Raw genomic sequence first — 55,462 nt, 5'->3', positions numbered from 1 at the left:
CATTCGTGTGTCAGCCGTTCGAATGAGAGCGCAAGAATCAGCGCGTAGGCGGCCGGGTCGACGTCTACAGTGACAGGCATCCGTTCCGCTTTTGCGAGGTCATGATGAAGAAGCCAGCCTATCCGACCGACGACGCGCGCTGGGCCGCGCTCGTCGCGCGGGACGCCGACGCCGACGGCGCGTTCTGCTACGCGGTCAGGACGACGGGCGTGTTCTGCCGGCCGTCGTGCGCGTCACGGCCGCCGAAGCGCGAAAACGTGTCGTTCTTCGCCGACACGGGCGCCGCGCGCGCGGCCGGCTATCGCCCGTGCAAGCGTTGCCAGCCCGAAGGGCTGCCGCGCGAGCTCGAAATCGTCAATCGCGCGTGCGCCGTGCTCGACGCACATCGTCAGGACCGCTTCACGCTCGCGCAGCTAAGCGACGCCGTCCACGTGAGCCCGTTTCATCTGCAGCGCCTCTTCAAGCGTGTCGTCGGCGTGTCGCCGCGCCAATACCAGGCCGCGCAGCGCGGCGCCGCGTTGCGCGACGCGCTGCAAAGCGGCGTCGCCGTCACGCGTGCGGCCGTCGACGCGGGCTTCAATTCGCCGTCGCGGCTCTACGAATCGGCGCCGCGCGAGCTCGGCATGTCGCCGTCCGCGTTCCGCCGCAAAGGCGCCGGGCTGAGGATCGAGTACGCGACCGCCGACACGCGGCTCGGCGTCGTGCTCGTCGCAGCGACGCGCAAGGGCATCTGCAAGATTGCGTTCGGCGACGCTGCGGCAGCGCTCGTCGACGAGCTGAAGGCGGCGTTCGCGAACGCGGAGCTCGTCGAGTCGCCCGAGCGGATCGCGCCGTTCGTCGCGCAGGTCGACGCGTATCTGAACGGCACGCGCCGACGCTTCGAACTGCCGCTCGACCTTGCCGCCACCGAGTTCCAGCAGCGCGTATGGGATGCATTGCGTCGGATTCCTTACGGCGAGACGCGTAGCTACACGCAGATCGCCGAGGCGCTCGGCGCGCCGCGCGCAGTGCGAGCGGTCGCGAGTGCGTGCGCGTCGAACCCGGTCGCGCTCGCGATTCCGTGTCACCGCGTCGTGCAGAAAGGCGGCTTGCTCGCGGGCTATCGATGGGGATTGCCGCGCAAGGCCGCGCTCCTCGACGCCGAAGCGCAACACGCGGCGGGCGAGCCCGTCGTGTTTGCCGTGGACGACTCAGCTTGAGCGCCGCGTTCGAGTCGGCCGCCGCGCGGCCCGGCAGCGTCGCGCTCGAACTGCCGTTCAAACCGCCATACGATTGGCCGCGCGTGCTGCGTTTCTTCGCGGGGCGTGCGATTCCGGGCGTCGAGGCGGTCGAAGGCGGCGCGTATCTGCGCACGATCGATCATCGCGGCGCGGCGGGTGCGCTGACGGTACGCAAGCATCCGCGCAAGCGCTGTCTCATCGCCCTCGTCGAGGGCGATGCGGCGCGACATCTGGACGACGCATTCGCCGCGCGGCTCGCGACGATGTTCGATCTAGACGCCGATCCTGCGGCGATCGGCGCGCATTTCGCGCGCGACGCCTGGCTCGCGCCACTCGCTGGCGCCGCGCCGGGCCTGCGCGTGCCGGGCGCGTGGTCGACTTTCGAGCTGATCGTGCGCGCGATCGTCGGTCAGCAGGTGAGCGTGAAAGCGGCGACGACGATCGTCGGGCGGCTCGTCGAGCGCGCAGGCGAGCAACTCGCGCACCATTCGCAGCGCCCGATCGGCTGGCGCTTCCCCGAACCCGCCGCGCTCGCCGCATGCGATTTGTCGCGCATCGGGATGCCGGGCAAGCGCGTCGCCGCGCTGCAGGGCGTCGCGCGCGCGGTCGCTGCGGGCGACGTGCCGCTCGACGCGTACGCGACAGACCCGACCGGCGTGCGCGCCGCACTGCTCGCGCTGCCGGGAATCGGTCCGTGGACCGTCGAATACGTCGCGATGCGTGCGTGGCGCGACGCCGACGCGTGGCCGGCGACCGATCTCGTGCTGATGCAGGCGATCGCCGCACGCGATCCCGCGCTCGACCGTCCGGCGAGCCAGCGCCGCCGGACCGACGCGTGGCGGCCGTGGCGTGCGTACGCGGCGATGCATCTGTGGAACGAGATCGCCGACCGCGCCGGTGCCGCGCGAGGCGGGTAGGCGACAGGCCGCGCGCGGCCGGCGCGGATCGTCTGGCAACGCCGGAGGGCGGGTCAAGCGAGCCTTTCGGCGAGATGTTAAAGTGCCCGCTACTGTCAAATCCCGCCAGGTGGTCCGCGCGCGTCGCGGGTTGCCGAGCCCGCACTTGCATCGATGCCGAACAACATGACTTCCCGCCAGACAGACTTGCTGCAGCAACGCCTTGCCGTGTTGAGCACGAGCCCGACGCGCGAGCAGCTGCCTGACGGCCTGCGCGGCATCGAGAAGGAAAGCCTGCGCGTGACGCGCGACGGCATGATCGCGTTCACGCCGCATCCGCGCGCGCTCGGATCGGCGCTCACGCATCCGTCGCTCACGACCGACTATTCGGAAGCGCTGGTCGAGCTGATCACGCCTGCGGAGCGGGACGCCGCGACGACGCTCGAGCGGCTCGACGAGCTGCATCGCTACGTCTATGCGTCGATCGGCGACGAGATGCTGTGGACGCATTCGATGCCGGGCCTCCTGCCCGCCGACGACGAAATCCCGATCGCGGACTACGGCACGTCGAACATCGGACGCCTGAAGACCGTCTACCGGCGCGGCCTCGCATATCGCTACGGCCGCACGATGCAGTGCATCGCGGGCATCCACTACAACTATTCGCTGAGCGAAGAAGTCTGGCGGCGGCTGCACGAGGCGGAAGGCTCGACCGCGAACAGGGTCGACTACCAATCCGAGCGCTATCTCGCGCAGATCCGCAATTTCCGCCGCACGAGCTGGCTGCTGATGTATCTGTTCGGCGCGTCGCCGGCGCTCGATCTCGGTTTCCTGCGCGGCCGCCCGCACAAGCTCGACACGTTCGACGCCGCGACGCTGTATCGCCCGCACGCGACGAGCCTGCGGATGAGCGACCTCGGCTACTCGAACACGACCGCGCAGTCGGCGCTCGAGGCCGACTACAACACGCTGCAGGGCTATCTCGATGCGCTGTCGAAGGCGGTCAGCGAGCCGTATCCGCCGTACGAGGCGATCGGCACGCACCGCGACGGCGAGTGGATTCAGATCAACACGAACGTGCTGCAGATCGAGAACGAGTTCTACTCGACGATCCGGCCGAAACGCATCACGTATTCGGGCGAGCGGCCGCTGCACGCGCTCGCGTCGCGCGGCGTCCAGTACATCGAGGTGCGCTGCCTCGACATCGATCCGTTCGAGCCGACGGGCATCTCGCTCGACACTGCGCGCTTCATCGATGCGTATCTGCTCGTCTGCGCGCTCGACGATAGCGCGCCGCTCACGTGCGATGCGTATCGCGAGTCGAACGCGAACTTCGGCCGCGTGACGATGGAAGGGCGCAAGCCTGGGCTCGAGCTGACGCGCGACGGCGCGGCGGTGTCGATGCGTGCGTGGGCCGACGAGCTCTTCGCGCAGATCGAAGCCGCAGGCCGCGTGCTCGACGAAATTCGCGGCGGCGACGCGCACATGCGCGCGATTGCCGCGCAGCGCGCCAAGCTCGACGATCCGGAGCGCACGCCGTCCGCACGCGTGCTGCGTGCGATGCGCGCGAACGGGCAGTCGTTCATCGAGTTTGCGCGCGCGCAAAGCGAAGCACATGCGGCGTACTTCCGCAGCCGTCCGCTCGACGAAATCGCGACGCGCGACGCGCGGGCGCTCGCCGAGCGCTCGCTCGCGGAGCAGACGGAGCTCGAAGGGAAGAACGCTGGATCGTTCGACGCGTTCGTCGCCGCGTATCGCGCATATACGTTGAATCGGTTCAGCGTCTGACCAAAGGCAGGGCAAGCGGCGATTACAGCTGCACGTCGAGGAAGTCGTGCGCGTTGCACGCTTCGGCGGTCACGCGCAGCGTCTGCAGCGCGCGCTTCTCGATTCGGCGGATCTGCTCGCGCGATACCCCCGATTGCGCGGCGATCTGCTCGTAGCTCCACGGCTCGTCGCCGCCGATGCCGAAGCGCCGGCGCAGGATGTCGGCTTCCTGCACGGACATCGTTTTGAGCAGCGACGCGACGACCTCGCGCATCTGCGCACCGGCCAGCGCGTCGAACAGGCTCGGCGTCGACGCATCCTCGACGAGGTCGCCGAATTCGGCCTGATCGTCGTCGCCGAGCGGCGCGTTCAGCGAACGCGGCTCGTGCGGTAGCTGCAGCACCGCGCGCAGACGCTCGGTCGACAGCTCGGTCGCCTCCGAGAGCTCCGCGAGCGACGCTCGGGCGCCGCTGCGCTGCTTGATCCGATCGGCGATCTTGCGCACGCGGCGCGCCTGGTCGCCGACGTGAACCGGCAGGCGGATCGTGCGTGCGCGGTCCGCGACCGCGCGCGAAATCGCCTGACGAATCCACCACGTCGCATACGTCGAGAACTTGAAGCCGCGCCGATATTCGAATTTCTGGATCGCGCGCAGCAGGCCGAGATTGCCTTCCTGCAGCAGATCGGCGAGATCGAGACCGCGCGATGCGTACTTGCGCGCGATCGACAGCACGAGCCGCAGGTTCGCTTCGGCCATCTTGCTGGTCGCGGCCGAGATGCGCGCCTCGCCTTCGGCAAACGCGTGCGCGGCGGCGCGCAGCGCGCTCGCGTTGCCCTTCGGCGGCGACGCCGGCGTGCGATGCATCGCGCGCCGCACCGCGTCGATCTCGGTCGATGGCCAGCCGTAGGCATCGAGGGCGGCGTATGCCTGCTTGCGCGCACGGGCGAACGCGCGCGCGCCCTCGTCACCGCGGGCGCGCGCACGCTGCAGCGCGGCGCGCGCACGGGCGAGCGCCGGGTCGTCCGGCAGCGACGCCAGATCGAGAAGATCGAGCGCATCGGCGAGCGCCTGCAGCACGCACTGACGGCCGGCTTCGATTTCAGATGCGAGCGCGATTTCCTGCGCGTGATTCAGCAGCGGCACCGCGTGCATCCGGCGCACGAAGAGGGCAAGCGGATCCGTCGAGATCGCGGTGTCGACGGCGTTGTTGTCGCTTCGTTCGGACGAATGCGATTCGGCGTCGCCGCGCCAATCGGCATCGACGTACGCGGACCGCGCCGGCTTGTCGTCGAACGACGCAGGGCCGCCGCTTTCGTCGGCCGAGTGATGTTCTAGGAGTTCGAGATCGCCGAGGTCGTGCTCGAGCGCGTCAGACGACGCGCCGCTGAGCCCATCGCTCATATCTGCGTATGCCGCGTCGTCGTGGGCGCCGGCAAGTTCGAGCAATCGGTCGATGCCCTGTTCGTAGCGCACGTCGCGCTCTGAGACTTTCATGGCAAACGCGGATCGGGCCGCGGTACGTCGTGACGGAGCGTGTCCGTCGAGCCAGGCTCGTCGGCTTGCCGCGGACGCCCGTCCGCGCCGATGGGCCTTACAGGCGTGCATGTGGTGGCGGACCGCGCAATTTCAATGGCGGGCCGCGCTCATGTAGCCGCAAAACACGTGCCGACACGCTCGAAACAGGTTCGGAAGCCTTATCGATTGCACGTCGGGCTGCGCCGTCGAGGAAAGGATGGTGACGTTATTCGTATGATTCGCGGCGTATGCGCACGGCGCCTGGCGCCGCACTCTCGATGCTTGCCGCCGCACGCTCGCGCAAGCGGCCGTCGCCTTCGTCGTTGGCGTCGGGCTCGACGGGAATATCGCCGGCCTCGGTGTCGCGTTCGTCGGCGAAGTTCGGCTCGGCCTCGCGCGGCTTGGCAGTGTACGAACGCGCGGTGCCGAAGCCAGGCGCGGCTTCGCGCAGCGTCGACGCGTACGCTTTCCAGCCGGCGTCGTTGCCCGCGAACAGGTGCTTGCGAACGGGCAGCGCGAGCGCGCCGTAGTCGAGCGGATCTTCGAGCAGCAGTTGCGGCCACAGGCAGAACGAGCGCAATACGCGGACTTCGAACTCGCGCACGGTCATGTCCTGCACGACGTACTCGACGAGCGGCACGTCGGCGAGCATGCCGTTCGTCGCGAGCAGCGCTTCGATCGACAGGCTGTCGGGCTTCTGCTGTTCGAGGCGGCTCAGGATTTGCAGTACGCTGCCGAGATGGAGCAGCAGCGCGCGCCGTGCGTAAGCTTCTTCCATGACGATGTCTCCGGGACGAATGGGCTCGCCGCGCACGCCGGACGGGCCGCTCGCGATCGAGCAACGGCGAGCGGGTGTTGTGCGGCGAGGGCCGTACGGGGTCCGAAACGCTGCTGCGTCGACGCACTCGTCGCGTCGTTCGCGGTATGCGATGCATACAAGCGTATCCAATTTGCACGCGGCTTGCAGATGCGGATTGACGCACGTCAACAGGCGGGTGCGGGCGCGCTGCGCTCTTCGACTGTGGGGAGTACGGGAAAAAGACCTTGACCCTCGTCAACGGAGCACGAGATCGGTGCAAATCGCTTCGCCCAGCACGCGCGCGACGCGCGCTTCGCTGTCGGCGAGCTTCGCCTCGACTCGCTCGATGAGCCGGCAGAGCTTCGTCGAGCCGCGCCGGCTCGACGGATAGGCGGCGCAGATGCGGTCCTCGCCGAACGACGCGCTCTCGAAGCGCCATGCAGTGAGAAGCGGCACGAGCCGGCCCGCTTCGAGCGCGTCGACGACGCTCCACTGCGGACACGGCAGCACACCCGCGCCGTCGAGCGTCGCGGCGAGGGCGAGGGCGTAGTTGTCGGTGGCGAGCGGCCCTTTCGGCTCGATGCGTTCGCGCGTGCCGTCGCGATCGAACGTCCAGGTGCTGGCGAGCGTCGGGTGGCGGTAGATCACGCAATCGTACTGCGCGAGTTCGGCGGGCACGACCGGCCGGCCGCGTCGCGCGAGATAGTTAGGACTCGCGCACAATAAGCTGCGGTTCGACCCGATCGTTTTGACGATCTGGCTCGGCAGATCGTAATTGCCCATTCTGAGCGCGAGGTCGAAGCCGTCGCCGACGATGTCGACGTAATGATCGGACAGCGACAGTTCGATCCGCACGCGCGGAAACGCCTGCGCAAACGGTGTGCAGAGCGGTGCGAGAATCGCGTGGCCGAACGAGTGCGCGGCCGTGATGCGCAGCAAGCCGCGCGGCTCGTCGTCGTGCTCGGACAACTGCCGCGCACCGTCCGCGAGCCGGCGCAGCACGTCGGTTGCGGTCGCGAGATAGAGCCGCCCGCCTTCCGTAACACGAGCCGGCGCGTCGTACGCTCGAGCAGTTGCACGCCGAGTGTCGCTTCGAGTCCGGCGATCGCTTTCGTTACCGCCGACGGCGTTTTCGCGAGCTTGCGCGCCGCTTGACTGAGACTGCCTTCCTCGACTGCGTAGACGAAGGTCTCGAGCGCGGACAGCAGATCGATTCGCCGCATTCTTTCCTCAAAGGCACAAGCGATGTGCGTAATAAGATCACGAATCGATTTTTTCCTCTACTTACGATCACAAATGGAACGTTCGGCGGCGCGGCCGGCGAGCGGCAGGAATCCCGTTCGGCGTCGTCAAAGGAGAGATCGATGAAGCGCATCGCGTGGATCGTCGTCGTGCTCGTATCGCTCGCGTGTCCCGCCGTGCATGCGGCGGACGGCGACGTGCTCAACATCTACAACTGGGCCGAGTATTTCGCGCCCGACACGATGGCCTTCTTCGAGAAGGCGACGGGCATCAAGGTGCGGCTCGACGTCTACGACAGCAACGAGGCACTGCAAACGAAGCTGACGACGGGCAACAGCGGCTACGATCTCGTATTTCCGTCGAACGACTTTCTCGCGCGCCAGATTCAGGCGGGCCTTTATCAAAAGCCCGACAAATCGAAGCTGCCGAATCTGAAGAATCTCGATCCCGCGATCGTCGCGCGCGCGGCCGAAGTCGATCCCGGCAACCAGTACAGCGTGCCGTACATGCAGGGCACGTTCGGACTTGGGCTGAACGTCGCGAAGGTGAAGCAGGCGCTCGGCGGCCCGCTGCCCGCGAACACGCTCGATCTGATCTTCGACCCCGCGTATGCGACGAAGCTCGAGGGTTGCGGGATCGCCTTCAACGATGCGGGCAGCGAAGTGTTTCCGCTTGCGCTGCGCTACATCGGTCGCGATCCGAATACGACCGATCCGCGCGACTATGAAGCGGCGCTCCAGATGATGAAGAAGATCCGGCCGACGATCCGCCAGTTCATCGCGACGCCCGTGATGAACGATCTCGCGACAGGCGACGTGTGCGTCGTCACCGGCTACTCGGGCGCGGTGCTCGTCGCGGCGCTGCGCGCGGCCGATGCGAAGAACGGCCAGCAAATCGTCTACAGCCTGCCCGCGGGCGGCGCGCCGTTCTGGTTCGACAGCATGGCGATTCCAAAGGGCGCCGCGCACGCGGACAACGCGCTACGCTTCATCGATTACATTCTGCGGCCCGACGTCGTCGCGAAGATCAGCAACAAGGTGATGTATCCGAATCCGAATCGCGCGGCGACGCCGCTCGTCGACAAGCGACTCACGTCGAATCCGGCGATCTATCCGGATGCGGCGGCGATGCGTACGCTATGGGTAAAGCGGCCGATGCCGCCGCGATGCGCATGCAGACGCGCTACTGGACCCAGTTCAAGACCGGCCATTGATCGGTGTCATTTTGACGAGGAGACCGAAGTGATTCCCACCGGACTGCTGTTCGATCCCGCATTTCTCACGCATCGGCAAGGCGATCTCGTGTACGTCGTCCCGAACGGCGCGCTGATTTTCGGCGAGCATTTCGACAGCCCGCTGCGGCTCGCGTACACGAAGCAGTTGCTCGATGCGGTTGGCATGACCGAGCAACTGACGCGTATCGCGTTCGCGAGCGCGGCCGACGAGCAATTGCTGCGTGTGCATCGGCCCGAGTATCTGAGGCAGCTCGCCGAAGCCTGCGCGGTGGCGGGCGAGCAAGTGGTGCAGCTCGGCGAGGACGCGGCGGGCAGCGCGTCGACCGAGCGCATCGCGCGGCTCGCGGCGGGGGCCGCGTGTGCTGCCGTCGATACGGTCATGACGGGGCCGCTGCGGCAGGCATACGCGCTGATCCGGCCGTCGGGCCATCATGCGGGCGCTGATTTCGCGATGGGCTACTGCTACTACAACAACGTCGCGATCGCTGCCCGGCATGCGCAGGCTGCGCACGGGATCGAACGCGTCGCGATCGTCGATTGGGACGTGCATCACGGCAACGGCACGCAACAGGTGTTCTACGACGATCCGTCGGTCATGTTCGTCTCGTTGCACGAGGCGGAGAACTTTCCGGTTGACGGCGGCGAGGCGCGCGAGACGGGCGGCGGCGCGGGCGCCGGCTACAACGTGAACGTGCCGTTGCCGTCCGGTACGGGTGATGCCGGATACCAGCACGCATTCGACGAACTGGTGTTGCCGCTCATCGATGCATTCGCGCCGCAGTTGATTCTCGTGTCGGCGGGGCAGGACGCGAACGCATTCGATCCGCTCGGCAGAATGCGCGTCCAGCGCGACGGGTTCCGGCACATGGCGCGGGCGCTCAGGCAAGCGGCGGGCAGCGTGTGCGACGGACGCATCGCGATGCTGCAGGAAGGCGGCTACAGCTTGCCGTATCTGCCGATCGCGACGCTCGGCGTGCTCGAAGGGCTCGTCGGCTGGAACGCGCCGTTCGATGATCCGCACCTGTTCGTCCAGCATCCGCTCGGCGACGGCGAGCGCGGTGCGGTGGCGGCCGCTCGCGCCGCGCAGGCGCCGTATTGGTCGGCGCTGCGTCAAGCGCAAGGAGGATGAGGTGCGAAGGGTGAGCGTGGCTGCAACGCAGATGGCATGCGACTGGAACGTCGATGCGAACCTGTCGCGCGCCGAACGTATGGTGTGCGACGCGGCCGCGCGCGGCGCACAGGTCGTGCTGCTGCAGGAATTGTTCGAGACGCCGTATTTCTGTATCGACCAGAATCCTGCCCACTTCGCGCTCGCGAAGCCGTACGACGGTCATTCGTGGCTTTCGCGCTTTGCGGCGCTCGCACGCGAGCTCGGCGTCGTGCTGCCGGTGAGCTTTTTCGAGCGCGTCGGCCAGACGCAATTCAATTCGGTCGCGATCTTCGACGCGGACGGCCGCGCGCTCGGCGTCTATCGGAAGACGCACGTGCCGGACGGCCCGGGCTACACGGAAAAATACTATTTCACGCCGGGCGATACGGGCTTCAAGGTATGGGACACCGCGTACGGCAGGATCGGCGTCGGGATCTGCTGGGACCAATGGTTTCCGGAATGTGCTCGTGCGATGGCGCTGGCGGGAGCGGAGATGTTGCTCTATCCGACGGCGATCGGCAGCGAGCCGCACGATTCGTCGATCGATTCGCGCGCGCATTGGCAGAACACGCAACGCGGACATGCGGCCGCGAATTTGATGCCGCTCGTCGCGAGCAACCGGATCGGCGTCGAGCGCGGCGAATCGGGCGAGATCACGTTTTACGGCAGTTCGTTTATCGCGGGCGCGGACGGCGAGAAGATCGTCGAATGCGACCGCGAAGGCCAGGCGATCGTGACTGCCGAATTCGATCTCGACGCGCTCGCGTATCGACGGCGAAGCTGGGGCGTGTTTCGGGATCGGCGGCCGGCGTGTTATCGAGTGTTGAGCGAAGAGACGGCGGATCGTGTTCGATGACGCCAGGCGAATGTGCTGGCGTCGACGTTCCGCCCGCATCGCTGGCTGTCGCGGCAGGCGTTCGAGCGCTGGGCGCTCGACTTCCTGACGTTCGGCAACGGCTACCTGGAGCGTCGCCGGAACGTGTTCGGCGGCACGCTGCGGCTCGAGCCGGCGGCTCGCGAAGTACGTGCAACGCAAGGCGGATTTCAGCGGCTTCGTGTACGTGAACGGCTGGCAGGACCGGCACGAGTTCGCGTCCGACAGCGTGTTCCAGCTCATGCGCCCGGACATCAACCAGGAGGTGTACGGCTTGCCGGAATATCTCAGCTCGCTGCACTCGGCCTGGCTGAACGAATCGTCGACGCTGTTCCGGCGGAAATACTACGAGAACGGCAGCCACGCCGGCTTCATCCTGTACATGACGGACGCCGCGCAGAAGCAGGACGACGTCGACAACATGCGCGAGGCGCTGAAGAACGCGAAGGGGCCGGGCAACTTCCGCAACGTGTTCATGTACGCGCCGGGCGGGAAGAAAGACGGCATCCAGCTCATCCCCGTGTCCGAGGTCGCCGCGAAGGACGAGTTCTTCAACATCAAGAACGTAACGCGCGACGACTTGCTCGCCGCGCATCGCGTGCCGCCGCAACTGCTCGGCATCGTGCCGAGCAACTCGGGCGGGTTCGGCACGCCGGACACCGCCGCGCGCGTGTTCGGGCGCAACGAAATCAAGCCGCTGCAGGCCCGCTTCGCCGAGCTGAACGACTGGCTCGGCGAGCAGGTCGTGACGTTCGACGATTACGAGATTCCGCCGGCGCCGGTCGCGGCATCATAGGTGGCAGGCGTCACGCATGCGCGGCACGATCGAGCACTTCTCGGGCCGCGCGCCCTAACACCTCTTCCGACCACTGATTGACACTCTCCCCCGACACGGCCGCCGCGATGCCGACAACCGCATGCACTTCCGGGTTGATACGCAACATCAACTTACCCGATGCGGGCTTCTGAGGCTTCCGGTTCGTGTGCTTGCAGTCTTCCAGATAGTGATCAATGGCTGCGTGGAAATCCGCAGTCAGCTCGTCGACGGTTTCGCCGTGAAAACTGATTTTGTCGTCCACGCCGAGCACGTGACCGACGAAAATCTTGTCGCGCCCGTCGAAATCTACGCGGGCGAAATATCCCTTGTAAGTCATTGCGTTGGTCATGGTTTGATCCCCAATTCGATGAACCAGTCGCGCAAATCTTCCACCTGATACCGCTTTGCCTCTTTACCCGGATGAGGGCGATATAGGTAGCGGCGCGTCCCGTTCAATTCGAAGGCGATGCGCGACCCTGCGCCTTCATTGATGTCGCCGCCCAACGCGACAACCAGCGATTCGATGTCAGCGAATACGATGCCGCCCAAGGTCGGCTTCGTAAAGATCGCCGTGAGCGTTCGGGCGTGTTTCGTTTTCATGCTGGAATGATAGCACAAAGTGCTATCTCGATGCTAGCGAAAAATGATATCTGCGATCTGTCCCGAGCGTGCCGGGTGCGATCCTTGTGTGTCTGGCGACGGCGCGAATAGCGGGCCTACAACGGCTTTGCATTCGCGAGGCAACCCCAACCCTGGACCGCACCACGAGCGGCGCAAGGAGGTCAAGGCGCGTCCGGGGGCGGAGTGTTTGGGGTCAGGCTCTTCGGCGCGCAGCCAGACCCCGACGGTGGCCTTTGCGCGGTCCCCCTCCTCGCCTGCGGTCTTTCTTGATGGGGCAGTTTTCATGCATTCGCCGCCCAGCGCGCGAGCGCCTACTGGCGCGGGCTTCCGGCAGTTTCGCATGAGTGCGGATTCGTGCGTTTTGATGCGCGATGGTGCGATTTGATGCGCCGCTGCGCGCAATTTGTCCCCGCCCCACCTTCGAGCCGCACTATGGCGTGTTCACACTACATTGATTTAAGGTTATGCTTCGGGGATGGAAATCTCCGAAGCCCAATTCAAACAGATCGAACATTGCCTGCCGCGACAGCGAGGCAATGTGAGCCTGCCGAACCTGCAAGTGCTCAACGCGATCCTCTATGTTGCTGAGCACGGATGTAAATGGCGCGGCCTGCCGCCACGTTTCGGTCGCTGGCATACGATCTACACGCGCATGAATCGTTGGTCTCGCAACGGCGTACTGGACCGAGTGTTCACGGAGTTGCAGCGCGCACAGATTATTCGCGTCCGAATTGAAGCGGTATCGCTGGATAGCACGATCGTGAAGGTTCATCCTGACGGCACCGGTGCGTTAAAAAAAATGGACCCCAAGCTATCGGCAAGTCCCGTGGAGGATGGACAACCAAGATTCATATGGTTGCCGCGGATGCTCGAACAGCCATAATGTTCGCACTGTCGCCCGGTCAAGCCGGCGATGCGCCGCACGGACGTGCACTGCTCGAACGCCTGGGACCGCCGAATCGGCCGCTGCACCTGCTGATGGACAAGGCGTACGAAGGTAACGAAACCCGACAGCTCGCGCTCGATCTCGGTTTCATCCCGGTCGTTCCTCCGTTGAGCACGCGCGTCGAGCCTTGGGAGTACGACCGGGAAATGTACAAACGTCGCAACGAAGTCGAGCGGCTGTTCCGTCGATTGAAGGGCTTTCGTCGCATCTTCTCGCGCTTCGACAAACTCGATCTGATGTTCATTGCCTTTATCAACTTCGCCCTGATTGTCGAAGCCCTTCGATAGTGTGAACACGCCCTGGGCGAGTAAGCGTTCGATCAGTGTTGCGAGCCGGCTACAGCGTCCCGCCTCGGTCACTACCGAGTCGAACCTGAACAATCCTGGACGGCTTATACGGAAAGGCGGTGAGGCCGAAACGGTGTTGTTGGATTTGCAGGAAGCAGGCATATTGACGCGTGAATCCTGCAAATCCTGACGAGGTGTGGATGGGTCCGAAGTTGCCGGTGACAGAGGGAGATTTCTTCCGCCAACCGCTGCGCGAGCAGATCAATCTGAAGCATCCGTTGATTCGCCTGGCCGATCTGATCGACTGGGCTCGGTTGAGCGCGACGATGAGTGCGAGTTTCGCATCGTCTCGTGGCCGACCGGCAACGTCGCCGCGTTTGATCGCAGGGCTGCTGTACTTGCAGCACGCGTTCGACCTGTCGGATGAAGAGGTCGTCTGGCAATGGCTGGAGAACCCGTACTGGCAAGTGTTCACCGGCGAGACGTACTTGCAGACGAAACCGCCGATCGATCCGTCGAGCCTGACGCGCTGGCGTAAGCGCCTGGGCGAAGCCGGCGTTGAAGAACTGTTGGCTGAGACGATCGAAGCGGCCAAACGCGCAAAGGTCATCAAGACGACGAGCCTGAAGCGGGTGATTGTCGATACGACGGTGATGGAAAAGGCGATTGCGCATCCCACCGATTCGCGCCTGCTCGAACGTTGCCGGGAACATCTGGTGAAGGCCGCCGCCCAGCACGGGCTGAAGCTGCGGCAGAACTACAACCGCGAAGCGCCGCGTCTGGCGGGCCAGATCGGGCGCTATGCGCATGCGAAGCAGTACAAGCGGATGAAGAAGGCGCTGCGCACTTTGCGTTCACGAGTGGGGCGCGTGATGCGTGACGTGGAGCGGCAACTGGAAGGCGTTGTTCAGCAAAGTCGCGCGGAGTTGGAAGACTTGATCAGCCGCACGAAGCGGATTCTCACGCAGAAGCAGAAGGACAAAAACAAGCTGTATGCGCTGCACGCGCCGGAAGTGGAGTGCCTGGCGAAAGGCAAAGCGCGCAAGCCGTACGAATTTGGCGTGAAGGTGTCGATCACCACGACGCACAAGGAAGGTCTGGTAGTCGGAGCTCGTTCAATGCCGGGCAATCCATACGACGGGCACACGTTGGCCGAAGCGTTAGAACAAGCGGCGATCCTGAGCGATGTGCAGCCGGAGATCGCCGTCGTCGACCGCGGCTACAAGGGCGTCGCCGTCGATGGTGTGAAGGTCTATCACCCAGGTTTGCGACGCGGTATCACACGCGGCCTGCGAGCAATGATCCGGCGTCGCAGCGCAATCGAACCGGCCATCGGGCACATGAAGGCCGACGGCAAGCTCGATCGAAATTGGCTCAAGGGTTCGTTGGGCGATGCGATTCATGCGGTGCTGTGCGGCGCTGGCCACAACCTGCGGATGATCCTGCGCAACCTGCGGCTTTTTTACGCCCTGATTCTCGTCGCTTTGCTCAGCTTCCGAGCCGCTGCGCCGTCGGCGGCGTAGCTTCATCTGCGCGACAAAACGAATTGTTCAGGGCCGACTAGTTAGTAAATGTCGCCGCTTCGCTGTTGGAGTGCGAACGGGTGTTTTGCCATACCCGAGAAAGTAGCGGAATAAAAAAGATTCGATCCGGGCGCGATTTTTCTGGCTCTTACAGAATCTCAGGAATGTTGGCCAGAATGTCGCTTGAGTCGGGATGGGCAATTGATGCCCTGCTTGGACCGTAGCTTTCGCACCAGCTCCGAACGATGCTCCGGCGCCGAGGAAGTAGACGACTTTCTTCTTTTGTGCCATCGCGTCTAAGCAAGATCATATTGATGCACTATCATCCGCCGGGCGGACGGGGGGCGCAAGTACTGGAGGCCATTGGGCGCGTTTCCAATGCTATCCGGGATTCAGCCAGATAAGGCTCCGAAGCCCTTGCGATCGATCGTTTTGGAAACGCGATATTTATCTAAGTTATTGAAAGTGCTTGGTATTTCGAGTGCTTTGTAAGCATCTGCCGAGCAAAGCTGCTGCAATGTTGATGCGGCTCAGCAAAGTCGCGCGAGTGTAGCTAAAGTACACCTTGGATTGACTTGGCTGGCCTTGATTGACCTAGATTAGCCTTGGTTTTGCAATTTGCGAGTTGCGCAAGGTATTGATTTATAAGAACTTGTCAGGCGTAGGCAATACTCCGAAGGCAGTGCTCGGGTGGCAAGGGGCGGGGGATCAGAGTTGTCTGCCGGCAGACAGCAGTATGTGCGACGCACCAGACAACGGCCTGAAGGGCGTCCAGCCATCTCAACGGATGCGCATGGAACGTGGCCGGATTTTAGACGCTGTCTAATATTAGCTCTGCGGCGGCAAAGAAAAAGGGCTTGCACTTTCATGCAAGCCCTTGAATTCCTTGGTGGGGCGTGAGTGACTCGAACACTCGACCTACGGATTAAGAGTCCGCTGCTCTACCAACTGAGCTAACGCCCCAACAGAGCGAAAATTATGCATGGCATTTCTGGCCTTGTCTAGCCCTTTTTGCATTTTTCTTGGAATATTCTCGCCGGGCCTGCGCTGCCGTTCCGAACTCGCACGATCCGTCGCTTCTTGCGCGCTCCCGGTATGATGTCGCCCAAACCCTGTCGCGCGGCGGGCGCGCGGCTCTTTCTGGGCGTACGACGATGGACGAAAACACTGTCCGTGATTTGCTGGATCGGCTCCTTGCTCCGTGGGTCCGTTCTCTTTCCCTGACTCCCGTATCGGTTTCGGAGGAGGGCGTCACCCTCCGGCTGCCGTTCTCCGGCGAGCTTCGCCATTCGGGCGGCGTAATCTGCGGTCAGGTGTTCATGGCGGCTGCCGATACTGCGATGGTCGTCGCGATCTCCGCGGCGCTCGGCGAATTCCGGCCGATGACGACCGTCGCGCTCAACACCCACTTCATGCGCCCGGTCCGCAAGGGCGACGTGTTCATCACCGCCCGCGTGCTGAGGATGGGCCGTAATCTCGTGTTCGGCGAAATCGAGCTGTTCGACGAGGACGGCAAGATGGCCGTCCACGCGACATCGACCTACGCGCTCGTCTCCTGAGCGCCGGCGGCGGCAAACAGAGGCGAGGGGCGCATCCGATGTTCGATCAGGTCGTATTCGCGGGCGGCGGCAACCGATGCTGGTGGCAGGCGGGATTCTGGGATGTCGTGCGGCCCGCGCTCGACGTGCGGCCGCGCGTGATCGCCGGCATCTCGGCGGGCGCGGCGACCGCGTGCATGCTCTACACGCGCGATTCGCGTTGGGTGATGCGTTATTACGAAGAGACGCTCAAGCACAACCGGAAAAACGTCTACTGGGGCAACCTGCTGCGCGCCGAGCCGGTCTTCCCGCATTACCGGATCTACCGGCAGGCGCTCCTCGACATCTACGGCGAGCCGTTCGCGAAGCTCTCCGGCGCGCCCGAGATCCGTATCGGCGTGTCGCATGTGCCGCGCTGGCTCGGCGCGCGCAGCGCGGTCGCGGCGGGGCTTATCGCGTACAACATTGAGAAATACGTGCGCAAGACGCTCCATCCGACGCTCGGCCGCTCGCTCGGCTTTCGTCCGGAGTTCGTCCGCGCGCAGGATTGCGTGCGCGTCGACGAGCTTGCCGACCTCGTTCTCCAGTCGTCGTGCACGCCGCCGTTTACACCCGTCCTGCGCCGCAACGGCCGGCCGGTGCTCGACGGCGGGATGGTCGACAACGTGCCGGTCGGCGCGCTCGACGCGTCGCCGGGGCTTGTGCTCGTGATGGTGACGCGGCTTTATCCGCGTCCGCAGGCGTTCGTCGTCAACCACGGCAGCCAGCGGCGGCTCTACGTGCAGCCGTCGAGCAAGGTGCCGATCTCGAGCTGGGACTATACGAGCCCGCACCAGATGCAGCATGCGTATGATCTCGGTCGGCGCGATGGTGAGTGCTTCGTTACCACCGCATCGGATTTCGTCGGCGAATTCGGCGCGGTGCGCTGAGGCGGGAAGGTGCGGCGAATACGGTGAGGCAGCCGTTAGATCATCGGCGTGCGGTAGCCGACGCGCGCGACGGCGGCCGCGCGTCGCGCGCTGAGCTTCCACGTGCCGGTGCTCAGCGACGAATCCGTCCCTGATTGAGCGCTTCCGGATTCGCGACGCTCGATTGGTCGCCCGCGTCGAACGCGAGGATGTTCTTGAACGCGGCGCCGAAGTAGAGCTCATAGCTCTCGCGTTCGACGTAGCCGATATGTGGCGTGCAGATCACGTTTTCCATCCGCAGCAGGCTGTAGCCCTGCAGGATCGGCTCGCTCTCGTAGACATCGATCGCGACCATCCCCGGCCGGTTGCGCGCGAGCGCGGAGACGAGCGCGCTCTCGTCGAGCAGCTCCGCGCGGCTCGTATTGACGAAGAGCGACGTCGGCTTCATTCGCAGCAGGTCGTCGAGCTTGACGATGCCGCGCGTGTCGTCGTGCAGGCGCAGGTGCAGCGACAGCACGTCGGCCTGCTCGAAGAACGTTTCGCGGCTTTCGGCGGTCGCGAAGCCGTCGGCGCGCGCCGCTTCGAGCGAATGCTCGCGACCCCAGATCAGCACGTTCATCCCGAACGCCTTGCCGTAGCCGGCGACGAGCCGGCCGATCTTGCCGTAGCCCCAGATCCCGAGCGTCTGTCCGCGCAGCACCTGGCCGAGCCCGAAGTTCGGCGGCATCGCCGACGTCTTGAGGCCGGACTGCTGCCACGCGCCCTGCTTCAGATTCGCGACGTACTGTGGGATGCGCCGCTGCGCGGCCATGATGAGCGCCCAGGTCAGTTCGGCGGGTGCGATCGGCGAGCCCGTGCCCTCGAGCACGGCGATGCCGCGTTCCGTGCATGCGTCGAGGTCGATGTGGGTCGACACGCGGCCCGTCTGGCTGATCATGCGCAGATGCGGGAGCTTGCCGAGCAGTTGCGACGTGATGTGGGTGCGCTCGCGAATCAGCACGAGCGCTTCGACTTCCGCCAGGCGGCTCGCGAGCTGCCCTAGGCCGCGCACCGTGTTGTTGAAGATCTTCACTTCATGGTCGGCGAGCATCTCGAAGCAATTGAGCTTGCGGACGGCGTCCTGGTAGTCGTCGAGGATGGCAATTTTCATGGCGTGTTTCGGGATTCGCGCGGGATGAGCGATGTGAATTGGTGGCCGTCGCGCGTCGTCGCGCGCCGGTCCGGCCCGGTTTGGGGGCCGTAATGATGCTATGACGGCGGGGCAACAGGTGTATCTCTTTTTAACAGCTTGTTACGCGGCGCGGCAAGCGTCCATGCGCGGGCGGAGATCGCGCTGTTCAGGTCCCGCTTGATGCCGGCCGGGCGGCGAATCCGCCGTTTCTCAATTGGGCAATTTGCGGAGGGGAGATTGCTCAATTATTTCTTAATTCAGAACAGTTGGTCTATCCGGCTAGACAGGCTGAGCAAGTTCGAAGGTTTTTGTCGAGATTTCGCGGGAAGTTGAGCAACTCTGCATCTTTTTCGCTGTCGTAGGAAAATTACTCATTTGCTTCATATTTTTGAAGCGGTAACAGCGGTAGGAGTGGAGTATGGATCATTTGCAGTCGATGCGAGTGTTCGTCAAGGTCGCAGATCTCGGCAGTTTCGCCCGGGCAGCGAGTGCGATGGACATCTCGAACGCGGTCGCGACGCGCCACGTCGCCGACCTCGAAGGCCGGCTCGGCACCCGCCTTCTGAATCGCACCACCCGTAGTCTCTCGCTGACCGAATCCGGCCAAGTCTATCTGGAGCGGGCCCGCCAGATTCTCGACGAACTCGAAGACGTCGAGCAGATGGTCGTCGCGCGCAACCACGAGCCGGTGGGCACGCTGCGGATCGTCGCGCCCGTCGTGTTCGGCCTGCACAACCTCGCGCCGGTGCTACAGACCTATACGCAGCGCTTTCCGAAAGTCATTCCAGATCTGACCCTCGTCGATCGACAGGTCGATCTCGTCGAGGAAGGATTCGATGTCGGCATCGTGATTACCCGGCAGATGCGCAGCGCGAGCATCGTCACGCGCCGGCTGACGACGGGCTGCATGGTGGTCTGTGCAACGCCGAGCTATCTGGAAAAGCACGGCATGCCGATGCATCCCGAACACCTTGTCGAGCATCCGTGCCTGAGCCTGCCGTCCGAATACTGGGGCGACGAGCGCGTGTTCACCGGCCCGGACGGCGAGGTGCGTGTGCGGCCGTCGAATATCGTCGTCGCGAACAACACCGAAATGCTGCGCCAGTTCGCAATGCTCGGCATGGGCGTCGCGATCCTGCCGAGCTATCTGATCGGCAGCGACATCGCGCGCGGCAAGCTCGTGCGCCTGCTGAGCGAGTACCGGTTGCCGCAGGTCGAGATCAACATCGCGTATCCGAGCCGCCGGCACCTGCCGGCGAAGGTGCGCACGTTCATCGACCATCTCGTCGAGCACTTCAGCCAATCGCCCGACACGATGCTTGGCGAGCAATGGGCGACGCAGGGCAGCCTGGGGCAGCCCGTCGATGCGTTGCCGGCCGATGCGCTTGCCGAGCATCCGAGCGCTGATCCGGCGCTGTCGCCGCGTCTGCCGCGCGCGCCGCGCGCCCGCGCCGTCGTGCCGTCGCCGCTGTAACGCACGACGCCGCGCGCTCCTTGTCCGGCAAGTGCGCCACCGCGCGCCGGATCCTCCACCGCTAAAAGCAAAAGCGCGGGCTCATCGAGAGCCCGCGCTTTTGTTTGGATCGAAGCACTGCCGCGTTCGCGCCGGTCAGTAGCGCGACGCTTCGCGCGGCGCCGTGCCGCGCTGGCCGGCGGCCGCATATGCGCGCCGGCTGGACGCCGGATCAGGAACCCGTCTTGCGGGCCGGTGTCTTGCGCGCGGCCGTCTTGCGAGCGGGCGCGGCCTTCTTCTCGGTCTTTTCAGCGTCGTCCGCCGCCGCGTCGCCGGCCGTGGCCGTCGACTTGGATGCGGTCTTCTTCGCCGCCGCGGGTCGCGGCTCCTTCTTCTCGAACTCGAAGCCGATCTTGCCGTCAGCCTGCTTGACGAGATACGCCTTGAAGTTGCGTCCCGTGCGCGACGACTTGAAGTTCGGCAGCAGATCGGTGCGGCCGTTCTCGAGGAGCTTCGCCATCTGCTCGCGGGTGATCTCCTGCTGGAGGATCACCTTGCCGGAGCGGAAGTCGCAGGTCTTCGGGTTCGCGACCGAATGCTCGCAGACGTAGCTCATTCCGTGCTCGAACACGCGGCCCTTGCACTTCGGGCACGCGCCGACCGGCTCCTGCGCGGAGAAATCCGGCGCTTCGCCTTCTTCGCCGCCCTGCTCCTGGCCGAAGTCGAACTCGAGCTTGTAGTTTTTCGTCTCGTCGTCGAACGTGAGCTTGAGGATTGCGGAGAACGGCCGGCCCATCTTGCTGCGGAAGCCCGACAGCGGTCCGATCTCCTTCTTCTGCAGCAGCTCCTCGACTTCGTCGATCTCGAACTGCCGGCTGCCCGGAATCTTCGAAATCGAGAAGTCGCACTTCGTGCAGGCGAAGCGGCGGTAGTTCTCCTTCACCTGGCCGCCGCAATTCGGGCACGGCGTCTGGAGCGTCGCGTAGTCACCCGGGATCGTGTCGGAGTCGTACTCTTTCGCGCGCTTGACGATCGTCTGCGTCATCCGCGCGATTTCCTGCATGAACGCGTCGCGCTGCAGGTTGCCGCGCTCCATCTGCGCAAGCTTGTGCTCCCACTCGCCCGTCAGCTCGGGCGCCGTCAGCTCCTTCACGTCGAGGCCGCGCAGCAGGGTCATCAGTTGGAACGCCTTCGCTGTCGGAATCAGCTCGCGGCCCTCGCGCACGAGGTACTTCTCGCCGAGCAGGCCTTCGATAATCGCTGCGCGCGTCGCCGGCGTACCGAGGCCCTTCGCGGCCATCGCTTCGCGTAACTCGTCGTCCTCGACGAGTTTGCCCGCGCCTTCCATCGCCGACAGCAGCGTCGCTTCCGAGTAGCGCGCGGGCGGCTTCGTCGTGAGGCCGTGCGCGGCGATCTTGTCGGTCTTGACCTTCTCCTCCTTCTGCACCGGCACGAGATTGGCGTCGGCGCCCTCGGCGTCGCGGCCGTAAACCTGCAGCCAGCCCGGCTCGACGAGCACCTTGCCTTCCGTCTTGAAGTGGTGACCGGCCACCTCGGTGATCCGGGTCGTCACCTTGAATTCGGCGGCCGGGAAGAACACCGCGAGGAAGCGCTTGACGACGAGATCGTAGAGCTTCTGCTCCGGCTCGGACAGCGACTTCGGCGCCTGCAGCGTCGGGATGATCGCGAAGTGGTCGCTGATCTTCGAGTTGTCGAAGATCCGCTTGTTCGGCTTCACCCAGTTCTTGTCGAGCACCTGCTTCGCGTGCGGCAGGTAGTTGTTGCTCTCCTTCAGCATCTCGAGCGTCGACTTCACCGTGTCGAGGTAGTCCTCCGGCAGCGCGCGCGCGTCGGTACGCGGATAGGTGAGCACCTTGTGCTTTTCGTACAGCGCCTGGGCGAGGCCGAGCGTGTTCTTTGCCGAGAAGCCGAAGCGGCCGTTCGCCTCGCGTTGCAGGCTCGTCAGATCGAAAAGGAGTGGCGAGAGCTGCGTCGACGGCTTCGATTCCTCGGTGACGGTGCCGATCTGGCCGCGGCACGCGGCGACGATCGTCTCAGCGGCGGGCAGGCTCCAGAGGCGCGAGTCGCGCTTCTCGGGATCGAATTCGTCCTTCTTGAATTTCGGATCGAACCAGCGGCCTTCGTAGAAGCCGCCTGCGCAGACGAATTCCGCACGCACTTCCCAGTAATCGCGCGGCACGAAGCGGCGGATCTTCTCCTCGCGCTCGACGACGATCGACAGCGTCGGCGTCTGAACGCGGCCGACCGTCGTGAGGAAGAAGCCGCCGCCCTTGCTGTTGAACGCGGTCATCGCGCGCGTGCCGTTGATGCCGACGAGCCAGTCGGCTTCCGAACGGCAGCGGGCGGCATCGGCGAGCGGCTGCATGTCCGAGTCGGTGCGCAGGTGCGCGAAGCCGTCGCGGATCGCGGCGGGCGTCATCGACTGGAGCCACAGGCGCTGAACCGGCTGCTTCGCCTTCGCGTGCTGCGCGATCAGGCGGAAGATCAGCTCGCCCTCGCGCCCCGCGTCACATGCGTTGACCAGGCGGTCGACGTCCTTGCGCTTGATCAGCTTCGTCAGCACCTTGAGGCGCGACTCGCTTTTCGCGATCGGATTCAGATCAAAATGGGGTGGGATGACGGGCAGGTGCGCAAAGCTCCACTTGCCGCGCTTGACCTCGTATTCCTCGGGCGCGGCGATTTCGAGCAGGTGGCCAACCGCCGACGACAGGACGTATTCGTCGTTTTCGTAGTATTCGTCATGCTTGGTAAAGCCGCCCAAAGCGCGCGCGATGTCGTTCGCGACAGAAGGCTTTTCCGCAATGATGAGTGCTTTCGACATGACAGTGTGTATTGGTAGACCGGGCGAGCCCGACTGCGGGCCCTTTTACGACGGCTTTATAGCACACGGCGCCGAAACGGCGGCCGGCGTGAGCAAAAAGCGGGTCATCATAAGTGGGGGCAAGGGCGGCGGCAAGTCCGCCGCGCGTCCTCTCGCGTAAACGAGCGATAAAGCTGCATTCCGCAGCCGATATTTCGGGGCCGGATGGTTTTAGCCGAACAAATTGCGCAATTTCGGTGCGTGCGGCGCGCCCGGCAGCGCGGTCAGGTCGGACAGCATTCGTTCGACGATTGTCGCGTGTGGCAGCACGGTGCCGAAGAAACGGACCGCGTTCGCGTCCTCGATCAAGAGCGTCGGGAAATTTTCGACGTCGAGGTCGTCGAGCCGATCTGCGTGCGTTTCGATGTCGATCCACGCGAAACAGGCGTCGGGGTGCGCGTCGGCGAGCCGGTCGAACGCAATACGGTATTCGCGGCAGCTGCCGCACCATTCGGCGCACAGGCAGGCGACGAGCAGCGTATCGGGATTCCGGAGGCGCTCGGCGATCCGATCTTCGTCGGTGTCGAGGTTCAGCGCGGGCATTGGCGGTTTTCCTTGCATCGTAAGGTGGCGGCGGCGCGGGCAAAGGCCCAAGCGGACGCCTACTCGCCGGAATGTAGCACGGCGCCCGTCCTGCGCGCTTGAGCGGGCTCCCGCGCGCCGTCGATGCGGGTGTAGCGGCCGCCCGGCAGCGCCGTGATGCGCCCGGCCAGTTCCAGACGCAGCAGCAACTGATGCAGGGCGTCGCTCGCGAGCGAAGTGCGCTGTGCGAGCAGATCGAGCGGCACCGGGCCGTATCCGATTGCTTCGAGCAACCGGCGTGCGTCGGTGTCCAGGCCGGCGTCCGCCGCGGCGTCGGCGGGCGCGTTGCGGCTCGCGACCGCCGGCCGGGCGGGATCGAGGCCGAATTCGTCGAGCACGTCGGTCGCGGTCTCGACGAGCTTCGCGCCGTCGCGAATCAGCGCGTGACAGCCTTGCGACAGCGGCGCGTGGATCGAGCCGGGGATCGCGAACACATCGCGTCCCATGTCGTTCGCGAGCCGCGCGGTGATGAGCGAGCCGGAGCGCGGCGCCGCCTCGACGATCAGCACGCCGCCGGACAGCGCGGCGATCAGCCGGTTGCGCTGCGGGAAATGGGCGGCGCGCGCCGGCGTGCGGAGTGGCCATTCGGAGACGAGCGCGCCGCGCTCGGCGATCTCGTGTGCGAGCGCGTGGTGGCAAGCCGGGTAGACGAGGTCCGCGCCGGTGCCGATCACGGCGACGGTGCTGCTTGCTCCGTCGAGTCCGCCGCGGTGCGCGGCGCCGTCGATGCCGCGCGCGAGGCCGGACACGATCGCAAGGCCCGAGTCCGACAGTTCGCGCGCGAAGCGCGTCGCGTCGGCGAGCCCCTGCGGGGTTGCGTCGCGGCTGCCGACGATCGCAACGGCCTGCGCATGAAGCAGCGCGATGCCTCCTTTTATATATAGCAGCGGCGGTGGATCGTAGAGCTCGGCGAGCGTGCCCGGATACGCGGGATCGTGCCGGGTCACGAGCGCGTTGCCGGGTGCGTCGAGCCACGCGAGCGTTTCGTCGACACGCCGCTCGAAATCGTCGGCGGACGGCGCGAGTACCGCGCGAGCGGCCGCGTCGCCGATAAGCGCCGCCAGTTCCGCATGCGACGCCCCGAAAAGCGCCTCGGGCGATGCGAACGCGCCTATGAGCGCCGCCCAGGCGCTGGCCGGCACGCCGGGCGCGCCCGCAAGCCGCAGCCAGCCAGCGAGCTCGGCGCGCGTCAGCGACAGCGGCGACATGACGAAGTCCCCCTCGAGAAGCGCGGCCTGCGAGCCGCGTGGTGCCGTGATAAAATTTTCATCATCCGAAATAGAACGAATGCCACGCGCGCAGGCCCGCGGCGATTGGCCGGTCATTGCGGCGCGCGGCGCATTCTGCGCGTCGTCGAAACCATCTTGAGGCTGGCGCGCGTGTCGCGGCAGTCGGCCAAACGGCCGATGCGGGTGAGTCGTTCGTCTCTCAACACTGAACATCATGGCTTTGCTGAACATCCTTCATTACCCCGACAGACGGCTGCACAAGGTGGCCAAGCCGGTCGACAAGATCGACGACCGCATCCGCAAGCTCGTCGCCGACATGGCCGAGACGATGTACGCGGCGCCCGGCATCGGCCTCGCGGCGACGCAGGTCGACGTGCATGAGCGCGTGATCGTGATCGACGTCTCCGAGGACAAGAACGAGCTGCGCGTCTTCATCAATCCGGAGATCGTCTGGACGGGCGACGGCAAGCAGGTATACGAGGAAGGCTGCCTGTCGGTGCCCGGCGTCTACGACGAAGTCGAGCGCCCGGACCGCGTGCGCGTGCGCGCGCTCAACGAGCAAGGCGAGACGTTCGAGATCGATTGCGAAGGGCTCCTCGCGGTGTGCATCCAGCACGAGATGGATCACCTGATGGGGCGCGTGTTCGTCCAGTATCTGTCGCCGCTCAAGCAGAGCCGGATCAAGACGAAGATGAAGAAACTCGAACGCGCGATGTGACGCGCGCGGCTGCTTCCCGATTCATTCGCACATGACACATTCACTGCGGGTCATTTTTGCCGGCACGCCGGAATTCGCCGCGGCGGCGCTCGCCGCGATCCATGAAGCCGGCTTTCCGGTGCCGCTCGTGCTGACGCAGCCCGATCGCCCGGCGGGGCGCGGGATGAAGCTGCAGGCGAGCGCCGTGAAGCGCTACGCGCTCGAGCACGGCATCGCGGTCGCGCAGCCGCCGTCGCTGCGCCGAACGGGCAAGTGCCCGGTCGAGGCTGCCGCCGCGCTCGATCTACTGCACGCGACGCCTCACGACGTGATGGTCGTCGCCGCATACGGCCTTCTGCTGCCGCAGGAAGTGCTCGACTTGCCGCGCCACGGCTGCATCAACATCCACGCATCGCTGCTGCCGCGCTGGCGCGGCGCCGCGCCGATTCATCGCGCGATCGAGGCGGGCGATGCGGAAACCGGCGTCACGCTGATGCAGATGGACGCCGGCCTCGACACGGGCGCGATGCTGCACGACGCGCGCGTCGAGATCGCGCCCGACGACACGACGGTGACGCTGCACGACAAGCTCGCGGCGGCGGGCGCGCACCTCATTGTCGACGCGCTCGCCGAGCTCGAGCGCGAGGGCTTGCTCGCCGCGACGCCGCAGCCGGCCGACGGCGTCACCTATGCCGAGAAGATCGGCAAGCACGAGGCGGCGCTCGACTGGCGCAAGCCGGCCGCCGCGCTCGCGCGGCAGGTGCGCGCGTTCGACCCGTTTCCGGGCGGCGCGGGCACGCTCGACAGCACCACGCTCAAGCTGTGGGCGGCGGAAGCGGTGGCGGCGCCCGGCGGCGGTGCGCCCGGCACGATCATCGATGCCGGCCCGGACGGCGTCGTAATCGCGTGCGGCGAAGGCGCGCTGCGCGTCACCCAGTTGCAGAAGCCGGGTGGCAAGCGGCTGCCAGCGCGCGAGTTTCTCGCGGGCGCGCCGCTTGCGGCCGGTCAGCGCTTCGCGCTGCCCGACGCCGCATAATTTCGTCGCCTGCCTGTAGTTCATCGGAATCGCGCGCGTCGCGCAATCGGCCGAACGGCCAGGTCGCGCGACGCAGGACGCGCGCGTAGAATTCTTTGACGTCAGTATCGAGGGATCGGCATGTTCGGCATTACCCATCTTGGCTTGTTCGTCGCGGCGGTTTTCCTGTTGAACATCACGCCGGGGCCCGACACCGCGTACATCGTCGGCCGCAGCGTCGCACAGGGGCGCGGTGCGGGCCTCCTGTCCGCGCTCGGCATCTCGGCCGGCTGTTGCGTGCACGTACTCGCATGCGCGTTCGGCCTGACGGCGGTGCTCGCGGCGTCGGCTACCGCGTTCACGGTTATCAAGATCGTCGGCGCGGCCTATCTCGTCTACCTGGGCGTGCGTCTCGTCTTCGCGAAGCAGGAGCCTGCGGCCGAGCAGACCGCACGGCGCGGTGTGGACAAATCGCTGCGCCAGCTTTTCATGCAAGGGTTCCTGACCAACGTGCTGAACCCGAAGGTGGTGCTGTTCTTCGTGTCGTTCTTCCCGCAGTTCGTCTCGGCTGACAGCAGCCACAAAGTGCTCGCGTTCCTGACGCTGGGCGGGGTGTTCCTCGCGATGAGCACCGTGTGGTCGTGCATCGTCGCTTGGGTCGCGGGCACCGTCACGCAGCGCTTCGCCGGCAAGCCTGGTGTGAAGAAATGGCTCGACCGCGGCGTCGGCAGCGCGTTCGTTGGGCTCGGCGTCAAGCTCGCGACATCGACGCGCTGAGGATTGAATTTTCTCGATACGCTCTTATCTAACAGATTGCTTACAATTGTGCGCCGCCGTCGATGAGCGTGCGGCGCGGTCCCCGCAGACGGATAAGGAGTGGGAAACATGTTCAATTGGGTCAAAACGGCGATCCTGATGGCCGCGATCACGGCCCTGTTCGTCGTGATCGGCGGCATGATCGGCGGATCGCGCGGGATGACGATCGCGTTGCTGATCGCGCTCGGTATGAATTTCTTCTCGTATTGGTTCTCGGACAAGATGGTTCTGCGCATGTACAACGCGCAGGAAGTCGATGAAACCACGGCGCCGCAGTTCTACCGGATGGTGCGCGAGCTCGCGACGCGCGCGAACCTGCCGATGCCGCGCGTCTACTTGATCGACGAGGACCAGCCGAACGCGTTCGCGACCGGCCGCAATCCCGAGCACGCGGCCGTCGCCGCGACGACGGGTATTCTGCGTGTGCTGTCCGAGCGCGAGATGCGCGGCGTGATGGCGCACGAACTCGCACACGTGAAGCACCGCGACATCCTGATCTCGACGATTTCCGCGACGATGGCGGGCGCGATCTCGGCGCTCGCGAACTTCGCGATGTTCTTCGGCGGGCGCGACGAGAACGGCCGTCCGGCCAACCCGATCGCGGGCATCGCGGTTGCGTTGCTCGCGCCGATCGCGGGCGCGCTGATCCAGATGGCGATCTCGCGTGCGCGCGAGTTCGAGGCGGACCGCGGCGGTGCGCAGATTTCGGGCGATCCGCAAGCGCTCGCGTCGGCGCTCGACAAGATCCACCGCTACGCGTCGGGCATTCCGTTTCAGACGGCGGAGCAGCATCCGGCCACCGCGCAGATGATGATCATGAATCCGCTGTCGGGCGGCGGGCTGCAGAACCTGTTCTCGACGCACCCGGCCACCGAGGAACGGATCGCGAGGCTGATGGAAATGGCGCGCACCGGCCGATTCGATTGACGAATCTTGTCGCAACGACGACGTGCTCGTAAGGGGGCGTCGCGACGGTAGCTGCTTCCGATGCGCTTCGGCGCGCCGCGAACCTCCGAACCCTGCATGCTTTGCGCTGCGGGGTTCGCCGTTTGCGGCGGGGCGGCGGCGTTTGGGTATGCGGATTCTGCGAGGAGCCGCTGGCGGGCTACCGCGAATCGCGTCGTTATTGCTTCGAACACATCGCGCCCATCGCGCACGGTCGTCGCGGACACATCGAGACTCCGAAGCGCAAAGCGAAGAAACAGGTTGCCGCCTGGCGGCCGCACCGTAAAAACTGATGTTGCTTGTTGCTTGTTGCTTGTTGCTTGTTGCTTGTTGCTTGTTGCCCGTTGCCCGTTGCCCGTTGCTCGCCGATGAGCCGAAGGAACGGAACAGCCTGATTCGTTTATCCCGAACGGACCCGCGCCCGCCAGCCGACGGCTCCCGGACCCAACCGGCCACGCATCGTCCGCTGCCCGACGCGTAATTCCACCAACGCAGCCTTGCCACCCGAACAGGCGAGCCGCTCGCCCGGCGCGCTACAATATCCCGCTCACCGGCCGCGGGCCAGCCTCCGGCACATCCCTACCACCGCCCGGCGCCACTGCGTGCCGCAGGCACTGCTGATCCGATGACCCACACTCGCTCTTCCCGTTCCCGCGCATCCGGCGCGCCCGCTCGCGCCACGCGCCTGTCGACGTTGCACCTCGTACCCGATTCGCTCGGCTTCGCGCTCGACGCCGCCGCGCAAGCGGTCGACGCGGTCAATCGCGGCGCGGCGCTGCCCGCCGCGCTTGCAGCCGTCCAGACGACGCTGCCCGCGGGCACGCAACCGGGGCCGCGCGGCGCGATCCAGGACATCGCTTATCGCGCGGTGCGCCGCCGCGGCGCGGCCGACTGGCTGATCGCGCAATTCGTCGCCAAAGCGCCGCATGCGCACGTGCATGCGCTGCTAGTCTGCGCGTTCGCGCTTCTCGTCGACGACGACGAGCATGCCGCGTATGCGCCCTTCACCGTCGTCGACCAGGCCGTGACCGCCGTCGGCGCGCGCCGCGAGTGCTCGTTCGCGAAGGGGCTCGTCAACGCGGTGCTGCGTCGTTTCCTGCGCGAACGGGCTGCGTGGATCGAGCGGCTGCAGTCCGATCGCCGTGCACGCTGGAACTACGAGACGTGGTGGATCGACGCGGTCGAGCGCGCGTGGCCCGCCGCATGGCAGCGCATACTCGCCGCGGGCGACACGCCCGGCCCGCTGACGCTGCGCGTGAACGCGCGCCGCATGACGGCCGACGCATATCACGATGTGCTGCGCGCCGAGCAGATCGACGCCGAGAAAATCGGCCGCCACGCGATACGGCTTGCGTCGCCGCTGCCGGTCGAGCGCATTCCGGGCTTCGTGGACGGCGTCGTGTCGGTCCAGGATGCAGGCGCGCAGCTCGCGGCCGAATGGCTCGGCGCGCGCGACGGCATGCGTGTGCTCGACGCGTGCGCGGCGCCCGGCGGCAAGACGGGTCACATCCTCGAGCTTGCGGACGTCGAAGTCGTCGCGCTCGAAAGCGATCCGGCGCGCGCGCCGCGCATCGGCGAAAACCTCGCGAGGCTGTCGCTTGCGGCCGACGTGCGCATAGGCGATGCGGGCGATCCTGCGCAATGGCACGATGGACGCCCGTTCGACCGAATCCTCGCGGACGTGCCGTGCTCGGCGTCGGGCATCGTGCGCCGCCATCCGGACATCCGCTGGCTGCGTCGCGCGGCCGATATTCCCGCGCTCGTTGTCGAGCAGCGCCGCATTCTCGCCGCGCTCTGGCCGCTCGTGAAACTGGGCGGCGAACTGTTGTACGCGACCTGCTCGATCTTTCCGGAAGAGGGCGAGCTGCAGGCGCGCTGGTTTGGAGACGCCTATCAAGATGCGGTACGATTGGACGCGCCCGGGCAGTTGCTGCCGCAGGGCGCGTCAGGGGGGGCGCCGGCCATCGGGGGATCGAGCGAGCCCGGCCGGCATGTCGATCACGACGGATTTTTCTACGCGCGCTTTCAGAAACGGTGACGATCAAACGCTTCTTTCCACTCCGGCTCGCGGCCGTGCTTTGGGTCGCGCTGACGCTGTGTCTCGCTGCCGTTCCTTTCGCACACGCCGATCCGGTCGCCGTGCAGCGCGCGTCGCTGCAGTCGGACGGCAGCGGCTGGAGCCTCGACGCGCGTTTCGATTTCGAGCTCAACAGCAGCCTGGAGGACGCGGTCAACAAAGGCGTGCCGCTTTATTTCACGACCGATTTCGAACTGAGCCGCGCGCGCTGGTATTGGTTCGACGAGCAGCCGGTGTCGGTGTCGCAGACGATCCGACTGTCGTTCCAGCCGCTCACGCGCGAATACCGCGTGTCGACGGGCGGCTTGCAGCTCGGCTTTCCGTCGCTGAAGGAGGCGCTCGCGGTGGTCAAGCACGTGACGTCCTGGCACGTGATCGACAAGAACCAGGTGCGCTCGGGCGAAACGTATACCGCGTCGGTGCGGATGCAGCTCGACACCGCGCTGATGCCGAAGCCGTTCCAGGTCGACGCGGTGAACAACCGCGACTGGAGTCTCGTTTCCGACTGGAAGCGCTTTACTTTCACGGTGGCCGAACGTGCTAAATAAAATGCGCGTCCGCCGCGCGACGAGCGGAAAGAGCCTCCTCATACGCGTGATCGTGTCGACCGTCGCAATCACGGCGCTTCTGCTGCTCGTGCTGCTCGCGGCCGCGAGCGCGAACACCGAGTTCTTCGATCGCTACTACTCGTGGCTCTACTCGGCGAACATCATCGTCGCGCTCGTGTTCCTGCTCGTCGTGCTCGGGCTCGTCGGGATGATCGTCGCGCGCCTGCGCAAGGGCAAGTTCGGCACGCGGCTGCTCGCGAAGCTCGCGGTGTTCTTCACGCTAGTCGGCGTCGTGCCGGGCGGGATCATCTATATCGTGTCGTATCAGTTCGTGTCGCGCAGCATCGAGTCCTGGTTCGACGTCAACGTCGAGACGGCGCTTACCGCGGGCCTCAATCTCGGCCGCGGGATGCTCGACACGTCGCTCGCGGACCTGCAGACGAAGGCGCACCTGATGTCCGAGCAGCTCGCGAGCGCCGACAGCAACACGAACGGCACGACGCTCACGCTGCTGCGCCTGCGCGACCAGTTCGGCGTGCAGGATGCGACGATCGTGGAGCCGGGCCGCGGCAACGGCGCGTCGCCCGACGTGCACATCGTCGCGCAGGCCTCGGGCAACTTCGCCGCGCTGATTCCGGACGACATGCCGACGCCGCTGATGCTGGGCCAGGCGCGCGAGCACGGCGGCTATGCGGCGATCGAGGGCGAAGTCGACGGTGACCCGCGCGCGCACGGGTCGAAGGGCGCATTGCGTCTGCGCGTCGTGCAGCGCATTCCCGATGCGACGACGGCGCTGCTGCAGCCCGACGAGCGCTTCCTGCAACTCACGCAGCCGGTGTCGCCGACGCTCGCGCGCAACGCCGACGCGGTGCAGCGCGCGTATCGCGAATATCAGGAGAAGTCGCTCGGCCGCAGCGGGCTGCGCAAGATGTACATCGGCACGCTGACGCTCGCCCTCTTCCTCGCGACGTTCATCGCGATGATGATCGCGCTCGCGCTCGGCAACCAGCTCGCGCGGCCGCTGTTCCTGCTCGCGCAGGGCACGAAGGAGGTCGCGGAAGGCGACTACACGCCGAAGCGCGAGATCAAGACGCGCGACGAGCTCGGCTTCCTCACCCAGTCGTTCAACGCAATGACGCGGCAGCTTTCGGAGGCGCGCCTCGCGGTCGAGAAGAACCGCGTCGCGCTCGAACATTCGAAAACCTATCTCGAGAGCATTCTCGCGAACCTGACGGCGGGCGTGTTCGTGCTCGACCGCCAGTTCCGCCTGACGACCGCGAACCGCGGCGCCGAGCGGATCTTCCGGCAGCCGTTCAACTCGCTGATCGGCACGACGCTCGATCAGATCGGCGTCGTCGCGGAGTTCGGCGCGATGGTGAGAAAGGCGTTCGCCGATCGCGAGGCGGCGGGTCGGGGCGGCGGCGAGGATCGCGGCCACTGGCAGCAGCAGTTCGCGGTCGAGGTGCCGGGCGAGGCCGATCCGCTGACGCTGCTCGTGCGCGGCACGCGGCTCGTGTCGACGGCGGCCGCGCCGGGCCAGCTCGACGATCCGCAGACGTCGGGCTACGTCGTCGTGTTCGACGACATCTCCGACGTGATCTCGGCGCAGCGCTCGGTCGCGTGGGGCGAAGTCGCGCGGCGGCTTGCGCACGAGATCAAGAATCCGCTCACGCCGATCCAGTTGTCGGCCGAGCGTCTGCAGATGAAGCTCTCCGACAAGCTCGCGCCGCCCGATGCCGAAGTGCTGAAGCGCGGCGCGACGACGATCGTCAATCAGGTGGCCGCAATGAAGCGGATGGTCGACGATTTTCGCGAGTACGCACGCACGCCGACCGCGGTGCTCGTCAACTTGCAGCTGAACGATCTGGTGAGCGAAGTATTGACGCTCTACGGCGTCGGCGAAGGCAAGAGCACGATCGTCGTCGAGCAGACGCCGCTTCCGGTGATCCGCGGCGATGCGACGCAACTGCGTCAGGTGATTCACAATTTGCTGCAGAACGCGCAGGATTCGGTCGCCGACGTCGAGCATCCCCGTGTGTTGCTCGAAACCAAGACAGTAGAATATGGCGATCCCGACGCAGACGGCAAAACGCGCGTCGCGGTTCGGCTGACCGTCTCGGACAACGGTCCGGGTTTTCCGGCGCGCATCCTGACGCGCGCGTTCGAGCCCTACGTGACGACGAAGGCGAAGGGCACGGGGCTCGGCCTCGCGACGGTGAAGAAGATCGTCGACGAGCATGGTGCGCGGATCGATCTGCGCAATCGCATGCACGGCGACGTCGTGGAAGGCGCGCAGGTCTCGATCCTGTTCCTGCAACTCGCGGACGATGCAGCGGGCGCCGGGGGCGGAGCGAACGGCGGCACGGCACCCGCCAAGACAAGAGCAACTGTGCAGACAAAGGCAGCGTAAATGGCAACCATCCTGGTGGTAGATGATGAAATGGGCATCCGGGAATTGCTCTCGGAGATCCTCAGCGACGAAGGGCACGTCGTCGACGTCGCGGAGAACGCGCAGGCCGCGCGCGACTACCGGCTGCAACATGCGCCCGATCTCGTGCTGCTCGACATCTGGATGCCCGACACCGACGGCGTCACGTTGCTGAAGGAGTGGGCAAGCCAAGGACAACTGACGATGCCCGTCATCATGATGTCGGGGCATGCGACGATCGACACGGCCGTCGAGGCGACGAAGATCGGCGCGCTCGATTTCCTCGAGAAGCCGATCACGCTTCAGAAGCTGCTGAAGTCGGTCGAGCACGGCCTTGCGCGCGGCGCGGCGCCGCTGCCGGCGAACCCGGCGGCGAAGCAGGCGGCGGGGGCGTCGTCGGTCGCGTCGGCGGCCGCGTTGCCGACGTTCAACGACGATTCGGACGCGGCGCTCGCGGACCACACGACGGCGGCGATTCCGTTCGACATTCCGCTGCGCGAGGCGCGCGACGCGTTCGAGCGCGCGTACTTCGAGTATCACCTCGCTCGCGAGAACGGCAGCATGACGCGCGTCGCGGAGAAGACGGGCCTCGAGCGCACGCACTTGTATAGGAAGCTAAAGCAACTCGGCGTCGAGCTCGGCAAGAAGCCCGCCGAAGGCGCGGCATAAATTTTTTGCACAAGGGGCTTGATCGCTGTCTGACGCATTGCTATAATTTTCCTTCTTCGTGGCCCGGTAGCTCAGTTGGTAGAGCAGCGGATTGAAAATCCGCGTGTCGGTGGTTCGATTCCGCCCCAGGCCACCAGATTTGACAAGGGTTCCGAGCAATCGGAACCCTTTTCTATTTCTGGCGGTGTGCCAGATTTGTGCCGCAGTGTGCCGATGTTGTCCGCGTAAGCCGCCACGTGGTCCCGCCCGAGGTGCGCGTAGCGCAGCACCATCTGATAGCTGGCCCATCCCCCGAGCTGCTGAAGGATTGGCAGAGGCGTGCCGGCCTGAACGTGCCAGCTCGCCCACGTGTGCCGCAGATCATGAAAGCGCAACCCTGACAGGCCCGCTCGCACGCATGCCTTTTGCCATGCGTGGTTGTAGATGCGGCCGATGGGTGCCCCCTTGTACACGAACACGTAGCGCTTGTGCTGCCCCTGCTGCTCGCGCAGCACGCCCAACGAGTCTTCGTTCAGCGGCACGGAAATCACCTTGCCGGCTTTGGCCTGGTCGGCATGAATCCACGCCAGCGCCCGCTCTCGATCGACCTGCGCCCATTCCAGCAGTCGCACGTTCGATTCACGCAGCCCCGTCGCCAACGCAAACCGCGCCATCTGTCGCAGGTGCGTCGGCAGTTCTTCCAGTAGCCGTTGCGCTTGCGCGCGGGTAAGCCAGGTCAGGCGTGCGCTGTTCTCCCGCAGCTTGCGAATCGGGGGAACCGCGTCGATCCACCCCTCCGCGTGGCAGTGATGCAGGATGACCGAGAGCGCGGCCATGTGCCGGTTCACCGTCGCGCCTGCTACCGGACTACCGCGGTACTTCTCGGCCGCCTTCGTCTCGATCAGCGCCTGGATGCGTTCGCGATCGATGTTGCGGACGTTCTCTCCCTTCAGTTGATCCGTTAGCCAGCGCAGGCGCTGTTTGGTGGTCTCCAGCGAGCGCTGATGCTGGTTCTGCTTGAGCCAATGTACGACCGCCGCGTCCCACGTTACGGCCGGCCGCTCGCCGAGCTTTTTTTGCCGCCAGTAATCGCTCGCAACCTTGGCGGCAAGTTCTTCCGCCGCCCTACGGTCCGAGGTGCCAGAAGATTGTCTAATTCGCGAGCCGTCGATGCTGAGGTCGAACCACCAAGGGCCATTTTTTTGTCGCTTGTAGAACCGCATTTCCCACCTGTTTTTTCGTATTGCTGTCTGAGCCAATCTATCACGTCGACATCCACGAGAACCCACGCTCGACCGATCTTTGCGGCCGGCAGTCCGTGGCGGCGGATGCATTCGGACACGGTTTCGGGCGTCGTGAACAACCACGCTGCCGCTTCTTCCAGATTCATCGTTCGCATCTTGAGCGCCTCACGTTCAGGCCCGCGTGGAAGGGATACACGCAGCGCAACTCATGGAATGATGGTTTGAGGTCATTTTTATGGGTAACTGTTTGATTCATAACATATTCGTCTGCCATCAATTGCCACCATTCAGGCATGGCGACCCTCAAAAACTCGTGGCCTAAAAAATAGGCAGCATCCTTCACTGATGGCAAAACGCACCCGACTCGTGGCACGGCTTTTCGGCTGATTTCCTGCCCTTCTACGTATTCTTTCTTCTTCTTTTTCAATGAATTAGAGAGAAGAGAAAAAGGAGCGACGGCGGCCGACGCAAAAACCGGACTGGTGGCAAAAACGGCTCGACTCGTGGCAAATGCGGGGCGACACATGGCGGCACTCTTCTCAACAATCAAAGACTTACGAGCGGACACCCGCGAAATCCACGATTCGCGTGCGCTGCCTGCCCGGTCGCTGTGGAAAATTTCGCCCGCGCGGCCCCGCTTCCTCTCGGCTCGCGCTGTTGCCCGGCTGTTTCGACTCGCGGGGGGAACGGGGGGAAGTGAACCAAGCGGCGGCCGCGGGTTGGCGTGCGCCGACTGCTGCGCGCATCGGCGCACGCAGCGGAAACCCGATTTCAGGGCCGCTACGCGGCCGGAATGAACGAGGGAAGGGGCACGGCCGCACGGCGGCCGCGATGGCTGAGAGCGGGTCATGCGTGCCCCCGTTCGAGTGCATCGGTCGCCAGGTCATCGCGGATCGACACGTGCAGGCCGAACACGGCCAGGCGCTCGAGCGAAACCGGCGTGAGGTAGGGCACGCGGCGGGTGTAAATGCGGCGCTCGACTTCCTTCTCGCCGACCACGACGCCGGCGTGCTTGAGCTGCGCCTTGAACACGCGGTCGGACTTCACAGGCAGCCCGTTCCATTTGTCGCGTAGCGCGCTCGTGTGCGCGAGGTGGTCCATCACGTGGCCCGTGCGCAGCAACAGGCAGAACTCGCCGTCGACCGTATCGAAGGTGTACGGGTGTTTGTAGTTGCCGCCGTCGATCTCCGACAGCACCGTTTCCATGATCCAGACCCACGGCTCGCGATCGGCGCTCGTCTCGGCGACGTGGCCGTTCATTTCCGCGATCAGGTCATGCGGAAAGCCACCCTCGCTCGGGTCCATGCCGGCGAATTCGCAGAGATAGCGCCAGGCGAGCGCGATCGCCGCATAGTTGGCGGCCATGCGAGTCGCGCCGTCGTCAGCGCCGCTCGCGATGCACTTCGCGAGCGCCTTGTCGCGCAGCGTCGCGTACTGTTCGAGCACGGCGCGCTTGTCGAGGCTCGCGAGGTACTCGAGCCACTGCCGAACCGGGAAGCGCGGCAGATCGTCGGGCAGCAGCGGGCCGCGCTTACCGGTCAGCGTCGTGCGCACGAGCTTGCCGAGCAGGCTGCGCACGGGCACGTCTTCGCCGGCCAGCATCACGGGCGCGCACAACAGGTATTCGGTCATGTCGGTGCCGCGGCGCGTCACGGTGTACTGGTAGTTCTCCTGCAACAGCCCGACCGCCTTGTCGATCACGTCCTGTCGACGTGCGGAAAGCTCTTCCCATCCGACCGGGTGGCTCGTATGGCTGATGCTCGTCAGCAGCCGGAATTCGGTTTGCAGCGACTGCCCGGAGAACATCGTGAACGCGAGCGTGCGCTCGAGGCGCTTGATGAGCGTCGACTTGCCGGCGCCCTTGTTCGCCTGGATCGTGATGTGCGGCCAGAAACCGAGCAGTGCCTTCAGGTGGCCGCCGAGCGCCCACACGAGCGGTATCGTCGCGGCGTTCTGCTTGAACGTCGTCTGGTAGGCCGTAATGACGCGACGCGCGTCGCTGGCCGGGCCGCTCGGGAACGTCAGGTTGTGATACGGGCACTGCTTGTCGGCTTCGGTGAAGTAGCAGTCCGGCCCCTCGTTGACGATCAGGCGGCCGTCGCGCCACGCGAGCCCGACGAAGTTCGCCGCCTGGCGCGCGCCGAGGTCGGCGCCGCGCTCAAGGATGTTCACCATCCGCTTGAACGGCGCCGGCGTCCAGATCGGGCCGAACTTGCCCCACTGGTCGACGTTGTGGAGCTGGTCGTCGAGCATCACGCGGCGGACGAGCTGCGCGCCGTGCCGCGGCGTCTGCACGGACACGGCGAAGTAGACGGTCGGCGCTTGGTCGGCGTCGCCCGTCATCGTCGACGTCGCGCTCGCGACCGATACGCGACTGATGCCGGCGATGCGAAAGCCGCATAGGTCCGTCATCACGGGCGTTTCTACGCCTGACTCGTCGTTTCGGTCCATCTTCGTGATGTAGCTCGTGAAGTCGGGCCGCACGCGGAAGCGCCAGTACTGCGCGAAGTCATGCGACGGCAGATAAATGCGCGGCCGGCCGCGGCGCGACGCGTCGCCCGCCAGGCCGGCGATGAGCCACGGCTCGAGCTGCTCGAGCGCGCGCGCGAGCTCGGCCGGGCCGCGCAGTTGCAGGTAGTCGTTCACGTCGTTGATCGGCTGCTGCTTCGTTTCGCCGTCCGCCAGATCGGCGAGCCAGCCGGCTTGGTCGACGAGCACGGCGCTGATGTTAAGGCTCGCGAGACGCTCGTAAAGCGCCCACGCGGCTTCCGGGCCGGGACGGTGACCGGCGCGCGGATGGCCGTCCGCGAACGGCTCGTCGTTGTCGAGGCAGATCACGACTTGCTTTCCGCGCAGCGACGAGAAGTCGATCGCGTCGACATTGGCGAGGCCGCGCAGCGCGAGCGCCGCAGCGCCGGGCATCGCGCAGGTGTCGATCGACAGCGCGTTGATTGCGCTTTCGACGATGAATACGCGCTTCGCCTTGTCGAGACGCCGGGCGTCGACGGTCCAGCCGTAGCCGGCCTTGTCGCCCTGTGTTTGCGTCTTGACGCCGCCATTGAGCGCCGGGTCGACATAGCGCATGTCGACGGCGACGACGCGGCCGTCGGCCGGCTCGCGCACGATGAATGCGGCGGCCGGGCCAGCGTGCCCGACTTCGCCGGCGGCGACTTTCGAACTCGTCCACGTGTTGAAGCCGAGCGAGCGCGCGGCGAACGCGGCGTCGATCGCCGCGGCCGTAATGCCGCGGCCGCCGAGGTACTCACGCACGCGGTCGCGCTCGGCGAGGCAGCGATCGGCGATGTATTCGACGGTCGACTTCTCGCGGCGCTCTGCCGGTGCCGGCCGATCAAGCGGGATGCCGTAGGCGTCGTGCAGGTAGCGCACCGCGTCGGCGACCGTGCCGCCGCGCGCGTGAATTACCAGGTCGATGCACGAGCCGCCGGCGTCGGCGCTGTGATCGCGCCAGCCGGTGCCGTGCTTTGGGTGGTTCACGTAGATCGACAGGGACGGGCTTTTGTCCTCGTGCTGCGGTGAGTGATAGAGCGCCTTGTCGCCGCCGCGGCCGCGCTTGAGGCCGAGGCGGTCGGCGAGGTCGTGCAGGTCGATTCGTTGTTTCAGTTCGTCGATCGTGGCCATTTTTGTGTTTGCTACTTGGGTTGCTGCGGTGTGCGGTCGGTGGGGTTGCCGGTCGTGGCCGGGCTGAACACGACGGCGTTCAGTGCAGCGGCGGACTCGGGGAAGGCGAGGGCAAGGCGGTCGCTGAGCGCCGCGACGAACAGGCCGAGCATGCATTGCCGCTGAAGGCTGCCCGGCTTGTTGTCGAAGCGCAGCGTGCCGGCGGCCGCGGCGATCGCGGAGGCGAGCGCGACGTCGTGCGGCGCGCGGGTCGAGTCGTGCTTCATGCGGGAATCCTCCCGAGAATGGCGTGTTCGTTCTGTTGGATTCGATGCACGGCGATTTGCAGATCGGCGCGTGCCGTCATGGCTTCATCGAGCATGTCGCGCAGCCGGCGCTTGTTGCGCTCGAGGTTTGCGGCCGCGTGCGCGATCGCGGCGTCGCGCGTCGGGCCGACGCCGGCCGCCATGCCGGAAGCGAGGTGGGTCACGGCCCACTTCTCGGGATGGCCGTTTGGCGCGTGGCGCTCCATGTGAACGCCGAAGGTTGCGCCGGCTTCGTTCGGAATCACGACGTGGTCGCCGCTCACAGTGCGAAGGCCGGCGGTCGTCATGAGCTCGTAGCGGATCGAAGTAGTCGTCGTCATGCTCACCACTCCCCGGCGAGGCCGCCGAGCTCTTCTAGGCGCGAACAAACATCGATCCGCAGTGCACAACTCGCCCACGGGAAGTGCCCGTGAAGTTTCAGCGCTCGGAGTTCTGCGATTTGCTCGCACATCACGTAGCGGACGGCATTCCGATAACGGATCTCCGAATTCGTGTCGTCCGCCGGAAGTTGTTCAGAAAATTGGGTCATGTCACCCTCGAAAAAGCCGGGGCGTCGTGCGGACCGCCCCGGAAAAACGCCGCGCCCCGAGGCATCGGGGAGTGCGCGCGGCGTGAAAGTGGATGCGCTATCGGGCGATGCGTTGCGACAGCGCGTTTGTGAATCGCCTCGAGCTCGTCGACGACGGCCGACGCCGCGCTATGTGGGCTTGGCCTGGTTGGCTTTGGCCGTCGCGCGTTCATATGCGTCGCGATCCGCCCACACGATCAGGCCCACGCGGCCGGCGCCGCACGCGGCATCGGTCGCCGTGATGGCGTCGGTTTCGAACGACACACGCGTTCCTTGCCGCATGACGCGGACATTCGTCATGCACTGCTCGAGGAGTTGGAAACCGAGGTGGTCGTCGCCAATCTCGGCGAAAAATTCCGTGAGCGTCATGGCTTACCTCCGCGGCGGAACGGACCAGGCCAGCGCAGCGACCAGGGCGACCAATGCGGCGACGCCGATCGCGAATGCGATGGTGCGCGCGTGGCGAACATCGAACAGGCGCAGCACGTCGGCGGTCAGGCAGTGAATGCCCGTGAGCGAGAACGAGAGCATCAGCAGTACGCCGACGCTGAAAACGTAGGGTTTCATCGTGTGGTTCCTCATGTATGCGCCGGCAGCCGGCGCAGTTGGGTCAGTCGTCGGTGTCGTTTGCCGCGCAGCGCTTTGCGTCGAAGCTGCACCGCAAGCGGACGTATTCGCGGTCCTGCATCGCGCGCGCCGCGGATTCGACGACCAGGCGAACCGCGGGCGGGGCCGTGTCGATGTCGCCGACCATGCGCAGGCGCGACCAGGCCGCACGCAGCTCGAGCTCGGAGAGAGGCGCGCGCATCGTGGTCAGTGCAGGAGCCTGACGGTCGGCACGAGGGCGGGCATGTCGGCGTCAGCATCCCAGCGTCCGCCGAGTGCATAACCGAGCTTGCGGGCGGCGCCGAGAAACACGACTGCGTCGACGTCGGCGTTCCAGAGGGTGCGCAGGTATTCGCGGCGCTTCTCCAACGGAAGGTCAGAGACGATGAAGGGAAAAATGAGCGGGGCCGCAGCGGAGGTCGCCATATTCGTCTCCTTCTTTCAGTTGGCGAGGGACTGTTGCTTGAGGCCGGGCGCGAGCGTGTCGAGGTCCGTAGTCGACATGCCGAGGAGCCGGGAGACGTGGCGAAGGTTGGCGTACAGTTCGAGTGCGACCCCGCGCTCGGTGGTGCGGGACAGATCCTTTGCGAGCATGCCGCGGTAACGCAGAGCTGACAGGCGCTGCGAGACGGTGAGGCGTCCGGTCTGTTGCGGGACGAGGCGACCCTCGAGTACGTCGAGCACCCATGCGCGGAACGACTTCGCGCGATCGGTGCGAGCAAGCATGCCGAGCAGGTAGCAGCCGCGTGGGCTGAAGATGCGGACCTGTTGGCGGCCGCCGGCGGTGTCGAGCTCGACGAGTTGGGTCATTTCGTCGGTGAATTCGTCGGCGTTGCGGTCGTACAGGTTCTGGATGTTTTGCGCCGGATTTTGGTATGCCAAGGCATATCCAATTTGGATACCCCTTAGCCACGGCACATCGTGAATATCGACGACATCGAACTCGACGTTTTCGAATACGAGGACAGCGGATGAAGCTGCGCTTTGCATGGACAACTCCTTTCTTCGGGCAAAAAAAGCCCCTCGCGCCAGGTAGGCACGATGCGAGGGGAAACAGCGGAAGCGGGTTAGGGCGCTAGACGGGCAGCTCGAGCTGCTGTGCGAGGCGTTCGCGCACGTGCGGCGAGAGCGGCAGATTCAGCGATAGATTCGGCGTTGCGGACGGCGACAGGGTGCGTGCGAATTCCATGTTCACGACGTAGGTGTGACCGCATTCCGGGTTGTTGCACTGATACGTGACTTCGCGGAAGGTCCACGACATTTCGCGGCTGCTGCGTGCGGTGGCACGCGTGCGGCAGTGAGGGCAGCGGTTCAGGATTCGCATGACGAACTCCCTGGGCGGCATTCGCCGTAGCCGCGGCGGGCGCATTCGCAATGCACACCGACTTCGCCTAGTGTGGCAACGGCATCGAGGTATTTGCGGGTGACGAGAACGAAGCCGACTGCGGCGACGAGCGTGTCGATTTTGTCGATCACGACTCCCTGCCCGCCGCTGAGGAAACGGCTGACCTGGGAGTCATCCCATCCAAGAGCTTGTTGCACGTCCTGACGCCTGGGGCCGTGCAGAGCATGACGAAGCGCCGGTTCGATAAGGGCAGGGTTTCGCATGACTCAATGCCCCACAACGGGATTTGCGTGCGCTTGCGCGCTCGCATCGGTAACTTTGGCCTGATACCGCTCAACCCCTTCGAGGTAGATTAGTCGCGCGACGCTGGACGTCGAGCGATTTTGGGACGCGGACAGTTCTTCGAGTGTGCGGCGTTCGTCCGGCATGAGCCGCATATACACGGGCTTGTTGGACAACACGCCGCGCGGCGAGCGCGTAACGGGAGCTTTCTTGCGAAGCATGGCGGTATACTTCCCTTCGTTAACCTTGCACAACACTGATGATACACACCGAACGGTGTGTATGCAACGATAAATCAAACCATATGGTAAGTATCGGCGATCGATTGCGTGCGGAGCGGAAGCGCACGTCCCTATCGCAGCGCGCGTTTGCTGAGCGCGGAGGCGTTACGGAGAAGACGCAAGTTCTGTACGAAAAAGGGGAGCGAGTGCCTGATGCTGCGTATTTGGAGCAAGTTGCGGCGGCGGGGATCGATGTGCTCTACGTTCTTACTGGGCAGCGCAATGCATCCGAGCTGTCGGCAGACGAAGAAGTATTGCTGGCAGGGTATCGCTCGCTCGACGCAAAGGGGCGAGCCGGTGTGCTCGGCCTGATTGGGGGGATGACGCAGCAGGTTCCCGCCGCGTCGAAGGCCGCGAAAACCAGGACGGTTCATCAGAATTTCGAAGGGGCGAAGATCGGGAATCACGTGGTTGGCGACGTGACGGCCCCCTTCACAATCAACATGGGGGACGCAGGACGAAAGAAGAAGCGGGAAAGCTAACGCAACTGAGAGAAACAAACGGCAGGCCAGCCGTAGGAGAAAAAGAAGTTAATGAATCAGAAATTCAGCGGAGAGGTCGGGCAGGTTGCTGGCGGAGATGTGAAGGCCAGTAATGCGCAAGCTAACGTCAATATCCACCTGCATAGCGGGGCAGAGTCGAAGCAGTACATCAGCGAACGCCAACGGCGCGCAATCGGAGCGAAAATCTTTGAGCTTGAGGCAAAGACCGGTGTCGAGAAGCTCATGGTGTACCGCCGCTTGAGAACGGTGTTCAAGTTCCCGAGCATGGACGAGATGCCGCGTGATCTGTTCGAACGCGTGATGCGGTACCTCGACGGGTGGATACGCAACGGGTCAGCGGATCAGCCCGCGCGTGCCTCTGTTCAATCGGAGCTCAACGAGCGGAAACACGCCGCACCGCAGTCAGTCGCGCCCGCTGAGTCACAGGCCGAACACGCGGTTCGACAAGCCGACGCCACGGTGCCAATTGAACCGGAATCCACTCCGGCACAACAACAGAAAAAGCAATTGCCTTGGCTTGCTGTATCGATCGCCGTAACGGTGACGATAGCCGTTGCGGCGACGATGTACGTTGTGATGCACCGACCAGACGAGTCCGCGCAGAACCAAGCGGTCGTCACATCACCACATTGCGAATACGGCGGCAATCGCTATTCGCTCGGTAGCGTAGTCATGCAAGCAGGTGTGCGCCGACAGTGTGCGACCACTGGTGATAGTGCCGCATGGCAGAAAGCGGACACAGCCCGGCGCTAATTCGTCACGCTTTTGCAAAATAATTTCTAACAGGCGCACACGACTGCGCTATTCATTCCGGGGAACTTATGAACGTGTTACTTCTGTTTGCTGCGACGATCCTAATTTGGGGCATCGTTTGGAGAGCTCTTGCGAAATTCTGGAGAGGCAAGGGGCACGGTGGGTTCGCATCTCATTTGGGTGCCGGCATTGCTGGTTTTGTCGTGTCGATGATCTTCTTTGGAACGCTTGCTCCAAAGGAGGAGCCAGCGAGCGTTGCATCAACGTCCAGCTCCTCAGCGGCTGCTTCTTTGGCAACTCGTGATGTTTCCGCAAGCAGCTCATCCGCAGAGCAACGAGCGTCGCGGCCGGTCGTAGCCACCGCAGTCGAGTCAACATCGTCCAGTTCCGAAAATAAAGACGAAAAAGAAAGCAATGCGAATGAGGATCGCGATTTGGGCATGACCCCCAAGCAATATGCGGCTCGTTTCGATGAGATCGTGAAAACGATGGATTTGCCGTTTCGGGCTCGTTTCTCCAACAAGCACCGTGGAAGCGTTGCAGATACGGTTCGCGCAGACTTTGACGAGCGCATGGGGTTGATTGCTCGTGTGAGCAAAGAATCCGGGAAGCTTCTCGAAGTCACGTTCATCGGCGGTAGCGACGGAACTCCCGACACCGCCGCCAACATCGTGCTGGTGGCTGCTGCTGCTCTAACTGCGGCTATTCCTGACGTATCCGTCAAATCCGTGACGCCCAAAATCATGGATATGGTGACGAAGTATAAGGAGGGTGGAGACAATCAGGAACGCGTTCTTAACGGCGTAAAACTCTACTACCTGAGAGGCGAAGGGATCGGGCATTGGTTCGGAGCAACGCCGACCTGATCCGGAAGGAATTTCATTTTCCAGCTTTCCTGAAATGCGACCGATGCCGGTCCGTCGTCGGATCGTCTCGCATTTCGAGCTCGAGCGCGGTCGTGAAGCCGACGTTGCCGATCGTATGCGTCGCCTTCTTTACGAGCCACGGCGTCTCGTCGATTTCCGGTTTGAAGCCTGACACGACGACGGGCATTTCAGGGAACAGCTCGGCGCGGCCGCGCGCGAGCGTGTAGCTCATCGTCGCCTGGCTGCGCTGCATCCGCTTGAATTCAGCTTGCGCGGCCGCACGCGCTTCCGCTTCCGTCGCGTAGTCTTCCGGCAGCACCTTCACGTTCTTGTTGTTCTCGCCCCCGACGATGACCGACTTGCGTTTCGCGCGTCCGTTCGAATGGTAGTGCGCGCGCACGGCCGCGTAGTTCTCGCGTTCGGACACGTGGTAGCGATGACTGTCGCCGCTCGCGCGCGTCAGTTCGAGCACGTCGAGCCGCTTACCGCTCGCCGTCTGGCCGGTGCCGATCGGCATGAACAACAGGCGTAGGTCTTTCACGTTCATCACGGCGTCGTAGCGTTTCGCGAGGCGCGTGAGAAACGACATGTCCGATTCGTGTGTCTGGTCGATGTGCGCGATCAGGATTTTGGCGAGCGCGTCGCCGACTGTCGGCGAGAGTGAGTACCGGCCGGCGATCGAGCGCACGATCGAGCCGATCGTCTGTCGATGCCAGCTCTTTTCGCGGCGCTCCTGCATGCCGCTCGTCATCGCGGCCGAGCGCGCGCGTACCGTGATGATGTCGGGGCTGCCGCTGTGCTCGACTTCGTTCACGACGAAGCTACCCTTGTCGACGAGCGGCTCGCCCGCCCATCCGATCGACGCCTTGATCGTGGCGCCGCGCTTTGGGATGTCGAGGTCGTTCTTGGAATCGTCGAGCACGATGTCAATCGTATCCGCCTCGTCGGAGCGCGACTCCGAAATCGACAGCGACACGAGCCGCGGCGCGAACAGGCGCGACAGATCGCGGCCACCCACCGAAATGCGGTAGTCCGGCTGCGGATGCAGGCGCGCGACGCGCGGCGCGTCGTGCGAATCCGTCCTCGTGGTGCGTTCGTTCGTCGACGTGGCCATCAGCGCTTGTCCTTCCGCGTGTTCTTGTCGCGCGCCGTGCGCAGCACGTCGTCGTCGACGCGTTCGATCGTGAGCTGAAACTCGATGCGCCGCGGCGTGCCGTCCGCCGTGTGGTAGCTCTGCGTCTCGTTCAGCTCGGCAATGACGTAGGCGCCGTAGACGTTGCCGGCGCCGTCGACGAGCACGTACGCTTCGCCAGTGTCCGCCATTGCGGCGAGCTCGCGAATCGACGCGATCGAGCCGAACGTCTCGGGGGCGACCAGGCCGTTCAGCGTGATCGTGTCGTCGCCGACGCCGGCGAACTGGCGGCCGTCGCGCGCACCGACGCGCGAGCTCGTCGGATGCTTCCAGGTGCGCCGCCGCTGTAACTCGCGGAACGGCGCGCTCGTGAGACTGAAAACAAATTGGTTGAGGGACATGAGCATGCGTGACTCCGTATGCGTCAGTCCGACAGGCGCGAGCCGATGCGCGACTGCTTCGCGCGCTCGCGGCGATCGAGCGCCGCTTCGACGGCGCGCGCGATCGCGTGCGGGTCCTGCCCGGCTTGCGGGTAGATGTTGATGACGATCGGCGATGCCGGCGCGGCCGCCGAAGGTGCGGCGGTTGCCGCCGCAAGCGGCGCGCGGCGATCGATCGGCACGGTCGGCTGCACGAGCGGCGTCGTGGGCGTCGCGAGCGCCGGCGTGCCGAATGACGCGACAGCCGCGGTTGCGAGGCCGAGCGCCGCTTTCGCGACGCGCTGCTGCTCGCCCTGCATGCCGAGCGCCGCGCCCTCGCCGACGAAGCCGCCGAGCGCGGCGAATACGCGGCTCGGACTGTGAATGCCGAGCTTCTCTTTGAACCAGCCCACGGTGCTGTTCGCCATATTCGAAATCGCGTCCTTCACCTTGCCGAGCCCGCTGCTGATGCCGCCGACGAGCCCGTCGACGAGGTGGCCGCCGAACTCGGTGAACTTCGCGGGCAGCTCGACGCCGAACAGCGAAAGCACACCCGCGAACGCGCGGTAGAACATGCCGAGCGGCGACCAGTTCAGGATCAGCGCGCCGAGCGCAGCGAGCCCGCCGTGCATCGCCGCGCGCGCGTCGCCCATCGCTTCGACGAATAGGCCGGCGAGCCCGCCGAGCGCGCGGCCGAGCCATGTGAGCGGCGCAAGCGCGGCGCGCAGCACCGCACCGAGCACCGCACCGAACCCACGGCCGGCCGCCGCCGCTGCGGACAGGCCATCGGCGCTCGCGCGCGCCGGCGCGAAGAGCTTGCCGAGCCAACCGGCCGCCGTCGACAGCGCACGGCCCAGCCAGTCCCACATCGGTTTCGCCGCCGCGAGCGCACGGCCAAGCGGCTGCAACGCCGCGAGAAATGCGCCGCGCATCGGCGCGAGCGCTTTGCCGATCGCCGCGAGCGCGCCCGCGACGAATGCCTTAATCGGCCCCCAATAGCGGTAAATCAGCAGCGCGGCGACGGCGAACGCCGCGGCGTACAGGCCGATCGGCGTCGTGAGCAACAGGCGCCCCGCTCCCATGGCGGCCGCGCCGAACATCCGCCATGCGGCCGCGCCGATACCGAGCGCGCGCGACAGAATCCCGCCTTGGATGCCGAGCGTTGCCATGCTGAAACGCACAATCGCGAGCGGACCGAGCACGCCGGCGAGGACGATCGTGAATGTGCCGAGCACGGCGAGTAGCGCGGCGAAAGCGGCCACGAGCGCGACGATGACCTTCGTCGCTTGCGGATGCGCCTGAATCGTCTTCAGCAGGTTGTCGGCAAGCGCGCGTGTCTGGTCGAGCGCGGCGTTGTACATCGGCGCGATGCGCTCGCCGATTTCGTTCAGGAGGTCGCGCAGCTTCGCGCGTGCGTCGAGCTCCTTGCCGGGTGTCTGTTCGGACGCGAGCTTGTGCATTTCGTCGATGCCATACGCGCCCGTGTTCAGCTTCTCGTTCTTATGAATCTGGTCCCGCTGCATGACCATCGTCGTCGCCAGGTTCGCAGCGGTGCGGTTGGTGAATACGGTTGCGATAACGTCCTTGATCTTGTCCGGATCAGTAATCCCCTTCGCGGCGAGCTGCGGCAGAAACACCTTCTCCAGCCATTCGAGCGGGGACGCTTTCAGCAGGTCGCTGCCCTTCAGTGCGCCCGTCTTGAAGTGGTTGACCTGCCCCATCTTGTTGTACTCGATCCCTTCTTTCTTGATGAGGCCGAGGTTCACCAGTTCGCGCGCCGCTTTGACCGTCGTTTTACCCTGATAGACGTTGTTGTACATGGACATGAGACCTGTGCCGACCGCGTGTCCGCCCATTTCCTGAATCAGCGGCTCCATCTGGTAATAGAACGCGTCCTGGCGCATCTGCTTCGCGGCGACGCCGCCCGTCTGGATGAAGTTGCGCCACTCGTCGCCGCCGACGCGACCGCCCGTCGCCGACAGCACCTTCTGCACCATGTTCGCTTCGTTCCTGAACGTCGCTTCGTCCTTCGTGCCGCCGCGCAGCTCGATCACCTTCAGCATGTTCATGAACTTTTCTTCGTTCGCGTGCGCGTCTTCCGCGCCGAACATCGCTTCGTTCGCGAACTTCATCTTCGCCAGCGTTGGCATCACCATCTGCGCGTGGTGTTCGTCCGCGAAGATCGACAGCGCATCGCGCATCAGCGTCATGTTGTCCGACGTGCTGACGCCCATCATCTTCATCGAACGGACGTACTTCTCGGCGTCTTTCGTCGCTTGGTCGCCGAGGCCGAGCGCCGTGATGCGTGCGCGCTCGTTCTGGATTTTCTTCGTCTCGTCGAGCGCCTCGCGCAGATCGCCGAGCGCGTGCGCGCCGGTCGAGCGCGCCGCGTAACCGCCGATCGCCATCCCGCCGGCGACGCCCTGCATCGCCTGCATCTTGCCGCGCGCGGCAGCGAGCTTTCTTTCGCGCTCGCTCATCACGTCGAGCTGGCGTGTTTGCGCCTGCATCGCCGCCGTCGTTTGCGCGATGTTGGCGCGCAGCGTGCGCTCGTGCGCGGCGAGATTGCGCGTGTCGATGCCGGTCTGCGAGAGCTTGCCGCGCATCTCCTCGAGCGCGATCGTCTGCTTCTTCTGCTCGGCGCGCAGCTTCGACGCCGCCTGGCGGGCACGCCCCAAGTCGGCGATCATCTGCCGAGACGGCGGGCCGAACGCGCGCAACGAGCCGGCGAGCTGCTTCACATGGCCCTGCGCGGCCGACAGCTTCGTCGACGTTTCAGCGAGCCCGGATCGCATCTCACGAAACGAGGCGACGGCCTTCTGCTGCTTGCCGAGCTCGGCAAGCTCGCCGCGCGTCTGCTTGAGCGACTGCGCAAGCCCCTTGTTGCTGTTCAGCACGTTCTTCAGGGGCTTCGTCCAGTTGTCGATCATATCGAACATGACGCGCAGTTTCAGGGCGTTGTCCATCGTTACTCGTTTCCGCTACGTATCCGGGCGCGCTCGCGCCAGTCCATCAATTCGGCCAGGGCGAAGCCGTCCATATCGCGCGGCGTCCAGCCAAACACCGTCGCGATATCGGCCATCGCGTCTTCTACGCGGTCCGGGATTCCATGCTCGCTTTCAGCGCCTTCGGCATCAAAAAACCGGCGAAGATGCCCCCCAGTGCAACGAGGTCGGCCGGGTCCATGCCGGCCACGTCGAACTCGGTCAGCGTCGGCGTGCTGATGCGCGGCAGCACCTTGCGCAGCGCATCGACATCGAGATTCACGAGCGCGGCAAGCGACGTGCCGCGCAGCGCGCCCGACGTCGGCTTGCGCAGCGTCACCTGCGTGATGGTTTGCCCTTCGCGCTCGATCGGCGTGTCGAGCGTGTGCGTGTTCTCGTCGAGCGCGGCGTGGCCTGTCGTTTCGATGTTGTCGGTATCGATGGTCGTCATGATGTTTCCTGGTTGGATGTGAAATTGGAATGGCCCGCGCTCGACGCGGGTGTCGATTACAGGCCCATCGCGCGGCGAAGGTCCGCCGCAAGGTCGATGCCGTTGATCTTCTCGACCGCGTTCACGAAGTCGAGCTCGATGAGGTCGCGCCCGTTCACGGTCAGCTTGTAGTAGCTGGCGTTGGTCGTGATCTTGAATTTCGTGTCTTCCTTCGCCTTCGCGGTGCCCATGTCGATTTCTTCGTGCCGGCCCTTCACGACCACTTCAATCTGGTCGTGCTTCTTGCTGTCCTCGCGCCGATAGCCGCCGGAAAAGCGCAGCAGCACGCCGTCGTGCTGCATGGCGCCGTACTGTTCGAGCACTTCGACCATGAAGCCGCCGCACGTCCATTCGAGCTGAAGCTCTTCGCTGCCGAAGTCGATCTTCACGGGGCCGGTCATGCCGCTGCCCTGCCACGCTTCCATCTTGCGCTTGAGCTTCGGAAGAACGAGCTCGTCGACTTCGCCCGCGAAATTCGCGCCGTTGTGGAAGACGTTGAAGCCCTTGAGTTTTCGAGGCATACCCATTGCGTTTGACTCCTGTTAGCCCGCCACGCGCGCCGGGAAATCGGCGAGGTAGCGATCGGTGATGCGCTGGCGCAGCACCAGGTTTTCGAGAGGCGGAACCGGCGTGAAGTCGTAGTCGATGTACGCTTTGCCGGACGCAAGCACGTCGGCCGTGTTCGGCTCGGGATCGATCCAGGCGCCGCCGCCGATCAGATAGCCGTTCGTGGTCTGCTGCCGAAACCAGCCGTTGATGCTTTCCACGATGTCGCGCGCGAGTGACGGGTTCAGCGGGCCGTCGACGACCGGCATCTGAGCCTCCGCGATCGAATCCGCCGCGACCTGCGCGGTGCGCGTGTAGTTCTCGAACGCGAATTTCGGATCGTCCGAGCACGTGCGCGAGCCCCAGAACCGGAAGCCGTTGCGGTTCACGAGCGTCGTCACTTCGTGCTCGTTCAGATAGCCGGCGTCGGTCGCCGGGTCCTGCAAATCCCACGACACGTCGGCGCTGATGCCGGACACGCCGTTCACGACGACGTTCGAGAGCGTCTTGTGCCAGCCGACGTCGTTGTCGATCTTCGCGCGCAAGCCGGCGGCGATCGCCGGCGCCGGGATGACGGCCGTCGCATTCGTCGTGTCGTCCCAGCCGAGCCAGTCCGGCCAGATCACCATGATTTCGCGCTGGCCGAACTGCTTGCGGTACGCGGCGGCTTCTTCCTTCGTCTTGCAGCCGGACGCCGCGACGTACGCCATCGCGCGCAGCGACTGCGCGGTCGCCGCGAGCGCGGCTGCGACCGGCTGCGTATCAAGGGCGGGCGCGGCGAGGATGCGCGGCTTGACGCCGAGCGCGCCCTGCGCGGCGAGCAGCGCCTTGATGCCCGTGTACTTGCCTTCCGGCGTCACGGTGCCGATGACGTTCGAGGTCGTCTCGGCTTCGTCCTTGCCTTCGGCGACGCGCACGACGACCGTGAGCGGCTTCGTCTGCTTGCCGATCGCGTCGAGCGTGCGGCGCAGCGTGCCTTTCTTGCCAGCCTTGCCGAGCGCGGCGACGACGTTCGTCAGCAGCACGGGCGTATTGAGCGGAAAGGCGCTCGCGTCGGCGTCGCCCGCGGTGCAGACGACGCCGAGCACGGCCGTCGACACCGAGCGAATCGGTCGGCCGCCTTCGTTGATTTCGATGACGCGTACGCCGTGGTGGTAGTCCTGCGGCATGGTGTGCAACTCCTGTTACGTAAAAATCGGGAGGGTTCCCGGTGATCGATGCGGCGTCAGGCCGGGGTGCGTTCGGTGTACAACTGCGCCGCCGGTTGCGTTTCGTCGTCGTCGGGCGGCATGCCTTCTGGTGCGATCGGCTCGGGCGCGGGCGGCACGTATGGCGCGGGCGTGTCGGGCCACGCGATCGCGTCCGGGAACGTGTCTTTCTGGATCGCGGCGACGAGCGCCATCTGGTAGGCCGACCAGGCCTTGAAGTAATGCGTCTGCTCGTCGTCGAGCTGGCCCGCCGCGTAGGCGTCGGCTTTGCCGAGGTTCTCCCGGCGCGCGATCGCCAACCGCCGTTCGAACTCGGCCATCGCGGCGTCGCGCTTCTCACGCGCGATCAGCTCGGGCGGCACGGCCCACGCGCCGTCGATCCACGCGTGCCGATCGGACGGCCGCGGCTCGGTCGTCAGGCCAAGGTCGGCCGGCGTCTTGCCCGCGATCGCGATCTCGACCGGCTCGCCCGTGTCCGTCCGATAGCAGACGCGGCCGCGATAGTCGGGCAGCAGGAACCACGCGCCGTCGCGATAGAACGGCCACGTGGTCGGCGTGCGCGCCGGCGGAGCATCGAGCGTCGCGGACGCCGGAATCAGCCAGCGGCCGTCGTTGCGCGGATCGGCGTCCGGCTGGCCGCTGCTCATGTATTCGCCCGTCGACGGGCTGTAGTGATGAATCAACATGTCGTGTCTCTCGTGGTTAGTAGGCGCGAATCAACGCGAGCAGCGCGACGTTGCGGGGGCGGGACTCGTCGCCGCCGTCGGGCTGAACCGTGATGACGTGCGCGTGCCTGCCCGCGGCGCCGATGCCGACGGTGTGGCCGTGATTGCCGTTTCCTTCCGTGTTGAACTCGTGGTTGTGGTTGCCCGCGGGGCTGGTGAGGAACCACTTGTTGTCCCAGTCTTCCGTTTGCGCGCCGAAGCGGTCGTTCTCACCGTTGGTTCCCCACGGTGGCGTAAATGACCGATCGTTTTGCCCGAACGGGACGACGTGCTGGTGATCGCCCACGCCGTTCGTCCAGCCGTGGTGGCCGTGCCAGCCCTGAACGTCGGTCCATGCGCTGTGGGCATGGTCAGGCACTTCGCTCGCGCCCGCGCCGTGTGTGTGCGCGTGGTTTTGGTCGCCCTGGAACGCGCCAATCTGCCGGCTCGCGTCGACGCCGCCGCGCGCGTCGGACCAGCAGCGAATGAACTCGCCGCGCAGCTCGGGCAAGCGGAACGTCGCCGCGCCGTCGCCGGTCGAGAAGCAGCCCCACCGATCCTTCATCCACTCCGCGTCGGACACGAGCGCGCCGCTCGCCTGTGCATACGCCCACAATTCCGGGTAGTCGGCGCGGTTCACGAGCACGCCGTTCGCCTTGAGGAAGCCCGGCCGCACGGTCGTGCGCGGCTCGAAAACGATCTGTCCAATCGTGGTCGTCGACAGGACGGACCGAACCCATTCGGTCGTCGCGAGGCGCGTCGAGCGGTCGGCCGCCGGTGGCGTTGGCCCTGTGACGGGCTGTTCGAACACGGCGAGCGTCGGCGAGAAGCGCACGACGACGCTCGTGTTGCACGTCACGCCAAATTCGCCGTCCGCCGCGTGATAGAGGCCGGTATCCGGCACGCCATCGTTGGCGAACGTGAGCGAAGGCACGGACGGGCTGCCTTCAGCGAGCACGAGCCGCTTGCCCGGCGCGAACGCCACGTCGCCGCCCAACGTGCCGCCCTTGCTCTTGTCGAGCGGGTCGAGATTGCCTTCGTGCCACGCACCCCTTCCGTCGATGCGAAACGTGCGGCTCGCGAATTCGTAATGAAACGAGCCGAGCGAAGGCGACCACCAGCCGACGCCGTGCTGGCTCGCGTAGTGGTAGCCGTCGAGCGGGCCGAGGCGAATATGCGCTTCCGTCGCGGCTTGACCGACGCTCAGGTCGCGAGCGACATCGACGTTGCCGCCGAATGCGGCGCCCGATCCGTTGCCGTCGATGATCACCTTGCCCGTCGACAGCGACCACGAGAACGGCCGATAGTCGTTGTACGTGCCGTTCGCATCGCCCTTTTTCGTCGACAGCAGATAGACGAGCTGACCATCGTTGCGCACGAGCGCGCCGTAGCCGTCGCAGATTGCGCGGAGCTGCCCGCCAGCGCCGCTCGCATCGATCGCGCGCGACGTGACGCCCTCCGACGCGTCAATGCCGCCGCGCACCTGCAGCGCAGTCTTGCCGTCGTCCTCCCGGTCGCCGATCAGCACGCGGCCGCCGGATGTGAGGCGCACCGCGCGCGTCTGCTTCGCGTCGCTGCGCGCGTCGTTGTTCGTGCCGTCGTTCAGCCAGATATCGAAGTATTCACTGCCCCATGCGCCCGCACCGAAGCCGGCGCGATACGACGCGACGAGGCGCGGGCTCAGGTCAGGCAGCGAGGCGTCGCTGAACGTGGCGAACAGGCGGCCCTTGCTTTCCTTGCCGGCCCCGGCTGTCTTCGGCGATACCTCGACTTGCGCCGTGTGATCGTCGGCATCGGCGACGACACGCACGCGGCCGTCGAACGTCGCGCCCGACAGCGCCGCGTAGCGTCGCTTCGCCGTCTTCGGCGTGACGGCGCGCGTGTCGTCGTCGCCGGCGTCGACTTCCGCCTGCGTCGCGAGCTCGACGACGCCCTTGCGCTCGGTCGTCGCCGGCGGATTCAGGAACGTCGCCGGCCCGAACTCGAGCTTCGCCGCGTCGATCGTCGCGAAGACGACGTCGGTTGCGAGCAGCAGCAACGCCGCGGGCGATTTTTCCAGAATCGGCGCGTCCTGCACATAGACGCCGAACAGCACGCCGTTGTCGAGGTAAAGGCCGAACGCGTACAGCGAGTATTGATCGTTCGAATCGTCCTGGATCACGACGTGCACCGTGTCCGGCGCCACGTTGTCGCCGCCGAACGTCGTCACACGCTTGCGCTCGCTCGGCATCGCCTTCATGCCGCGGTCGAATGCGAACGGCGCGGTGCCGAGCCCGATCTCGACGACGCGACGCGCGGTGGTGCCGGTGTTGCCGGGAGCGACGAGTGCCGCCCGGCCGGCGTCGGTGAGGTTGATGAGGGTTCCAGCCATGTCAGATATCCGTGAGGGACAGCCGGCGATAGATCGCCGCGCGCGCGCCGGCGCCGATGCGCTGCGTGCCGGTCGCGTTGAAGCCCTGCGTGAACGTGTAGTGCGCGGTGCCGCGTTTCGCCCGATCGACTTCGGCGATGATGTCGGCGACGTATTCGGCGGTTGCCGGGATGCCGTCGCGCGCGCCGACCGTCATGAGAATCTCGAACGTGCCCGGCCGGCCCTTCGGCGTCTTCTCGAACCATTCGCGCATCGCGACGTTCGCGCCGAACGACGCGCACACGTCGCGCACGGCCGCGGCCGTGCCTTTCTTGCGTGCGATCCGAATCGCCGCTTTCACGCGCGCGCGCTTCACCTGCTCGGGCCAGTAGTCCTTCCACGTCTCGACGCCGAGGTGCCACGCGAGCCACGGCAGGAACCGCAGCGGGATCGTGTCCGGGTTCATCAGCGTGCCGATGTCGACCGGAATCGCGCTGATGCGCGCGTTCGTCTCCGCGATCCGGCGTTCGAGCGCGGTCGCGTTCGGGGGCAGCAGCGAGGTTGCCAACTTAGTCATCCGCGACCCCGCCGTCGATCAGCTCGATTCCGGTGCAGAACGGCGCCTGCTCGGGCGTCACGGTGACGCCGCCGGCGGGCGAGTCGAGCAGCACCTTCTGCACGCCGGCGACGCGCATCGCCGCATGCAGGCCGTCGACCGTGATTTCCATGCCGATGCGCCGCATGTCGGCGGCGAACTTCGCGGTGCGCTTGTTCGCCTCCGCGAGCGCGACGGCGCGATCCGGACCCGTGAAGAAGCGCAGCGTCGCGCGGATCGCGTACGGCACGACTTTCGCGCTCTGCACGATCACCTGGTCGGTTTGCGGCCGCACGCCTTCCAGCGCCGCACGCACGATGCCGATCAGTTCGTCGCTCGCCGTGCCGTCGCCTTCGCGCGACAGGACCGTGACGACCATCACGCACGGTTCGGGACTGCGCGCGGACGCGGACAGCACGCGGCCGTCCGCCGCGCGCGCGTGGAACACGTACGCCTCTTCGGGGCCGGCGACGGAGAAGCCGCGCGGCGCGAGCTGCACGCGTTCGCGCAGACTGTCGTCGTCTTCGTCGACCTGCTCGACGTCGTGCTCCGGGTCGGCCGCCGTGATCACGAGCCGCTCGACATCGAACAGCGCGGCGATGTGGTCGAGCGTCGTGCCGCGGGCGTACGCGAGCAGCACGCCGCGCGACGTGTCGTTGATGAGCTGGCGCAGCAGCACTTCGCGATAGGCGTTCTCCTGTAGAACGCGCGTCACGGGCTCGGATTCAAGTTCCAGCGTCGCGGCGATTTCCGCCTGGTGCTCGACGGGATACAGCGACACGAGGCGCGCCTTGCGCTCGGCGAACAGCGTCTC

Annotated in this window: 54 protein-coding genes, 2 tRNA genes and 4 pseudogenes (1 of these 60 running past the window's edge); 24 read left to right on the top strand and 36 right to left on the bottom strand. The window is 65.4% G+C overall.

The annotated features are described in order from the left end of the window. Positions 1–104 precede the first annotated feature (104 nt). From ada to gshA, 3 genes are all read left to right on the top strand, one after another. Positions 105–1,199 carry a bifunctional DNA-binding transcriptional regulator/O6-methylguanine-DNA methyltransferase Ada gene (gene ada, locus WS70_RS18625; RefSeq protein WP_059473591.1) on the top strand — a complete coding sequence of 365 codons (1,095 nt, stop codon included), beginning with the start codon at positions 105–107 and terminating at the stop codon, positions 1,197–1,199. Continuing rightward, positions 1,196–2,137, top strand: a complete 942-nt coding sequence (locus tag WS70_RS18620) for a DNA-3-methyladenine glycosylase family protein (RefSeq protein WP_059473558.1) — start codon at positions 1,196–1,198, stop codon at positions 2,135–2,137. The genes ada and WS70_RS18620 overlap by 4 nt, the downstream gene beginning before the upstream one ends. Before the next feature lie 153 nt (positions 2,138–2,290). After that, positions 2,291–3,904 carry a glutamate--cysteine ligase gene (gene gshA, locus WS70_RS18615; protein WP_059473559.1) on the top strand — a complete coding sequence of 538 codons (1,614 nt, stop codon included), beginning with the start codon at positions 2,291–2,293 and terminating at the stop codon, positions 3,902–3,904. A gap of 22 nt (positions 3,905–3,926) precedes the next feature. Here gshA and WS70_RS18610 read toward each other — a convergent pair whose 3' ends face one another. The 3 genes and pseudogenes from WS70_RS18610 to WS70_RS18600 form a co-directional block, all read right to left on the bottom strand. Beyond that, positions 3,927–5,378 carry an RNA polymerase sigma factor RpoD/SigA gene (locus WS70_RS18610; RefSeq protein ID WP_059473560.1) on the bottom strand — a complete coding sequence of 484 codons (1,452 nt, stop codon included), beginning with the start codon at positions 5,376–5,378 and terminating at the stop codon, positions 3,927–3,929. A 247-nt stretch (positions 5,379–5,625) separates the two neighbouring features. Continuing rightward, the gene (locus tag WS70_RS18605) at positions 5,626–6,177 is read right to left on the bottom strand and encodes a hypothetical protein (RefSeq protein WP_059473561.1); all 552 of its coding nucleotides are present in this window, start codon (positions 6,175–6,177) and stop codon (positions 5,626–5,628) included. Positions 6,178–6,453: 276 nt separating this feature from the next. Further along, positions 6,454–7,421 (bottom strand): annotated as a pseudogene (locus WS70_RS18600) (LysR family transcriptional regulator). Between the two features lie 141 nt (positions 7,422–7,562). Between WS70_RS18600 and WS70_RS18595 the strand changes: the two are divergent. From WS70_RS18595 to WS70_RS18580, 4 genes and pseudogenes are all read left to right on the top strand, one after another. Further along, a pseudogene (locus WS70_RS18595) lies at positions 7,563–8,653 on the top strand (polyamine ABC transporter substrate-binding protein). 28 nt (positions 8,654–8,681) lie between these two features. Beyond that, the gene (locus WS70_RS18590) at positions 8,682–9,803 is read left to right on the top strand and encodes a class II histone deacetylase (RefSeq protein ID WP_059473562.1); all 1,122 of its coding nucleotides are present in this window, start codon (positions 8,682–8,684) and stop codon (positions 9,801–9,803) included. A 1-nt stretch (position 9,804) separates the two neighbouring features. Continuing rightward, positions 9,805–10,680: an N-carbamoylputrescine amidase gene (aguB, locus tag WS70_RS18585; RefSeq protein ID WP_059473563.1), complete on the top strand. Its 876-nt coding sequence runs from the start codon at positions 9,805–9,807 to the stop codon at positions 10,678–10,680. 3 nt (positions 10,681–10,683) lie between these two features. Beyond that, positions 10,684–11,494 (top strand): annotated as a pseudogene (locus WS70_RS18580) (phage portal protein); the annotation flags it as partial. A gap of 10 nt (positions 11,495–11,504) precedes the next feature. Here the strand turns inward: WS70_RS18580 and WS70_RS18575 are convergent. Next, positions 11,505–11,864, bottom strand: coding sequence for a type II toxin-antitoxin system HicB family antitoxin (locus tag WS70_RS18575; protein ID WP_015602418.1), 360 nt, complete (start codon positions 11,862–11,864; stop codon positions 11,505–11,507). Next, a complete protein-coding gene (locus tag WS70_RS18570; RefSeq protein ID WP_059597961.1) occupies positions 11,861–12,115 on the bottom strand; it encodes a type II toxin-antitoxin system HicA family toxin in 255 nt (84 codons plus the stop codon). The genes WS70_RS18575 and WS70_RS18570 overlap by 4 nt, the downstream gene beginning before the upstream one ends. 496 nt (positions 12,116–12,611) lie before the next feature. Between WS70_RS18570 and WS70_RS18565 the strand changes: the two genes are divergently transcribed. Both WS70_RS18565 and WS70_RS18560 read left to right on the top strand, forming a co-directional pair. Next, positions 12,612–13,369, top strand: a protein-coding gene (locus WS70_RS18565; RefSeq protein WP_108033982.1) for an IS5 family transposase whose coding sequence is annotated in 2 segments (ribosomal slippage) — positions 12,612–12,927 and positions 12,927–13,369 — 759 coding nt in all. Because the reading frame shifts where the segments join, the coding sequence is not laid out codon by codon here. Between the two features lie 200 nt (positions 13,370–13,569). Next, positions 13,570–14,892, top strand: coding sequence for an IS5 family transposase (locus tag WS70_RS18560; protein WP_108033981.1), 1,323 nt, complete (start codon positions 13,570–13,572; stop codon positions 14,890–14,892). Positions 14,893–15,779: 887 nt separating this feature from the next. Here WS70_RS18560 and WS70_RS18550 read toward each other — a convergent pair. Beyond that, positions 15,780–15,855: transfer RNA gene (locus WS70_RS18550), tRNA-Lys, on the bottom strand. A 191-nt stretch (positions 15,856–16,046) separates the two neighbouring features. On the opposite strand from WS70_RS18550, the gene WS70_RS18545 reads away from it, so the two are divergent. Both WS70_RS18545 and WS70_RS18540 read left to right on the top strand, forming a co-directional pair. Beyond that, positions 16,047–16,451 (top strand): PaaI family thioesterase, encoded by a 405-nt coding sequence (locus tag WS70_RS18545; protein ID WP_059471455.1) that lies wholly within the window; start codon positions 16,047–16,049, stop codon positions 16,449–16,451. Between the two features lie 38 nt (positions 16,452–16,489). After that, entirely contained in the window at positions 16,490–17,359 is an 870-nt protein-coding gene (locus tag WS70_RS18540; protein WP_059471456.1) for a patatin-like phospholipase family protein, read from the top strand. A gap of 112 nt (positions 17,360–17,471) precedes the next feature. Here the strand turns inward: WS70_RS18540 and WS70_RS18535 are convergent, their stop codons facing one another. Continuing rightward, positions 17,472–18,488 (bottom strand): D-2-hydroxyacid dehydrogenase family protein, encoded by a 1,017-nt coding sequence (locus WS70_RS18535; protein ID WP_059471457.1) that lies wholly within the window; start codon positions 18,486–18,488, stop codon positions 17,472–17,474. A gap of 439 nt (positions 18,489–18,927) precedes the next feature. Between WS70_RS18535 and WS70_RS18530 the strand changes: the two genes are divergently transcribed. Further along, positions 18,928–19,983, top strand: coding sequence for a LysR family transcriptional regulator (locus WS70_RS18530; protein WP_059471458.1), 1,056 nt, complete (start codon positions 18,928–18,930; stop codon positions 19,981–19,983). Between the two features lie 211 nt (positions 19,984–20,194). On the opposite strand, the gene WS70_RS18525 is transcribed toward WS70_RS18530, so the two are convergent. The 3 genes from WS70_RS18525 to dprA form a co-directional block, all read right to left on the bottom strand. Further along, positions 20,195–22,804 (bottom strand): DNA topoisomerase III, encoded by a 2,610-nt coding sequence (locus WS70_RS18525; RefSeq protein ID WP_059598192.1) that lies wholly within the window; start codon positions 22,802–22,804, stop codon positions 20,195–20,197. A gap of 210 nt (positions 22,805–23,014) precedes the next feature. Further along, positions 23,015–23,386 carry a thioredoxin family protein gene (locus WS70_RS18520; protein ID WP_059471460.1) on the bottom strand — a complete coding sequence of 124 codons (372 nt, stop codon included), beginning with the start codon at positions 23,384–23,386 and terminating at the stop codon, positions 23,015–23,017. Positions 23,387–23,445: 59 nt separating this feature from the next. Next, the gene (dprA, locus tag WS70_RS18515; RefSeq protein WP_059471461.1) at positions 23,446–24,633 is read right to left on the bottom strand and encodes a DNA-processing protein DprA; all 1,188 of its coding nucleotides are present in this window, start codon (positions 24,631–24,633) and stop codon (positions 23,446–23,448) included. A gap of 235 nt (positions 24,634–24,868) precedes the next feature. Between dprA and def the strand changes: the two genes are divergently transcribed. The 9 genes from def to WS70_RS18470 all read left to right on the top strand — a co-directional run bounded on the left by def (position 24,869) and on the right by WS70_RS18470 (position 33,985). Next, positions 24,869–25,372 carry a peptide deformylase gene (def, locus tag WS70_RS18510; RefSeq protein WP_059471462.1) on the top strand — a complete coding sequence of 168 codons (504 nt, stop codon included), beginning with the start codon at positions 24,869–24,871 and terminating at the stop codon, positions 25,370–25,372. 31 nt (positions 25,373–25,403) lie between these two features. Continuing rightward, a complete protein-coding gene (gene fmt / locus WS70_RS18505) occupies positions 25,404–26,387 on the top strand; it encodes a methionyl-tRNA formyltransferase (RefSeq protein ID WP_059471463.1) in 984 nt (327 codons plus the stop codon). A gap of 120 nt (positions 26,388–26,507) precedes the next feature. Further along, positions 26,508–27,143: a LysE family translocator gene (locus WS70_RS18500; protein WP_059471464.1), complete on the top strand. Its 636-nt coding sequence runs from the start codon at positions 26,508–26,510 to the stop codon at positions 27,141–27,143. 108 nt (positions 27,144–27,251) lie between these two features. After that, entirely contained in the window at positions 27,252–28,109 is an 858-nt protein-coding gene (htpX, locus tag WS70_RS18495) for a zinc metalloprotease HtpX (RefSeq protein WP_010113215.1), read from the top strand. Between the two features lie 643 nt (positions 28,110–28,752). Further along, positions 28,753–30,165 carry a 16S rRNA (cytosine(967)-C(5))-methyltransferase RsmB gene (gene rsmB, locus WS70_RS18490; protein ID WP_059471465.1) on the top strand — a complete coding sequence of 471 codons (1,413 nt, stop codon included), beginning with the start codon at positions 28,753–28,755 and terminating at the stop codon, positions 30,163–30,165. Continuing rightward, positions 30,162–30,752, top strand: coding sequence for a DUF4390 domain-containing protein (locus WS70_RS18485; protein WP_059471466.1), 591 nt, complete (start codon positions 30,162–30,164; stop codon positions 30,750–30,752). The genes rsmB and WS70_RS18485 overlap by 4 nt, the downstream gene beginning before the upstream one ends. A 1-nt stretch (position 30,753) precedes the next feature. Then, positions 30,754–33,162, top strand: a complete 2,409-nt coding sequence (esaS, locus tag WS70_RS18480; RefSeq protein ID WP_059471467.1) for a sensor histidine kinase EsaS — start codon at positions 30,754–30,756, stop codon at positions 33,160–33,162. Continuing rightward, the gene (gene esaR, locus WS70_RS18475; RefSeq protein WP_059598193.1) at positions 33,163–33,849 is read left to right on the top strand and encodes a response regulator transcription factor EsaR; all 687 of its coding nucleotides are present in this window, start codon (positions 33,163–33,165) and stop codon (positions 33,847–33,849) included. A gap of 60 nt (positions 33,850–33,909) precedes the next feature. Further along, positions 33,910–33,985, top strand: a tRNA-Phe gene (locus tag WS70_RS18470). A gap of 172 nt (positions 33,986–34,157) precedes the next feature. Here WS70_RS18470 and WS70_RS33855 read toward each other — a convergent pair. The 15 genes and pseudogenes from WS70_RS33855 to WS70_RS32430 all read right to left on the bottom strand — a co-directional run. Further along, positions 34,158–34,502, bottom strand: a pseudogene (locus WS70_RS33855) (site-specific integrase); the annotation flags it as partial. A gap of 374 nt (positions 34,503–34,876) precedes the next feature. Further along, positions 34,877–35,218, bottom strand: coding sequence for a helix-turn-helix domain-containing protein (locus tag WS70_RS18460; RefSeq protein WP_076836148.1), 342 nt, complete (start codon positions 35,216–35,218; stop codon positions 34,877–34,879). Next, complete coding sequence (locus WS70_RS32435; protein ID WP_203235991.1) at positions 35,215–35,640, bottom strand: hypothetical protein; 426 nt, start codon at positions 35,638–35,640, stop codon at positions 35,215–35,217. Before WS70_RS32435 ends, WS70_RS18460 begins: the two co-directional genes overlap by 4 nt. A 278-nt stretch (positions 35,641–35,918) precedes the next feature. Then, on the bottom strand, positions 35,919–38,711 hold the full coding sequence (locus tag WS70_RS18450; RefSeq protein WP_108033980.1) for a toprim domain-containing protein: 2,793 nt from the start codon (positions 38,709–38,711) through the stop codon (positions 35,919–35,921). 11 nt (positions 38,712–38,722) lie between these two features. After that, complete coding sequence (locus WS70_RS18445; protein ID WP_059596583.1) at positions 38,723–38,977, bottom strand: hypothetical protein; 255 nt, start codon at positions 38,975–38,977, stop codon at positions 38,723–38,725. Continuing rightward, complete coding sequence (locus WS70_RS18440; protein ID WP_059596586.1) at positions 38,974–39,336, bottom strand: hypothetical protein; 363 nt, start codon at positions 39,334–39,336, stop codon at positions 38,974–38,976. The genes WS70_RS18445 and WS70_RS18440 overlap by 4 nt, the downstream gene beginning before the upstream one ends. A 2-nt stretch (positions 39,337–39,338) precedes the next feature. Next, positions 39,339–39,545 carry a hypothetical protein gene (locus tag WS70_RS18435; RefSeq protein WP_059596582.1) on the bottom strand — a complete coding sequence of 69 codons (207 nt, stop codon included), beginning with the start codon at positions 39,543–39,545 and terminating at the stop codon, positions 39,339–39,341. A 168-nt stretch (positions 39,546–39,713) separates the two neighbouring features. After that, positions 39,714–39,953, bottom strand: a complete 240-nt coding sequence (locus WS70_RS18430) for a hypothetical protein (RefSeq protein WP_059596581.1) — start codon at positions 39,951–39,953, stop codon at positions 39,714–39,716. Positions 39,954–39,956: 3 nt separating this feature from the next. Continuing rightward, entirely contained in the window at positions 39,957–40,151 is a 195-nt protein-coding gene (locus tag WS70_RS18425; protein ID WP_059596580.1) for a hypothetical protein, read from the bottom strand. A 43-nt stretch (positions 40,152–40,194) separates the two neighbouring features. After that, positions 40,195–40,392, bottom strand: coding sequence for a hypothetical protein (locus WS70_RS18420; protein ID WP_045599893.1), 198 nt, complete (start codon positions 40,390–40,392; stop codon positions 40,195–40,197). Positions 40,393–40,397: 5 nt separating this feature from the next. Beyond that, positions 40,398–40,616: a hypothetical protein gene (locus WS70_RS18415; RefSeq protein ID WP_059596579.1), complete on the bottom strand. Its 219-nt coding sequence runs from the start codon at positions 40,614–40,616 to the stop codon at positions 40,398–40,400. A 15-nt stretch (positions 40,617–40,631) separates the two neighbouring features. Further along, the gene (locus WS70_RS18410) at positions 40,632–41,180 is read right to left on the bottom strand and encodes a BRO-N domain-containing protein (RefSeq protein ID WP_059596578.1); all 549 of its coding nucleotides are present in this window, start codon (positions 41,178–41,180) and stop codon (positions 40,632–40,634) included. Positions 41,181–41,265: 85 nt separating this feature from the next. Continuing rightward, on the bottom strand, positions 41,266–41,514 hold the full coding sequence (locus tag WS70_RS18405; protein ID WP_059596577.1) for an Ogr/Delta-like zinc finger protein: 249 nt from the start codon (positions 41,512–41,514) through the stop codon (positions 41,266–41,268). Next, the gene (locus WS70_RS18400; RefSeq protein ID WP_082722144.1) at positions 41,502–41,798 is read right to left on the bottom strand and encodes a DNA-binding protein; all 297 of its coding nucleotides are present in this window, start codon (positions 41,796–41,798) and stop codon (positions 41,502–41,504) included. The genes WS70_RS18405 and WS70_RS18400 overlap by 13 nt, the downstream gene beginning before the upstream one ends. Before the next feature lie 3 nt (positions 41,799–41,801). Further along, positions 41,802–42,038 carry a hypothetical protein gene (locus tag WS70_RS32430; RefSeq protein ID WP_004524462.1) on the bottom strand — a complete coding sequence of 79 codons (237 nt, stop codon included), beginning with the start codon at positions 42,036–42,038 and terminating at the stop codon, positions 41,802–41,804. A gap of 83 nt (positions 42,039–42,121) precedes the next feature. Here WS70_RS32430 and WS70_RS18390 point away from each other — a divergent pair, with 83 nt between their 5' ends. The 3 genes from WS70_RS18390 to WS70_RS32985 all read left to right on the top strand — a co-directional run bounded on the left by WS70_RS18390 (position 42,122) and on the right by WS70_RS32985 (position 44,220). After that, positions 42,122–42,580, top strand: coding sequence for a helix-turn-helix domain-containing protein (locus WS70_RS18390; protein ID WP_059596576.1), 459 nt, complete (start codon positions 42,122–42,124; stop codon positions 42,578–42,580). 51 nt (positions 42,581–42,631) lie between these two features. Further along, positions 42,632–43,354 (top strand): hypothetical protein, encoded by a 723-nt coding sequence (locus WS70_RS18385; protein WP_059596575.1) that lies wholly within the window; start codon positions 42,632–42,634, stop codon positions 43,352–43,354. Between the two features lie 68 nt (positions 43,355–43,422). Continuing rightward, the gene (locus WS70_RS32985) at positions 43,423–44,220 is read left to right on the top strand and encodes a hypothetical protein (RefSeq protein ID WP_226382785.1); all 798 of its coding nucleotides are present in this window, start codon (positions 43,423–43,425) and stop codon (positions 44,218–44,220) included. 13 nt (positions 44,221–44,233) lie between these two features. On the opposite strand, the gene WS70_RS18375 is transcribed toward WS70_RS32985, so the two are convergent. The 11 genes in view from WS70_RS18375 to WS70_RS18325 are tightly spaced (at most 56 nt apart) and all read right to left on the bottom strand, a layout consistent with a single transcriptional unit that may run on beyond the window. Then, entirely contained in the window at positions 44,234–45,334 is a 1,101-nt protein-coding gene (locus WS70_RS18375) for a phage late control D family protein (RefSeq protein WP_059596573.1), read from the bottom strand. After that, positions 45,334–45,759 (bottom strand): phage tail protein, encoded by a 426-nt coding sequence (locus WS70_RS18370; protein ID WP_059596572.1) that lies wholly within the window; start codon positions 45,757–45,759, stop codon positions 45,334–45,336. Before WS70_RS18370 ends, WS70_RS18375 begins: the two co-directional genes overlap by 1 nt. Positions 45,760–45,776: 17 nt before the next feature. After that, positions 45,777–48,737, bottom strand: a complete 2,961-nt coding sequence (locus tag WS70_RS18365) for a hypothetical protein (protein WP_059596571.1) — start codon at positions 48,735–48,737, stop codon at positions 45,777–45,779. Between the two features lie 2 nt (positions 48,738–48,739). Then, positions 48,740–48,853 carry a GpE family phage tail protein gene (locus WS70_RS18360; protein ID WP_044368053.1) on the bottom strand — a complete coding sequence of 38 codons (114 nt, stop codon included), beginning with the start codon at positions 48,851–48,853 and terminating at the stop codon, positions 48,740–48,742. A gap of 8 nt (positions 48,854–48,861) precedes the next feature. Further along, a complete protein-coding gene (locus tag WS70_RS18355; protein ID WP_059596570.1) occupies positions 48,862–49,206 on the bottom strand; it encodes a phage tail assembly protein in 345 nt (114 codons plus the stop codon). Between the two features lie 56 nt (positions 49,207–49,262). After that, the gene (locus WS70_RS18350) at positions 49,263–49,772 is read right to left on the bottom strand and encodes a phage major tail tube protein (RefSeq protein WP_059596569.1); all 510 of its coding nucleotides are present in this window, start codon (positions 49,770–49,772) and stop codon (positions 49,263–49,265) included. 15 nt (positions 49,773–49,787) lie between these two features. Beyond that, positions 49,788–50,960, bottom strand: coding sequence for a phage tail sheath protein (locus WS70_RS18345; RefSeq protein ID WP_059596568.1), 1,173 nt, complete (start codon positions 50,958–50,960; stop codon positions 49,788–49,790). A 56-nt stretch (positions 50,961–51,016) separates the two neighbouring features. Continuing rightward, positions 51,017–51,685, bottom strand: coding sequence for a tail fiber assembly protein (locus tag WS70_RS18340; RefSeq protein WP_059596567.1), 669 nt, complete (start codon positions 51,683–51,685; stop codon positions 51,017–51,019). Between the two features lie 16 nt (positions 51,686–51,701). Beyond that, entirely contained in the window at positions 51,702–54,074 is a 2,373-nt protein-coding gene (locus tag WS70_RS18335; RefSeq protein ID WP_059596566.1) for a phage tail protein, read from the bottom strand. A 1-nt stretch (position 54,075) separates the two neighbouring features. Then, a complete protein-coding gene (locus tag WS70_RS18330) occupies positions 54,076–54,630 on the bottom strand; it encodes a phage tail protein I (RefSeq protein ID WP_059596565.1) in 555 nt (184 codons plus the stop codon). Continuing rightward, positions 54,623–55,462: the 3' portion of a baseplate J/gp47 family protein gene (locus WS70_RS18325; protein WP_059596564.1), read on the bottom strand. 66 nt of this gene lie beyond the right edge of the window; 840 of the gene's 906 nt are visible here — the last part of the coding sequence; the start codon falls outside the window, past its right edge; its stop codon occupies positions 54,623–54,625. Before WS70_RS18325 ends, WS70_RS18330 begins: the two co-directional genes overlap by 8 nt.

This window comes from Burkholderia mayonis (genome assembly GCF_001523745.2).
Classification (GTDB): domain Bacteria; phylum Pseudomonadota; class Gammaproteobacteria; order Burkholderiales; family Burkholderiaceae; genus Burkholderia; species Burkholderia mayonis.
This window is presented reverse-complemented; position numbering and strand designations above follow the sequence as displayed.

Coding starts and splice junctions, on each gene's coding strand:
- ada (WP_059473591.1), top strand. CDS start 105: ATGAAGAAGCCAGCCTATCCGACCGACGACGCGCGCTGGGCCGCGCTC.
- gshA (WP_059473559.1), top strand. CDS start 2,291: ATGCCGAACAACATGACTTCCCGCCAGACAGACTTGCTGCAGCAACGC.
- WS70_RS18610 (WP_059473560.1), bottom strand. CDS start 5,378: ATGAAAGTCTCAGAGCGCGACGTGCGCTACGAACAGGGCATCGACCGA.
- WS70_RS18605 (WP_059473561.1), bottom strand. CDS start 6,177: ATGGAAGAAGCTTACGCACGGCGCGCGCTGCTGCTCCATCTCGGCAGC.
- WS70_RS18575 (WP_015602418.1), bottom strand. CDS start 11,864: ATGACCAACGCAATGACTTACAAGGGATATTTCGCCCGCGTAGATTTC.
- WS70_RS18570 (WP_059597961.1), bottom strand. CDS start 12,115: ATGAAAACGAAACACGCCCGAACGCTCACGGCGATCTTTACGAAGCCG.
- WS70_RS18560 (WP_108033981.1), top strand. CDS start 13,570: ATGGGTCCGAAGTTGCCGGTGACAGAGGGAGATTTCTTCCGCCAACCG.
- WS70_RS18545 (WP_059471455.1), top strand. CDS start 16,047: ATGGACGAAAACACTGTCCGTGATTTGCTGGATCGGCTCCTTGCTCCG.
- WS70_RS18540 (WP_059471456.1), top strand. CDS start 16,490: ATGTTCGATCAGGTCGTATTCGCGGGCGGCGGCAACCGATGCTGGTGG.
- WS70_RS18535 (WP_059471457.1), bottom strand. CDS start 18,488: ATGAAAATTGCCATCCTCGACGACTACCAGGACGCCGTCCGCAAGCTC.
- WS70_RS18530 (WP_059471458.1), top strand. CDS start 18,928: ATGGATCATTTGCAGTCGATGCGAGTGTTCGTCAAGGTCGCAGATCTC.
- WS70_RS18525 (WP_059598192.1), bottom strand. CDS start 22,804: ATGTCGAAAGCACTCATCATTGCGGAAAAGCCTTCTGTCGCGAACGAC.
- WS70_RS18520 (WP_059471460.1), bottom strand. CDS start 23,386: ATGCCCGCGCTGAACCTCGACACCGACGAAGATCGGATCGCCGAGCGC.
- dprA (WP_059471461.1), bottom strand. CDS start 24,633: ATGTCGCCGCTGTCGCTGACGCGCGCCGAGCTCGCTGGCTGGCTGCGG.
- def (WP_059471462.1), top strand. CDS start 24,869: ATGGCTTTGCTGAACATCCTTCATTACCCCGACAGACGGCTGCACAAG.
- fmt (WP_059471463.1), top strand. CDS start 25,404: ATGACACATTCACTGCGGGTCATTTTTGCCGGCACGCCGGAATTCGCC.
- WS70_RS18500 (WP_059471464.1), top strand. CDS start 26,508: ATGTTCGGCATTACCCATCTTGGCTTGTTCGTCGCGGCGGTTTTCCTG.
- htpX (WP_010113215.1), top strand. CDS start 27,252: ATGTTCAATTGGGTCAAAACGGCGATCCTGATGGCCGCGATCACGGCC.
- rsmB (WP_059471465.1), top strand. CDS start 28,753: ATGACCCACACTCGCTCTTCCCGTTCCCGCGCATCCGGCGCGCCCGCT.
- esaS (WP_059471467.1), top strand. CDS start 30,754: ATGCGCGTCCGCCGCGCGACGAGCGGAAAGAGCCTCCTCATACGCGTG.
- esaR (WP_059598193.1), top strand. CDS start 33,163: ATGGCAACCATCCTGGTGGTAGATGATGAAATGGGCATCCGGGAATTG.
- WS70_RS18460 (WP_076836148.1), bottom strand. CDS start 35,218: ATGAATCTGGAAGAAGCGGCAGCGTGGTTGTTCACGACGCCCGAAACC.
- WS70_RS18450 (WP_108033980.1), bottom strand. CDS start 38,711: ATGGCCACGATCGACGAACTGAAACAACGAATCGACCTGCACGACCTC.
- WS70_RS18445 (WP_059596583.1), bottom strand. CDS start 38,977: ATGAAGCACGACTCGACCCGCGCGCCGCACGACGTCGCGCTCGCCTCC.
- WS70_RS18440 (WP_059596586.1), bottom strand. CDS start 39,336: ATGACGACGACTACTTCGATCCGCTACGAGCTCATGACGACCGCCGGC.
- WS70_RS18435 (WP_059596582.1), bottom strand. CDS start 39,545: ATGACCCAATTTTCTGAACAACTTCCGGCGGACGACACGAATTCGGAG.
- WS70_RS18430 (WP_059596581.1), bottom strand. CDS start 39,953: ATGACGCTCACGGAATTTTTCGCCGAGATTGGCGACGACCACCTCGGT.
- WS70_RS18425 (WP_059596580.1), bottom strand. CDS start 40,151: ATGAAACCCTACGTTTTCAGCGTCGGCGTACTGCTGATGCTCTCGTTC.
- WS70_RS18420 (WP_045599893.1), bottom strand. CDS start 40,392: ATGCGCGCGCCTCTCTCCGAGCTCGAGCTGCGTGCGGCCTGGTCGCGC.
- WS70_RS18415 (WP_059596579.1), bottom strand. CDS start 40,616: ATGGCGACCTCCGCTGCGGCCCCGCTCATTTTTCCCTTCATCGTCTCT.
- WS70_RS18410 (WP_059596578.1), bottom strand. CDS start 41,180: ATGCAAAGCGCAGCTTCATCCGCTGTCCTCGTATTCGAAAACGTCGAG.
- WS70_RS18405 (WP_059596577.1), bottom strand. CDS start 41,514: ATGCGAATCCTGAACCGCTGCCCTCACTGCCGCACGCGTGCCACCGCA.
- WS70_RS18400 (WP_082722144.1), bottom strand. CDS start 41,798: ATGCGAAACCCTGCCCTTATCGAACCGGCGCTTCGTCATGCTCTGCAC.
- WS70_RS32430 (WP_004524462.1), bottom strand. CDS start 42,038: ATGCTTCGCAAGAAAGCTCCCGTTACGCGCTCGCCGCGCGGCGTGTTG.
- WS70_RS18390 (WP_059596576.1), top strand. CDS start 42,122: ATGGTAAGTATCGGCGATCGATTGCGTGCGGAGCGGAAGCGCACGTCC.
- WS70_RS18385 (WP_059596575.1), top strand. CDS start 42,632: ATGAATCAGAAATTCAGCGGAGAGGTCGGGCAGGTTGCTGGCGGAGAT.
- WS70_RS32985 (WP_226382785.1), top strand. CDS start 43,423: ATGAACGTGTTACTTCTGTTTGCTGCGACGATCCTAATTTGGGGCATC.
- WS70_RS18375 (WP_059596573.1), bottom strand. CDS start 45,334: ATGGCCACGTCGACGAACGAACGCACCACGAGGACGGATTCGCACGAC.
- WS70_RS18370 (WP_059596572.1), bottom strand. CDS start 45,759: ATGCTCATGTCCCTCAACCAATTTGTTTTCAGTCTCACGAGCGCGCCG.
- WS70_RS18365 (WP_059596571.1), bottom strand. CDS start 48,737: ATGGACAACGCCCTGAAACTGCGCGTCATGTTCGATATGATCGACAAC.
- WS70_RS18360 (WP_044368053.1), bottom strand. CDS start 48,853: ATGGCCGATATCGCGACGGTGTTTGGCTGGACGCCGCGCGATATGGAC.
- WS70_RS18355 (WP_059596570.1), bottom strand. CDS start 49,206: ATGACGACCATCGATACCGACAACATCGAAACGACAGGCCACGCCGCG.
- WS70_RS18350 (WP_059596569.1), bottom strand. CDS start 49,772: ATGGGTATGCCTCGAAAACTCAAGGGCTTCAACGTCTTCCACAACGGC.
- WS70_RS18345 (WP_059596568.1), bottom strand. CDS start 50,960: ATGCCGCAGGACTACCACCACGGCGTACGCGTCATCGAAATCAACGAA.
- WS70_RS18340 (WP_059596567.1), bottom strand. CDS start 51,685: ATGTTGATTCATCACTACAGCCCGTCGACGGGCGAATACATGAGCAGC.
- WS70_RS18335 (WP_059596566.1), bottom strand. CDS start 54,074: ATGGCTGGAACCCTCATCAACCTCACCGACGCCGGCCGGGCGGCACTC.
- WS70_RS18330 (WP_059596565.1), bottom strand. CDS start 54,630: ATGACTAAGTTGGCAACCTCGCTGCTGCCCCCGAACGCGACCGCGCTC.